This is a genomic window from Dickeya sp. Secpp 1600 (assembly GCF_003049805.1).
Classification (GTDB): domain Bacteria; phylum Pseudomonadota; class Gammaproteobacteria; order Enterobacterales; family Enterobacteriaceae; genus Dickeya; species Dickeya fangzhongdai.
Genome location: NZ_CP023484.1, coordinates 1382757 through 1439531, shown reverse-complemented (window position 1 = coordinate 1439531; position 56775 = coordinate 1382757). Strand labels below are relative to the sequence as shown.

Here is a 56775-nt window from a genome sequence, read left to right as displayed (position 1 = left end):
TACCCGGACCCGTCTGCGCTGGAAGGCCGCCTGACGGTGATGGTCGCCAACCTGGCGCCGCGTAAAATGCGCTTTGGCGTGTCCGAAGGCATGGTGATGGCCGCCGGCCCCGGCGGGAAAGACATTTTCCTGCTGAGTCCCGACAGCGGCGCCCAGCCGGGGATGCAAATCAAGTAAGCCTGCTCGCATCAGGCCGGTTTACCCCGGCCTGATGTGCTTTTCGTTAACGCACTATTTTTTCAACGCACCATTTCGTCAGCGCACGATCTCGCCACGACCCCGCTTCATCGCCACGCCGTCTTTTCCCTGCTTCACGCTGCTCACACCTCTGACCATGCCGTTATTCGGATAAACAGCATAGCGCTTTCGCCACAGCCGTGATAAACAGTGCCTGGTCGTGATTATCACGCCATGCACTCAGCTGCGTGCGCGTTGGCCTGCACCTTCGCGCCGTGCGTGATGGTCACGACGCCAGACCTATCATCGATCATGGAGGAATATCGAATGTCCCGAATTACCCCTTTACTGCTGAGCGCAGCCCTGCTTGCCGCCGCAGCGCCGGCTATGGCGTCCAAATCGCTGAAAAGCGCTGATGAGGTGATCACTGCGCTGAATAAAGGGCGCAGCGTCAATGTCACCATCGACCTGTCCGCCTGTACGCCGCAGGATGGCACGCCAGCCAGCAAGACCCGCGGCGGCCTGCACATCAATGCGTATCGCCTGATTGACAGCGGCACGTTGTCGTTCAGCGACGAGCACTTCACCGTCGCCAACGACGGCACGCCGATTCAGCAGTTCATGCGTTATCAGGTCCAGCCGGACAACACGGTGCGTTTCACCACCTACATGTACAACCTGCCCAGCCTGCAACAGCGCGGCAATACCCTGAGCTACCTGTGCAAACTGGGTCAGGATATCGGTTTCTTCGTACAGTAAGCCTTGCCAGACGCGCCCGGTCGGCTGGTCGGGCGCGTTTCTTTTCCGCGCGTTTCCCGCCAGTTTGCCGCCGTATCTCATTGAACGAAAAGTTATAAGCTAAACCTAAAAGACATAACTCGCCCCCTTTGCACGCTACGGCGTTACCCGCTATGATTCCTCATCACTCAAATAGACATCCAGACATAAAGATATCCATAAAGCTGGCAAACCTGATTTCACAACACCGAGGATTGATCATGAAGAAATTCCCTGTCGCACTGCTGGCCCTGAGCCTGACGGCCTCGTTCTCCACGCTGGCCGCGGAGACGCCGGCTACCGCCGCGCCGGTTCCGACCGCCATCGCCAACCATCAGGGACCGGTGCGCATCGCCGTGATCCGTAATCTCGGTTCGGACGACAACACCACCCAGTTCGTTTCCGGCGTGCTGGAAGAAGGCAAGAAGCTGGGATTCAAGGTCAGCACCTTCCTGAGCAACGGCGACGACGCCAAATTTCAGGACTTCGTCAATCAGGCCATCAGCCAGAAATATGACGGCATCATTCTGTCGCAGGGCCGCGCACCCTATTCCACCGAGCTGATTCAGCGCATTGTCGACAGCGGCATCAAGGTGGCGGTGTTTGACACCGCGGTGGATCGCACGATTCCGGGCGTCACCGTTACCCAGCAGGACGATGCCTCGTTGGCCAACGAATCGCTGGGTCAGTTGGTGAAGGATTTCAACGGCAAAGCCAACATCATCAAACTGTGGGTAGCCGGTTTCCCGCCGATGGAGCGCCGTCAGACGGCTTACCAGCAGATCCTGAAAGACAATCCGGGCATCAAAGAACTGGAATCCATCGGCGCGGTTTCCTCTGACGTGCAGGGCGATACCGCCAATAAAGTGGGCGCGATTCTGGCGAAATACCCGAAAGGCAAGATTGACGCCATCTGGGGCGCCTGGGATGCCTTCAGTCAGGGCGCGTACAAGGCGCTGAAAGAGAACGGCCGCACCGAAATCAAACTGTATAGCATCGATATTTCCAATCAGGACTTGCAACTGATGCGCGAAGCCAACAGCCCGTGGAAAGTGAGCGTGGCGGTGGATCCGAAACTGATCGGTAAGGTCAACCTGCGTCTGGTCGCCAACAAGATCGCCGGCGAGCCGACCCCGGCGACCTACGAATTCCGCGCCGCCAGTATTCCACAGGCGCTGTTGCTGAGCCAGCCGGGCCCGGTCAACGTGGCGGGACTGGCGAAAATCATCCCTGGCTGGGGCCAGACCACTGACTTTATTGCACCGTGGTTTGCTACACTGGAAGCCAAAAACAAATAAAGGTCTGTCATAACGGAGGCTTATATGGCATCAACGCCCCTGCCCATGCCGGAATACAGCCGCAACATGCGGCTGATTGGACACAGCGATCAGGGCGGGCGCCCTGATGGCGTACAGGTCATGGTTCACCGAGGTTACGCCTATATCGGACACATGGTGTCCCAGGGCGTTTCCATCGTTGACGTGCGAGACCCGAAAAATCCCAAACCGGCCGGTTTCATCGCCGCGCCGCCGGGCACCTGGAACATCCATCTGCAAACCCACGATGACCTATTGCTGGTGGTTAACGCCCGCGATCTGTTCGCCGATGCCCGTTTCGCACAAGAAAAAGTCTACTACACTCGCTCCGTGGCGGAGACGGTCAGCACCGGCAAACAGGATAAAAGCTGGAGCGCGGGGCTGAGGATCTTTGATATTTCCACCCCAGACCAGCCGCGGGAAATCAGCTTTCTGCCGCTGGATGGCATCGGTATCCACCGCATCTGGTACGTGGGCGGTCGCTGGGCGTACGTCTCCGCGCTGCTGGATGGCTACAGCGACTACATTTTTCTGACCATCGACCTGGCCGACCCGCGTAAACCGGAAGTCGCCGGCCGTTACTGGCTGCCGGGCATGCATACCGCCGGCGGCGAAACGCCGGACTGGCCGCAAGGCAAACGCTATGCGCTGCATCACGCCATCGTCAGCGGCGATACCGCCTACGGCAGTTGGCGCGACGGCGGCCTGACGCTGCTGGACGTGAGCGACCGCACTCAGCCGACACTCATCAGCCACCGCAACTGGAGTCCGCCGTTTGGCGGCGGCACCCATACCGCGCTGCCGCTGCCGGATCGCGACTTGTTGATCGTGCTGGACGAAGCGGTGCTGGATAATCAGGAAGACGGCGAAAAACTGATTTGGGTGTTCGATATCCGCGAGCCGTCCAATCCGGTGAGCATCGCCACCTTCCCGCAGCCCAACGAAACCGATTATGTGAAGAAAGGGGCGCACTTCGGCCCGCATAATTTGCATGAAAACCGGCCGGGCAGCTTTATCAGTTCGACATTGATCTTCGCCACCTACCAGAACGCCGGGGTGCGTGCTTACGACATCAGCAACCCATATCGGCCGAAAGAAACCGGCGCGTTGGTGCCTGCCGCGCCTGAACGCATGATGGACAAACGTCCCGGCCGGCCGCGGGTGATTCAGTCCTGCGACGTGTTTGTGGACGCGCAAGGGATTATCTACAGCACCGACTACAACGCCGGACTGTCGATTATCGAATACCGCGGCTAACCGCCGTCAGCGGGTAACGCCAACCAGACATCGGGCTTCACGTCGACGACGTGAAGCCCGATGTCATGATAGGGGTCGAAAAGCGCGATTCGCACCGCATGTGTTTAGTAATTATGAAACCAACGCGGATCGGGATTACCGGTATCCAGCCCGTATAAGCTGGAAATCGACAGTAACGTCGCAAACCAGCGATGGGCGTCGCGCTGTCCGACGTGGCTCGTTTCCCCTGCGGGGGAAAATGCTTTCCAGCCTCTGAAAAGCTTTGCAGCAGCAAGCAGCATATTTCTTCTCCTCTGATTGCCAGCGATATGGATAACCGTAACGCCAGTTAATCGAAGAATGGTTATAAAAGGAAATATTGCTTTTAGCAGTGTTTATACCAAAACCGCCTAACGTTCAGGATAAAACCGCCCTGCTTTTCGCCCTTACCACCGGTACGTTCCCGCGTAACGTTCGCCGTCACGCGGGAAAACGGATTACGCCAGCGCCAGTACCGACACCCACATCGGTCCCTGACCGACCGGATAGCGGGCTAACGGCGTCAGGCTGCCGTTAGCCCGCTGGATACGATAGATCTCAATGTGATGGGATTTTTGACCGGCAGCGATCAGGAACTGACCGCTGTGGTCGATATTAAAGCCGCGCGGCTGGGTTTCCGTCGGCTGGTGACCAACCAGCGTCAGCGTGCCGCCCTGCGCCGACACCTGGAAAATACTCAACAGGCTGGCGGTGCGATCGGTGGTGTACAGGTGGCGGCCGTCCGGCGTGATGTGGATATCCGCCGCCCAGCAGGTGTCGGTGAAATCGGCCGGCATGGCGTTCAGCGTCTGAATGCGGCGGCCTTCGCCCTGCGCATCCAGTTCGAACACATCCACCGAGCTGCTCAGCTCGTTGATGCAATAGGTAAAACGGTTATTCGGATGGTATGCCATATGACGCGGCCCGGCGCCGGCAGCCGCACGCTGTTCGGCAGGCTGATGCTCGGTCAGGCGACCCTCGCCGCCGACATCGTACAGTCGGATACGGTCTTCTTTCAGGCATGGCGCCCACAGTACGCGGTTAGCCGGGTCGATATTGGTGGAGTGGCAGCCCTCCAGCCCGTCCAGTTGCTGGATCGGCGCCTGCGCCACGCCGTCTTCGCCAATCGGGCTGACGCTGACGCAGGCGTTGCTGTAAGACGCGCTGAACAGGAAACGCCCGGCGTGATCGGTAGACAGATGCGTCGGGCTGCCCGGCAGCGGCGCTACGCCGGCTTCGCTCAATTTTCCCTGTTCATCAATGCGGTAGCTGATCACACGAAACTCAGGGCGCACACCGACGTACAGGTGGCGCCGATCCGGCGCGATTACCATCGGCTGCACCTGTCCGGGCACCTCAACCACCTGTAACAAGCTCAATTCTCCGCTGGAAGCGAGTTGCCAGACATGGATCTGCTGACTTTCCGGACTGGCGATATAAACCACTTGCTGCATTCGATTCTCCTTGTTGGCCTTAATGAGGCGGCAGGCGCGCGCCTCGTTACGCTCAGGCTATGCTCTCGTTTATCGGTGATGGCTCTTATCGGTGATGACTTTACTATCGGTAATGACTTTCTATCGGTAATGACTTTCGCATAAGAACCAGCACGGAAAAAGGGCCTGTTGATCAGGACGGCCGACAGTGTACCATCGGGAAGAAGTGAACCCGATAATCCGATGAGAATACCATGACCTATCGCATCATTGCCCTCGATCTGGACGGCACGCTGTTAACGCAAAAGAAAACCATTCTGCCGGAATCGTTGCAGGCGCTGGCGCAAGCCAGACAAGCAGGCATCAAGGTCATCATCGTGACCGGCCGCCACCATTCGGCGATCCATCCGTTTTATCAGGCGCTGGCGCTGGATACCCCGGCGATCTGCTGCAACGGCACCTACCTGTACGACTACCAGACCGGGCAAACCGCCGAAGCCAATCCGCTCACGCCGGCGCAAGCCAAAAGCGTCCTGCAACGGTTGCAGCAGTTTGATATTCACGGTCTGATGTACGCGGACGACGCCATGTTCTACCAGTACATTACCGGCCACATTACCCGTACTCAGGCCTGGGCGGAAAATCTGCCCGAGTCGCAGCGCCCGACGTTTCGCCAGGTGGACAACCTGCTGGCCGCCACCGACCACACCCGTTCGATCTGGAAATTCGCCACCCACCACACCGATACCGCCGCCCTGAACGACTTCGCCCATCTGGTTGAGCAGGAACTGGGTCTGGCCTGCGAATGGTCGTGGATGGATCAGGTGGATATCGCCCAGAGCGGCAACAGCAAAGGCCGTTTGCTGCAGCGCTGGGTGGAATCGCAAGGGTTCAGCATGAACGAGGTGGTGGCGTTCGGCGACAATTTCAACGACATCAGCATGCTGTCGACCGCCGGGCTGGGCGTAGCAATGGGCAACAGCGCCGACGAAGTAAAAGCGCACGCCAGACTGGTGATTGGTCATAACGAGCAACCCGGCATCGCCGAGGTGATTCGCAGCCGGGTGCTGGCCTGAACCGCCACGGTCCCCGCCGCAACGGGGGCCGTAGCAGGGTCTAGGTCTGGGTAGACGTTAAGTCGTAATCGACACGCTCTTGATCTGAGCGTACAGGTCCTGCCCGGAGGTCAACGCCAGTTCGTCCCGCGCCCAGGGAGTAATGCGCGCCCACAGGATCTGCCCGCCGATATCCAGTTTGACTTCAACCTGCTCGCCCACATCAAGGCATTCAATCACCCTGGCGGACAGCACGTTGCGGATACTGCTCGCCGCCGGGCGCTGCGTCACCAGCGACACATCCGCCGCATTGATGCGGATACGCAGCGCCGAGGCGAGCGGCGCGTCGACGCGCCCAACCCACAGATGCTGTTCGCCCAGCGACAGCGCGGTCATGGCGTAATGCGGGTGGTGCTCCATCACCGTCACCTTCAGGATACTGCTCTGTTCCTCGCGCGGCAGCCAGGCCCGCAGCGCGTTACTGGCCCACACCTCTTCCAGCGAACCCTGTGCCTTAACCTGCCCTTTGTCCAGCACCAGCACCTTGTCCGCCAGCCGCAGCACTTCTTCCAGGCTGTGACTGACATACAGGATCGGCGTGTTGACCTCGCGCGCCAAACGCTCCAGATAAGGCAGCAGCTCGCGCTTGCGCGGCACATCCAGCGACGCCAGCGGTTCATCCATCAGCAGCAGCTCCGGCGCGGTCAGCAACGCGCGGCCAATCGCCACCCGCTGTTTTTCGCCGCCGGACAAGGTGAGCGGGTAACGTTTGAGCAAATGCCCGATGCCGAGCAACTGCACGATATCGTCGAACTGCGCCTGCATCTGCGCCGCCATGCCGTAACGCAGATTTCCCAACACCCGGTAGTGCGGAAATAGCCGCGCATCCTGAAAAACATAGCCGATACGGCGTTTTTCCGGCGGCAGGAACACGCCCTTATCCCGATCGGACAGCACCCGGTCGTTAAGCTGAATCCGTCCTTTATCCGGTCGGGTCAGGCCAACGATAGCGTTGATCAGCGATGTTTTACCGGCGCCGGATACCCCGAATACGGCGGTAATCCCGCTGGCGGGAAGCTGGGTGGCGACGTTGAGCGTCAGGTCGCCCAGTTGCTGAGTAAAATCCAGTTGCAGCATTATCCCCCCAACCGCTTGCGGCTCCAGCGCGTGAGCCATTCCGACAACAACAGCGACACCAGCGACAGCGCGATGGCGATGATACACAACCGGGCGGCCTGCATTTCCGCGCCCGGCGTTTCAATCAGCGTATACATGGCATTCGGAATGGTGCGGGTTTCCCCCGGAATGTTGGAAACAAAGGTGATGGTGGCACCGAACTCCCCCAGCGAACGGGCGAACGCCAGTACGGTGCCGACAATGATGCCGGGCAGGGTCAGCGGCAGCGTGATGGTGAAAAATACCCGCCAGCGGCCGGCGCCAAGCGTGCGCGCGGCCAGCTCCAACCGGGTATCCACCGCTTCCAGCGCCAGCCGGATGGCGCGCACCATCAGCGGGAACGCCACCACCGCCGAGGCCAGCGCCGCGCCATGCCAGCTGAAACTGAAGCTGAAACCGAACCAGCTATAGAGCCAGCTGCCTACCACGCCTTTGCGCCCCATGATGATCAGCAACAGATAGCCGATCACCACCGGCGGCAGCACCAGCGGCAGGTGGATCACGCTGTCCAGCAGCGACTTGCCGACAAAGCGGCAACGCGCCAGCACCCAGGCGGCCAGAATGCCCAGCGGCAGACTACAACTGACCGCCACCAGCGATACCTTGAGGCTCAGCGAGACCGCCTGCCATTCGTAATCACTGAGCAGCATTAACCGGCGTGAATCCGTATTGTTTAAACACCACCGCCGCCTGAGGCGTTTTCAGGTAGTCAAAGAAGGCTTTGACCGCCGGGGTATTGTGCCCTTTGACGATAGCCATCGGGTATTCCACCGGTTTGTGGGTATTGGCCGGGAAAATGCCGACCACTTTCACTTTGGTGCTGGCGACCGCATCCGAACCGTAAACAATCCCCAACGGGGCTTCTTCGCGTTCTACCAGCACCATAGCGGCACGCACATCATTGGCGCGGGCCATCAGCGGCGACAGCGCGTCCCAGGCATTCAGTTTCTGCAACGCTTCTTTGGCGTAGATGCCGGCCGGCACGTGATCCGGGTCGCCCACCGACAGACGTCCGCCTTTCAGCAGGCCTTTCCAGTCGGTTTTATCGTCGATCTTGAACCCTTTGGTGTCGGAAGACTTGGGCGCAATCACCACCAGTTCATTGCCCAGCAGGGTGTAACGGGTGTCGTTTTCGGTCAGTTGCTTGCCCTGAGCGTAATCCATCCACTGCTGATCCGCCGAGATGAACAGGTCGGCAGGCGCCCCTTGTTCAATCTGACGCGCCAGCGTCGACGACGAGGCGTAAGACGCCACGATGGAAACCTGTTTTTCCTTCTGATATTGCGCGGCGATATCCTGCAACGCATTGGTCAGCGAGGCGGCGGCAAACACGGTTACCTTGTCCTGCGCCAGCGCCGTATTCGCGCTCATACCCAGCGTTAACGCGGCAGCGGTCAGCCAGTAAGTCCATTGCTGTTTCATTTTGTCTCCCGAGGTTTTCGTTGTGTAGTTAGTAACATAACGATAAATACCGAATCTTGACCGCCTTGTCATTGTTCTTAAGCAAAAAAAGTCTTAAGCAAAAAAAATCCGGCAAATGCCGGATTCGTCAGAAAGGGAAATCTGGGAAGGGATTATTTGCGCGCCGCAGCCGACTCGCGATGACCGATGGCGGAAAACAGGTTGAAGACTTCGCCCAACCCATAAATGGCTCCCAGAATCAGCGCCATCATTACCGGCACCATGCACACCGCAAACAGCAGGCTTTTCAGCAATTCCAACATATCGACCTCGTCTTTCATCGTGGCTGGCCGTCGCGCCGCCAGTCTCTCATTGATTCAGGGTAGACTATGCTAACCCCCATTACTGCTGATGAGTTTACCTGAATCGCCGGAATTAGAGCGGCCATTTGTGCGGTTTGCCTGTTTCGCACAAAACGATGACAATACAAACGATTAGCGACCCAGATACGGATGTGACCATGCAAGCAGAAATTCTCCTTACCCTGAAACTCCAGCAGCGGCTATTCGCCGACCCGCGTCGCATCGCGCTGCTCAAGCAAGTGCAGCAGACCGGCTCCATCAGTCAGGGAGCCCGGCTGGCCGACATCAGCTACAAAAGCGCCTGGGACGCGATTAACGAGATGAACCAGTTGGCGGAGCAGACCATCGTCGAGCGCACTACCGGCGGCAAAGGCGGCGGCGGCGCGATGCTGACCCGCTACGGCGAACGCCTGTTGCAACTGTATGACCTGCTGGCGCAGATCCAGCAGAAAGCCTTCGATGTGCTGCAGGATGATAACCTGCCGCTGGACAGCCTGCTGGCGGCCATCGCCCGCTTTTCGCTGCAAACCAGCGCCCGCAATCAGTTTTTCGGCACCGTCCTGGAACGCGACCAGCAGCAGGTACAACAGCATCTGTCGATCCTGCTGGCGGACGGCCGTACCCGCATTCAGGCCGCACTAACCCAGCAGAGCGCCGATCGGCTGCAACTGACCAGCGGCAAAGAAGTGCTGGCGCTGATTAAAGCGCCCTGGGTTGCCGTCACCTCGCAAACCGCGCCCGCGCCCGCTCACGACAATGTCCTGCCCGGCCGCATCAGCCATCTGCAGCCCGGCCCGGCGCAAAGCGAAGTGCTGGTCACGCTGGAAGGCGGCGAAGTAGTGTGCGCTACCCTGCCCAATGATGACGTGACGCGCCAGAGCCTGCAGCCGGAGATGGCAGTTTACGCCAGCTTTAACGCCGACCGGGTGATTATCGCCACCCTGTGCTAACGCGCGCACGGCACAACGCACCTTGACAAGCCGGCCGCTTCCCTTTACCCGTAGACGTTCTGTCATTTCGCAAAGGGAATCATCATGTCATTGCTGCACATCCATCAGGCGCAGTTCCGGTTAAGCGATACCCGGATGATGCGTCTGGATGAACTCACGCTGCATCAGGATCAGTGCTGGGCGTTCGTCGGCGCCAACGGCAGCGGGAAATCGGCGCTGGCGCGCGCGCTCTCCGGCGAGCTGCTGCTGTTGTCAGGACAGCGCCAGTGTGACTTCCAGCGCGTGGCGCGCCTCTCTTTCGAGCAACTGCAGCAGTTGGTGTCGCTGGAGTGGCAACGCAACAACACCGATATGCTGAGCGCCGACGAGGACGACACCGGGCGCACCACCGCCGAGGTGATCCAGGACAGCGTGCACGACGCCGACCGCTGCCGCCAGTTGGCGACGCAATTCGGCATCCTCCATCTGCTCGACCGACGCTTCAAATACCTCTCTACCGGCGAAACCCGTAAGACCATGCTGTGTCAGGCGCTGATGACGCAGCCGGACCTGCTGATTCTCGACGAACCGTTCGACGGGCTGGACGTCGCCTCTCGTGCGCAGTTGGCCGACCTGCTGGCGTCGCTGGCGGCGCAGGGGCAAGCGCTGGTGCTGATTCTCAACCGCTTTGAGGATATTCCGGCGTTTGTCGGCCAGGTCGGCGTGCTGGCGGATTGCACCCTGACCCGGCAAGGTACGCGCGAGGCGATTTTGTCCGATGCGCTGGTGTCGCAGCTGGCGCACAGCGAAACCCTGACCGATACCGCGCTGCCGGAAGCGGAAGACCCGACCCAGCGCCCGACCTTGCCGCCGGATCAACCGCGCATTCGTCTGCTGCACGGCGTGGTGAGCTACAACGATCGCCGCATTCTGGACGACCTGAGCTGGGAAGTACTGCCGGGCCAGCACTGGCAAATCGTCGGGCCGAACGGCGCCGGCAAATCCACCCTGCTTAGCCTGATCACCGGCGACCACCCGCAGGGCTACAGCAATGACCTGACGCTGTTTGGCCGCCGGCGGGGCAGCGGCGAAACCATCTGGGACATCAAGCGTCACATCGGCTACGTCAGCAGCAGCCTGCATCTGGAGTACCGCGTCAGCACCAGCGTGCGCAACGTGATCCTCTCCGGCTTCTTCGATTCCATCGGCATTTATCAGGCGGTGTCGGACCGTCAGCGTTTTCTCGCCGCCCAGTGGCTGGAACTGCTCGGCCTGCCGGACAGCGTGGCCGACGCCCCGTTCCAGTCATTGTCCTGGGGCCAGCAACGGCTGGCGCTGATTGTGCGCGCGCTGGTGAAACACCCAGCATTGCTGATTCTGGACGAACCGCTGCAGGGGTTGGACCCGCTCAACCGTCAGCTTATCCGCCGCTGGCTGGATATTCTGATCGGTCAGGGACAAACCCAACTGCTGTTCGTCTCCCACCATGCGGAAGACGCGCCGGACTGCATCACCCACCGTCTGACTTTTGTGCCGAACGACGACGGCTACCGCTACCAGATAGAAAACCGCTGACCTTTCACAGACGGTTTCGCCTCAGTCGAAACCGTCGCCTCACACGCGTTGACGATCGATTTAGTGATAACGCTACCACAAAGAATACAACGTATTTCACCCGGCACCACATCGCGCTATGCTGGTCGTTCACTCAATCAGGGAAGGGGTGAAAAGTGAGACGACAGCCTTAATTATCGCTATTTACGGCGTTGATCACCTTTTTCCCGCTACGGTCGTGCTATTTTTCCAACCAGTTTTCTGCAACAGAGGTCATTATGAAAGTATTGGTTACAGGTGGTAGCGGTTACATTGGCAGTCATACCTGTGTACAACTGATCGCCGCCGGCCATCAGCCGGTTATTCTCGACAACCTGTGCAACAGCAAATCCAGCGTGGCCGACGCCATTACCCGTGTCAGCGGGCAGGCGCCGGTCTTCTATCAGGGCGATATCCGCGACCGCGCACTGCTGCAGACCATTTTTGCCGAACATGACATCGGCGCCGTGATCCACTTCGCGGGTCTCAAGGCGGTGGGCGAATCGGTCCGCGAGCCCATCAGCTACTACGACAACAACGTGTACGGCACGCTGACGCTGGTGGAAGCCATGAAGCAGGCGGGCGTCAAAACGCTGATTTTCAGCTCCTCCGCCACCGTGTATGGCGACCAGCCGCAGATCCCGTATCAGGAAAGTTTCCCCACCGGCACCCCTGCCAGCCCCTACGGCCGCAGCAAACTGATGGTAGAGCAGATCCTGCAGGATTTGCAGCGCGCGGAACCGGACTGGAGCGTGGTGCTGCTGCGCTACTTCAACCCGGTGGGCGCGCATCCTTCGGGCGAAATGGGCGAAGATCCGCAGGGCGTACCCAACAACCTGATGCCTTACATCGCTCAGGTGGCGGTGGGCCGCCGCGACTCGCTGGCGATTTTCGGCAACGATTATCCGACCGTCGACGGCACCGGCGTGCGGGATTATATCCACGTGGTGGATTTGGCCGAGGGTCATGTCGCCGCCATGAATACCCTGCACGGCAAGCCCGGCGTACACACCTATAACCTCGGCGCCGGCGTAGGTTACAGCGTACTGCAGGTAGTGGAAGCCTTCAGCCGCGCCTGCGGCAAGCAACTGCCGTACCATTTCGCGCCCCGCCGTGACGGCGACCTGCCCGCTTACTGGGCCGACGCGGAAAAAGCCGCCCGCGAGCTTAACTGGCGCGTCAGCCGGACGCTGGACGAAATGGCCGCCGATACCTGGCGCTGGCAGTCCCGCCATCCGAATGGCTTTTCAGACTGACAGGCAGTGATAAGACACCGTTTTCAGGACGCATCGTTTTTCCGATAGCAACGTTTTTCGATGACAGAAATAAGGTATCCCATGGCGTATTTTGACCCCGTTGAACATCCGCATCGTCGCTACAACCCGCTGACCGGTCAGTGGGTGCTGGTATCGCCGCACCGCGCCAAACGTCCGTGGCTGGGGCAGCAGGAAAGCGTGTCGTCCGACCCGTTGCCGTCGCATGACCCAACCTGTTTCCTTTGCCCCGGCAACACGCGGGCGACCGGAGATACCAACCCTGACTATCAGGACACTTTTGTTTTCACCAACGATTTCGCCGCGCTGATGACCGACACCCCGGAAGCGCCGGAAAATAGCGATCCGCTGATGCGCTGCCAGAGCGCACGCGGCACCAGCCGGGTGATCTGCTTTTCGCCGGACCACAGCAAAACCCTGCCGGAACTGTCGCTCGGCGCGCTGGAACAGGTGGTCGCCACCTGGCAACAGCAGAGCGCCGAACTGGGGCAAACGTACCCGTGGGTGCAGGTATTCGAAAACAAAGGCGCGGCGATGGGCTGTTCCAACCCGCATCCGCACGGCCAGATCTGGGCCAATGATTTTCTGCCCAACGAAGCGGAACGGGAAGACCGGCTGCAACGCGACTATTTCCAGCAGTACGGCTCGCCGTTGCTGGTGGATTACCTGCAACGCGAATTGCAGGACGGCGCGCGCCATGTGGTGGAAACCGAGCACTGGCTGGCGGTGGTGCCCTACTGGGCGGCCTGGCCGTTTGAAACGCTGCTGCTGCCCAAAGCCCACACCCTGCGCCTGCCGGACGTCACCGCGGAACAGCGTCAGGATCTGGCGCTGGCGTTGAAGAAGCTCACCAGCCGCTACGACAACCTGTTCCAGACCTCGTTCCCCTACTCGATGGGCTGGCACGGCGCGCCGTTTACCGGCGGCGATCACCCGCATTGGCAGTTGCACGCGCATTTTTATCCGCCGCTGTTGCGTTCCGCCACAGTGCGCAAATTCATGGTGGGCTACGAAATGCTGGCGGAAACCCAGCGCGATTTGACCGCCGAGCAGGCCGCGGAACGGCTGCGTGCCGTCAGCGACATTCATTACCGTGATTCAGGAGTTCAGGCATGACCTTATCAGCACGCACCCAGGCGGTTTTCCAGCAGCAGTTCGGTTACCCGGCGACGCTTACCGTGCAGGCGCCGGGCCGGGTCAACCTGATAGGGGAACACACCGACTACAATGATGGCTTTGTGCTGCCGTGCGCCATCAACTATTCGACCACCATCAGCGCCGCGCCGCGCGATGACCGGCAAATCCGCGTCATCGCGGTGGACTACGACAACCAGCAGGATCTGTTTTCGCTGGATGCGCCGATCGAACATCATCCGCAATGGCAGTGGGCGAATTATGTCCGCGGCGTGATCAAGCATCTGAAAACACGCAGCGATGCCTTTGGCGGCGCGGATCTGGTGATCAGCGGCGACGTACCGCAGGGCGCGGGTCTGAGTTCGTCGGCGTCGCTGGAAGTGGCGGTCGGCAAGGCGATTCAGGCGCTGTACCAGCTACCGCTGGACAATGTGGCGCTGGCGCTCAACGGTCAGGAAGCGGAAAACCAGTTCGTCGGCTGCAACTGCGGCATCATGGACCAGATGATTTCGGCGCAGGGCAAGCGCGGTCATGCGCTGTTGATTGACTGCCGTTCGCTGGAAACGCGCGCGGTGTCCATGCCGGACAACGTGGCGGTGATGATCATCAACTCCAACGTCAAACGCGGTCTGGTGGACAGCGAATACAATACCCGCCGCCAGCAGTGCGAAGCGGCGGCGCGTCATTTTCAGGTCAAGGCGCTGCGTGACGTCAGCGAAGCGGATTTCGCCGCCAAAGTCGATGGACTGGATGAAGTAGTGGCCCGTCGCGCCCGCCATATCATTACCGAGAACGCCCGTACCCTGGCGGCGGCCGACGCGCTGACGCGCGGCGATCTGCGCCAGATGGGCGAACTGATGGCCGCCTCCCATGCGTCGATGCGGGATGACTTCGCAATCACCGTGCCGCCCATCGACACGCTGGTAGACATTGTCAAAGCCGTGATCGGCGACGAAGGCGGCGTGCGCATGACCGGCGGTGGATTTGGTGGCTGTATCGTGGCGTTGATCCCACAACAGCACGTGACAGCGGTGCAAAATGCCGTGATGCGGGACTATCCGGCAAAAACCGGATTGCAACCCACCTGTTACGTCTGTCAGGCCTCGCCAGGAGCCGGTTATGTCGAATGACCCTGTTGAACCGCGTGCGTCGCAAACGGCGCTCGCCCCGGATGGTCAGCCGTTTCAGCTGACCGTACTGCAAAATCGCCACGGTACGCGGGTAACGTTGATGGATTGGGGAGCCACCTGGCTCTCCTGCCAGTTGCCGCTGCCCGGCGGCGCAACGCGTGAAGTGCTGCTGGGCTGCGCGCCCGAACAGTACCCGCATCAGGCCGCCTATCTGGGCGCGTCGGTGGGGCGCTACGCCAACCGTATCGCCAACGCCGCCCTGCGTCAGGGCGATGCGCTCATCCGCCTGCACGCCAATCAGGGCGTACATCAGTTGCATGGCGGGCCGGACGGCTTTCACGCCCGACGCTGGCAGATACTGCAACAGAGCGACGATCAGGTCATCTACCAGTTGCATTCGCCGGACGGCGATCAGGGCTTTCCCGGCGCGCTGACCGCGCAGGTCAGTTATCAGCTCACCGACCAGAATGCGCTGGACATCGAGTATCAGGCGGAAGTGGACCAGCCCTGCCCGGTGTGCCTGACCAACCATGCCTATTTCAACCTCGACGGCGCGCCGACCGACGTGCGGCATCACCAGTTGCAACTGATGGCGGATTACTATCTGCCGGTGAATCAGGACGGTATTCCCGGCGACGCGTTGCGGGACGTGACGGACGGCAGTTTCGATTTTCGTCAGCCCAAAACGCTGTTACAGGATTTTCTGGCCGATGCGGACCAGCAGGCCGTTCGTGGTTACGACCACGCTTTTCTGCTGCACCGCACCGGCGGCTCCGGCGAAAGCCCGGCCGCCAGCCTGTGGTCGGCGGACGGCAAGGTGCAGATGCGGGTGTACACCAGCGCGCCGGCATTGCAACTCTACAGCGGCAACTTTCTGGCCGGCACGCCGTCACGCGACGGCACGCCTTATGCCAACTACGCCGGGCTGGCGCTGGAAAGCGAATTTCTGCCGGACAGCCCCAATCATCCGGACTGGCCGCAACCCGACTGCTGGCTGAAACCCGGCAAGCGCTACCGCTCGCTTACCCGCTATGCGTTTATCGTCAGTCCTGCTGAAAACCCGACAGATTGATAAACTGAGAGCCAGCACGGCTGGCTCTTTACAAATCTGTGCAAATTCCTGCTTGTCCGGCGCGGATTACGCCTCTTACACTGGCAGCACTTTTTATAAGGATATTCACGCCATGACAGCCTCGCGCCATCATTCATTCAACCTGCGACATCTGCGCCATAAAAGCGGATGGGGTTGGATGTTGGCGTTATGCTGGTTGCTGCTGAATGCCCAACTGGCGGTGGCCGGTCACCGTTGCGAGCTGGCCGTAACCGCGGCGCCGGTGAGTATTCAACATGATGCCCACCGTATGCAGCCAGACGTCGTCATGCCCGATATGCCGGCCGCGCATGCCATGCAGTCCGCCGCTGACGTCAGCCCGGTGTGTGAAAAACACTGTCTGCCCGACTCCGCCAGTCAGGATTTACCGTCACTGTCATTACTGGCGCTGCCGGTTAACAGTGAACTGTTGCCGGCTCAACCGCCGGAGCCCGTTACCGCCAGCAGCAACAGTTGGTTTACGCCGCCGGTCGCCGGCCCGCCCGCCGAAATCCGTTTTTGCCGATTCAGAGAATAGCTTCCGCGATAAACAACCGTCGTGCGCTTTGGCGCAATAACTTGTTATTTATCGTATTTATGGAGCTATTATCATGCGTATGCTTTCCGTGGCTATCGCCACCCTGCTGTTTTCCGCCCCATTGCTGGCTGAACAAAATCAGACTCACACCATGACCGGCGAGATGGGCAACATGTCCCATACCATGCCAGGCGGGATGAATCACGACATGTCGTCCATGACCGCCGACGCCGCCCCGGTTTACCGCACCACCGGCACAGTCAAACAATGGAACGCCAGCGGCGTTACCCTGGCGCACGCCGCCGTCCCCGCGCTGCGCTGGCCGGCCATGACCATGAACTTCCGTCTGCCCGCGAACAATCACTGGACGCCGCTGCCCCAGGGCAGCGCGGTCAGCTTCAGCTTCGTGCAAAGCGCGGACGGCTACACCCTGACGGATATCAAACCGCAGCAAAACTAACCGGAGACCACCATGCACATACGCAAGTTCCGCGCTTCACGCGCGTGGCTGGCGATGTTGTTGTGGCTGCCTGCCGCGTCATTCGCGGCAGCACTGGATCTGGATGGCGCGCTACAGGCGGCGGAGCAGTATTCCGCCGACCTGTCAGCCAACCAGCACCGGATGAACGCGCTGCAAAACATGGCCGACTCCGCCACACAACTGCCGGACCCTCAACTGAAATACGGCATCGAAAACGTACCGCTCGGCGGCAACAACACCCGGCGCCTGACGCGCGAAGGCATGACCATGCAACGCATCGGCATCATGCAGACGTATGTCAGCGCCACCAAGCGCGAACGTAAGGCGCAAACCATTCAGGCGGAAGCCGACACGGTACGCGGCAACAGCGAAGCCCTGCGCGCCCAGTTGCAACGCGATACCGCCCAGGCCTGGCTGGAACTGGCGCTTTCCCGCCAGATACTGCAGGAAGTCAACGCGCTGGTGCAGGAGAGCCAGCGACAGATTGCCGTTCAGAAAGCCGGCGTGGCGGCCGGCGGCGAGTCGACCCGGGTGCTGGACGCCCGGCTGACGCTCTCCGCCATGCAGGATCGGCTGGCGGACGCCACCCGTGATGCGGCCATCGCGCAAGCGCGGCTGACCCGGCTGACCGGCGTCGCCGATGTCGCCACGCAGGGGCCGCTGCCCCGTTTCGAACGTCTGCCCGCCGATCCGGCGGTGCTGTACGCCGCCATCGCCCAGCATCCGGAAATCGCCGAGGCCGAGCAGGAAACCCGGCTGGCGCAGGCACGAGCCGCCCAGTCAGCGGTAGCGGCGATCCCGGATGTCGGCGTCGAGGTCTACTACGGCCGCCGCGGTAATAGCTTCGATGATATGGCGGGCTTCGAAATCAGCATGGACCTGCCGTTGTTCCAGTCCAGGCGGCAGGACAAGGATCATGCCGCCGATGTGGCGCGCAGCATGGAAGCCCGCGATCGGGTCACGCTCGCCCAGCGGGAGCACCGGGTGCAACTCGACACCCTGCTGGCGCAGTATCAGGCGGCGCAGTCGCGCTGGCGTCGCCAGAACGGCGAGGTGTTGCCGTTGCAGCAACAGCGCATCCGGCTGCTGCAAAGCCAGTATCAGAGCGGCGGCAGCGATTTGGCCGGCGTGCTGGAAGCCCGTCGCGCGCTGCTGGACAGCCGCATCGCCGCGCAGAACGCCGCCCGTGACATGGCGACGCTGTGGGCCGCCCTCCGTTACCTGACGCCACAAGGAACCGCCGCAAAATGAACCGAACTTTTACTGTCAGTCTGATTGCCGTGGCGCTGGCGGCCGCAGCAGTTGGTTACTCAGTTAGTTATTACAGCGGCAGCCGCGCCACCGGCACGACGACGCATGCCGCCGCCGCAACGCCCGACGCCAACGGCGGGCGTAAGGTCCTCTATTGGTATGACCCGATGGTGCCGGACAAACGCTTCGATCAACCCGGCAAATCGCCGTTTATGGATATGCCGCTGACGCCGCGCTACGCCGATGAGGTGCAGGATAACGGCGGCGTGACGGTCAGTCCGCGCCAGCAACAGAATCTCGGCGTGCGCACCGCCAAAGCCGAACGCCGCGAACTGCAACCGCACGCCACCGGTTACGGTACCGTGGCGCTCAATGAGCGCACCCTGCGCACGCTGGTCGCCCCCAGCGGCGGCGTGGTGGAACAACTCGGCGTCAACGCGGTACAACAGCCGGTGCAAAAAGGCCAGATGCTGTCGGTACTGTGGAACCCAACCTGGGCGGCAGCCCAGCAGGAGTATCTGGCGGTACGCCAGTTGGGGGACGCGGAGCTAAGCCAGGCCGCACGACAAAAACTGGCGCTGATGTTCATGCCGGAAAGCGTGATCCGTCAGGTGGAACGCAGCGGCAAACCGCAACCCCGGCTAACCATCACCGCACCGGAAAACGGCTACATCAACCGGCTGGATGTCCGCACCGGCGCCCAGTTGACGCCTGCACAACCGCTGTTTGAGCTGGCCAGTCTCGACCCGGTGTGGGTTGAGGTGGAGTATCCGGCGGCACAGGCGGCGGCGTTGCATATCGGCGATGAGATGCTCGCCGTTAGCGACAGCTGGCCGGACGACACCTTCCGCGGGCGCGTTGCCGAACTGCTGCCGCAACTCGACAGCGCCACCCGCACGCTGAAAGCCCGCGTAGTACTGGACAACCGGCAACAGCGCCTCAAACCCGGTATGTACCTGACGGTGAAGCTTGCCGCCGGCGTCGCCCGTCAGGCGCTGATGGTTCCTCAACAGGCGCTGTTGGTCAGCAGCCGGCAGAACCGGGTATTGCTGAACGACGGTCAGGGCTATTTCACGCCGCGCCCGGTTGACGTCGGCGTCATTCAGGACGGCTGGGCGGAAATCCGCTCGGGTCTTAACGAGGGCGATAGTGTGGTGATCTCCGGTCAGTTCCTGATCGACTCCGAAGCCAGCCTGCGCAGCGCGTTGACCTCGTTCAGCGACACACCGCAGAACCAGAGCCCGGCCGCCACGCCCGCCCCCGTCGGCGACTACCAGACCAGAGGGGTCATCAAGGCCATCAACGGCAAGCAGGTGACCCTCGCCCACGACGCGGTGCCGGCGCTGGACTGGCCGCCGATGACCATGGATTTCACCTTCGACGGCGACGCGCTGCCAGCGACGCTCCAACCCGGCATGACGGTGACATTTCGGTTCCGGCTGGATGACAACGGCGCGCGACTGCTGGATATCCAGCCTGTCGCCGCGGCGGCTCACGGAGGTCATCTATGATTGCTGCGGTGATTCGCTGGTCGATCAAAAACCGTTTTCTGGTGCTGATCGCCACGCTGCTGATGGCCGGCTGGGGGGTGATTTCGCTGCAGAAAACGCCGCTGGATGCGCTGCCGGACCTCTCCGACGTACAGGTCATTATCCGCGTCAGCTATCCCGGCAAGGCGCCGCAGGTGGTGGAAAATCAGGTCACCTATCCGTTGACCACCACCATGCTGTCGGTGCCCGGCGCGAAGACCGTGCGCGGTTTTTCCATGTTTGGCGACGCCTACGTCTATGTGCTGTTTGAAGATGGCACCGACCCTTACTGGGCGCGCTCCCGCGTGCTGGAATACCTGAGTCAGGTGCAATCCACCCTGCCCGCCGATGCCAAAGCCTCGCTGGGGCCGGACGCTACCGGAGTGGGCTGGATCTACGAATACGCGCTGGTCGACCGTACCGGTCAACACAGTCTGGCGGATTTGCGCGCCATTCAGGACTGGCTGTTGAAATATGAACTGAAAACCGTGCCCAACGTGGCGGAAGTCGCCAGCATCGGCGGCATGGTGCGGCAGTATCAGGTGGTGCTGAATCCGGAACGGCTGCGTGCGCTCAACGTGACGCATCAGCAGGTGATCGACGCGCTGCGGGCCGCCAATCAGGAAAGCGGCGGTTCGGTTATCGAACTGGGGGAAGCCGAGTACATGGTGCGTACCTCCGGCTATCTGCTGAAAACGGAAGACTTTCTCAACGTGCCGGTGGGTCGGCGCGACGGCATTCCGGTGCTGTTGCAGGATGTCGCCACCTTACGACAAGGCCCGGAAATGCGCCGCGGCATCGCCGAGCTGAACGGCGAAGGCGAAGTGGCGGGCGGCGTTATCGTGATGCGCTCCGGCAAAAATGCGCTGGAAACGCTGCGGGCGGTGCATGCCCGCCTGCAACAGGTCCGCCAAAGCCTGCCCGCCGGGGTGGAAATCGTCACTACCTACGATCGCTCGCCGCTGATCGAACGCGCCATCACTACCCTCAGCCACAAACTGCTGGAAGAGTTTGTGGTGGTGGCGCTGGTGTGCTCGCTGTTCCTGTTTCACTTCCGCTCCTCGCTGGTGGCGATCATCAGCCTGCCGCTGGGGATTCTGGGCGCGTTTATCATCATGCGCTATCAGGGGATCAACGCCAACATCATGTCGCTGGGCGGGATAGCCATCGCCATCGGCGCCATGGTGGACGCGGCCATTGTGATGATCGAGAACATGCACAAGGTGGTGGAACAGTGGCGGCATCAGCACCCAGACCATGAACCGGATAATGCCACCTGGTGGCGGCTCGCCACGCAGGCGGCGACGGAAGTGGGGCCGGCGCTGTTTTGCAGCCTGCTGATCATCACGCTGTCGTTTATCCCGGTGTTCTCGCTGGAAGCGCAGGAAGGCCGCATGTTCTCGCCGCTGGCGTTCACCAAAACCTACGCGATGGCGGTGTCCGCCGGTCTGGGGATCACGCTGGTGCCGGTATTAATGGGTTATTTCGTGCGCGGACGGATTCCCGACGAGCAGACCAATCCTCTCAACCGCTGGCTGATCGCCCTGTACCAGCCGGTGTTACGGCAGGTGCTGCGGTTTCCCAAAACCACGCTGGTCGTTTCACTGGCGCTGCTGGCGCTGACGCTGTTCCCGCTTGCCCGCCTCGGCAGCGAATTCATGCCGCCGCTGGACGAAGGCGACCTGCTGTATATGCCGTCCACGCTACCCGGCATTTCGCCGCGCGAAGCCGCACGGCTGTTGCAACAGACCGACCGGCTGATCAAAACCGTGCCGGAGGTGGATAGCGTATTCGGCAAGGCCGGTCGCGCCGACAGCGCTACCGATCCGGCGCCGCTGACCATGATGGAAACCACCATCCGCCTGAAACCGCGGGAACAATGGCGACCGGGCATGACGATGGACAAACTGATCGCCGAACTGGACCAGACCGTCAGTATTCCCGGCATCGCCAACGTGTGGGTGCCGCCGATTCGCAACCGGCTCGACATGCTGGCGACCGGCATCAAAAGCCCGGTCGGCATCAAGGTCAACGGCGACAATCTGCATGATATCGAACAGGTGGCGGCGCAGATCGAGCAAGTGGTGAAGCGAGTGCCCGGCGTAACGTCGGCGCTGGCGGAACGGCTGGCGGGCGGGCGCTACATCGATATCGACATCGACCGGGTGCGGGCCGCCCGCTATGGCGTGTCGGTACAGGAATTGCAGTCGATGGTCGCTACCCTGATCGGCGGGGAAAACATCGGCGAAACGCTGGAGGGCCGCCAGCGTTACCCGATCAACGTGCGTTATCCGCGGGAAATCCGCGACTCGGTAGACGCGGTGAAAAATCTGCCGGTGGTGACGCAAGGCGGCGCGCGCCTGACGCTGTCCGATCTGGCCGACGTGCGCGTCAGCGAAGGGCCGCCGATGCTGAAAAGCGAAAACGGCCGCCTGTCCGACTGGATTTATGTCGACCTGCGCGGGCGCGACCTGAAATCCGCCGTGGAAGATATGCAGCGTCAGGTGGCGCAGCAGGTCACGCTGCCGCAGGGGGTATCGGTGAGTTGGTCCGGCCAGTTTGAGTATCTGGAGCGGGCCACGGAAACCATGAAGCTGGTGGTGCCCTTCACCCTGCTGATTATTTTCATCCTGCTGTACGTGACTTTCGGCCAGATCAAAGACGCGCTGTTGATTATGGGTACACTACCGTTTGCGCTGATCGGCGGCGTCTGGCTGTTGTATCTGCTCGGCTATAATTTATCTGTCGCCGGTGCGGTGGGGTTCATCGCGCTGGCCGGGGTAGCGGCGGAGTTTGGCGTGATCATGTTGCTGTACCTGAATCACGCGGTGGAAAAACATCGCCAGCCGGGACAACCGTTGACCGACGATCAGTTGACGGCCGCCATTCGCGAAGGCGCGGTGTTGCGCGTGCGTCCGAAAATGATGACCGTCGCCACCATCATGGCCGGGCTGTTGCCGATCATGTGGGGCGGCGGCACGGGTTCGGAAATCATGCAGCGCATCGCGGCACCAATGGTCGGCGGCATGGTCAGCGCGCCGCTGCTGTCGATGCTGGTGATTCCGGCGCTGTTTTTGTTGCTCCATCGCAATATGGTGGAGAAACACACAAGCTGAAACGATAAAGCCGCCTGTTTTGTCGCCATTATGACGGCATATAAATCAGGCGGCCCGACGACTAGCGATTGCCGATAACCGCTCTCCGGCCCTATAATGAGAGCAGTTATCATAGAAATCTTAGTATATGAAGGAGTTAAGCATGGCTGTAACTAAGCTGGTACTGGTGCGACATGGTGAGAGCCAGTGGAACAACGAAAACCGCTTCACCGGCTGGATGGACGTTGAACTGTCCGAAAAAGGCGTCAACGAAGCCAAACAGGCAGGTAAATTGCTGAAAGAAGAAGGTTTCAGCTTTGATTTTGCCTACACCTCAGTGCTGAAACGTGCCATTCACACCCTGTGGAACGTGCTGGACGAGCTGGATCAGGCCTGGCTGCCGGTGGAAAAATGCTGGAAACTGAACGAGCGTCACTACGGTGCGCTGCAGGGTCTGAACAAAGCGGAAACCGCCGAAAAATACGGTGACGACCAGGTGAAACTGTGGCGTCGCGGCTTCGCGGTCACCCCGCCGGAACTGACCCGTGACGACGAGCGTTTCCCGGGCCACGATCCGCGCTACGCGTCGCTGAGCGACAAAGAGCTGCCGCTGACCGAAAGTCTGGCGCTGACCATCGAACGCGTGGTGCCGTACTGGAACGAAAGCATTCTGCCGCGCCTGAAAAAGGGCGAGCGCGTAATCATCGCCGCTCACGGCAACTCGCTGCGCGCGCTGGTGAAATACCTGGATAACATGAGCGAAGAAGAGATTCTGGAACTGAATATCCCGACTGCGGTTCCGCTGGTCTACGAATTCGACGAAAACTTCAAACCGATCAAACGTTACTATCTGGGCAACGCCGACGAGATCGCTGCCAAGGCAGCGGCGGTAGCCAACCAGGGTAAAGCGAAGTAATTCGTTTTATACACCCAGTGTAAAAAGAAAAAACCCGGTCCAGACCGGGTTTTTTTATGGGTGAACGGGTCAGGCATCAGCCGCGACGCTGACGCACCGCCGCCGCCAGCTGACGCAGCAGGCTGTCGGTATCATCCCAACCGATGCAGGCATCGGTGACGCTCTTGCCGTATACCAGCGGTTCGCCGCTCTCCAGATTCTGGTTGCCTTCCACCAGATGGCTTTCCACCATCACGCCCATGATCGCTCGCTCGCCGCCGCTGAGCTGACGGCACACGTCTTCACATACGTCCATCTGCTTTTTGAACTGCTTGCAGCTGTTGGCGTGGCTGAAGTCGATCATCACCTGCGTCGGCAGACCGGCTTTTTCCAGACCGGCTTTCACCGCCTGCACATGTTCCGCGCTGTAGTTCGGCTCTTTGCCGCCGCGCAGAATGATATGGCAGTCGTGGTTGCCGCTGGTGTTGACGATCGCCGAATGGCCCCACTTGGTCACCGACAGGAAGCAGTGCGGCGCGCGGGCGGCATTGATGGCGTCAATCGCTACCTTGATGGTGCCGTCGGTGCCGTTCTTGAAACCGACCGGACAGGACAGACCGGACGCCAGTTCGCGATGCACCTGAGATTCGGTGGTGCGTGCGCCGATAGCGCCCCAGCTCATCAAATCCGCCACGTATTGCGGCGAGATCATATCCAGGAACTCACCTGCCGCCGGCAAACCGGTATCGTTGATTTCCAGCAACAACTGACGCGCAATGCGCAGACCGTCGTTAATCTGGAAGCTGTTATCCATGTGCGGATCGTTGATCAGCCCTTTCCAGCCCACGGTGGTACGCGGTTTTTCAAAATAGACGCGCATCACCACTTCCAGATCATCGCGCAGTTCGTCACGCAGTTTCAGCAACCGCGCGGCGTACTCTTTGGCCGCTTTCGGGTCATGGATGGAACACGGCCCAATCACCACCAGCAGGCGGTCGTCATTGCCTTTCAGGATCTTGTGAATGGCGCTGCGGGCATTAAATACTGTCTGTGCTGCGCGTTCGGTGGCCGGAAATTTTTCCAGCAGCGCAACGGGGGGGAGCAACTCTTTAATTTCTTTAATTCTCAAATCGTCATTCTGGTAATTCATAATGGGTCCATGTCTCCGCAGCAACAGACGTTCATCCCCTGTCTGCCCGGAGTAAAAAACGAAAAAATAAAAACGTCGTCGTTCATATTGCAGGCTGGCTATTATAAGTCAAGCGGCTAAAAAATGGCGCAATAATACCCACATGTTTTCACTGTTGCAGTCATCGGCTCTGGGAGCGGTTCGGTCATGCTGACCACAGGCATCAACTGGTGGTCCTTCGACCGGGCAGGACGGCGTTATGCCAAATTAATCAACCTGATACAGGATATGCCATGGCTCATTCACACCCGGTCAACCAGGCCGAACATGACAGCATGAAACGCCTGAAACTGGCCTTCGTCATTACCGCCACCTTTATGATCGCCGAAGTGGTCGGCGGACTGCTGTCCGGATCGCTGGCGTTGCTGGCGGATGCCGGCCACATGCTGACCGACGCAGTCGCTTTACTGGTGGCGTTGCTGGCCGTCCGTTTCGCCCAGCGCAAACCGACGGTCCGGCACACATTCGGCTATTTGCGCCTGACTACCCTGGCCGCGTTCGTCAACGCCATAGCTCTGCTGGCGATTACCGGGTTCATCGTCTGGGAGGCCATCCAGCGGTTCTATGCCCCACAGCCGATCGCCAGCACGCCGATGTTGTTGATTGCCGTCGGCGGCCTGATTGCCAATCTGGTGGCGTTGTGGCTGTTACATCGCGGCAGCGGTGAAAAGAATATCAACGTGCGGGCGGCGGCGCTGCATGTCATGGGCGACCTGCTGGGCTCTGTAGGCGCTATCGGCGCCGCGCTGATCATCATGTTTACCGGCTGGACCCCGATTGACCCGATCCTGTCGGTACTGGTATCGGTACTGGTGCTGCGCAGCGCCTGGCGGCTGATGAAAGAGAGCGTGCATGAATTGCTGGAGGGCACGCCGACCCGCATCAATGTCGACCAACTGAAAATAAAGCTGACGGCGGACATCCCGGAAATCCGCGACGTACACCATGTCCACTTATGGCAGGTAGGCGAAAAGCCGTTGATGACGCTGCATGTTCAGGTTATTCCGCCACACGACCACGATGCGTTGTTACAGCGAATCCAACACTATCTGCTGGATCATTATCAAGTTGCCCACACCACGATCCAGATTGAGTATCAGCCGTGCGACGACGACCACTGCGATATCCAGTATCAGGCTGGCGGCCAGCCGCACAGCCATTCGCATTAATCACGCAGGTTCGCGCCGTCCCGTTCGTCAGGACAACGCGAACCGACGTACTTATAGCGCTCGCGCCAGCGGCCGGGAGTGATTATCCCGGGCGCCTTTGATCCACAGCCAGGAGCCGTTAAGGGCGATCAGCGTCAGCACCATATACTGCAACGACATGGCATAGACGCCCTGATAAGCGAAAATCACCACGCTGATGACGTCGATCACCACCCACAGCAGCCAGTTCTCCACATATTTACGGGTCATCAGCAGCATCGCCGCCACCGACAGCACCGTCATGGCCGAATCCCAGAATGGGAAAGCGTCCGGCTGCAATGTCGGCATCGTCACATCCAAACCGACCGCCTGCATCAACATCACCGCAACCCGGGTCAGCAGAGCAAAGAACGGATCGATATAGCGCGACATCAACACAATGGCAATTACGCAACCAGCGCCCCACCACAGCGTTTGCCGGCGCGATAGCCAGCGGACCCGCAATTCCGCCTCCTGCTCGTCGGTGGTGCGGCTCCAGGCGTACCAGCCATACACATTGGCCGCAATAAAGAAAATCTGTAGCAGCAGGCTGGCATACAGCTGTATCTGGAAAAATATCAGCGCAAACAGCGACACATTGACCAGGCCAAATAGGTAATTGGCGGTTTTTTCCAGACTGGCCAGCCAAATGCACACCAGCCCCGATAACGTCCCCAACGCCTCGACCCAGGATAGGTCATACCCGTTGTCCCCTAACGGGATGTGAACCAGAATATTGCTGGTACTAAAAAAATCCATTTCTGCTCCTGAATGACATTAACTATGATCTGAGTTTAGCTGCGAAATCCAGCATCCGATTGAGCGGCACCAGCGCACGCTCACGAACATCGGCATCCACTTCAATGGCATGATAGAGCGTATCCTGCTGCTCCAGCGCCGAGGCAATCGCCTGCAGCCCGTTCATCGCCATCCACGGGCAGTGCGCGCAACTACGGCAGGTCGCCCCTTCCCCCGCGGTAGGCGCCTCCAGCAACACTTTATCCGGGCAGGCTTGCTGCATCTTGTAGAATATACCGCGATCGGTCGCCACAATCAGTTCCCGGTGCGGTAGCTGCTGCGCCGCCTGAATCAACTGGCTGGTCGACCCCACCGCATCCGCCATCGCCACGATGCTTTGAGGCGACTCCGGATGAACCAGCACCGCCGCCTGCGGATACAGCGCTTTCATTCGTTTCAGCGCCTGGGTCTTGAATTCGTCATGCACAATGCAAGCCCCCTGCCAGCACAGCACGTCGGCGCCGGTCTGTTTTTGCACGTAATGCCCGAGGTGTCGATCCGGCGCCCAGATAATCTTCTCCCCCAGACTATCCAGATGTTCGATCAGCTCCACCGCGATGCTGGACGTCACCACCCAGTCAGCCCGCGCTTTAACCGCTGCCGACGTGTTGGCGTACACCACCACGGTGCGATCCGGGTGGCTGTCGCAAAAAGCGCTGAACGCTTCAACCGGGCAGCCCAAATCCAGCGAGCATTCCGCTTCCAGCGTCGGCATCAGCACGGTTTTTTCCGGGCTCAGTATCTTTGCCGTTTCCCCCATAAACCGGACGCCGGCGACGATCAGCGTACTGGCGGAATGAGTGCGGCCAAAACGCGCCATTTCCAGCGAGTCCGCCACACAGCCACCAGTCTCTTCGGCAAGCGACTGAATCTCCGGGTCGGTGTAATAATGCGCCACCAGCACCGCATTACGCTCTTTCAGCAGGCTTTTAATACGGTGACGGAACTGTTGCTTTTCCCCTTCTGATAGCCGCCTGGGCTTTGCGGGAAAAGGGTAATCGATAACAGGTGGTTCAGGAAACTGGCTCATCATGGGATTCCGTGCGGTTGCAGGCGTGAAGACAATGTCATTACCGGGACTTTTGTTTTATACACTAAACAAAATATCGCAATATTGTCATAAAATCTGCTTTTTCTTTAGTTATAAATTTCAGAAATGCCAAATGTGTTTAATTTATTAAAAACGCGATACCGCTGGATACCAGGCGACCTGAATAGGCCGCCCGCGAGACAGTCAGGGAAACAGGCGATGCCAGTAAAGGGAGAAAGGAATAATCAGCACTAACGCCGGCAGGAAGTTAACCACTGCGAAGGTTTTAATCTGAGCGATACGCAACCCGACAGCCATCATCACAATGCCGCCGCAAGCTGCAAAATCCCCCATGGTGATGTCATTCATGAACGGCATGATGAGCCTGGCGGAGAAAAACAACAGCGTCTGCACCAGAAACTGCGGAACGGCAATCGACATCACCGCAACGCCCAACGTAATGGCAAAAATCAGCGCCGTGAAAATGTCGAGCGCCGACTTGATGATTAGCAGCTGATAGTCGCCGGTTAGCCCTTCGGTCATCGCGCCAACCACACCGGTGCCGCTGGCGCAGAACAACACAATCAGCGCGGTAAAGTTCTGGGTATACACATCCTGCGGTAATTTGTGTTCCGGCGGCGGCACAACCCGACTCAGCAAGCGTTCAATCAGTATCGCCCCTTTCTGAACGCCGGCTTCAAGGCGCAGCAACTCGCCGATCCCTACCCCCAAAATAATCGCCAGCGCAACCGCAGGAAGCTGGTGAACTTTTACCACCAGCGTTATCCCCATTGCGATCGACACCATCGCAAACGCCGGTGGTAAACCATCACGCATACGCTGGGGAATAAAACGGTGCAACGCCACGCCCAATGCGCCGCCAATCAGAATGGCTGCGCCATTGATAACCGGACCAATCATCATCAATATCTCTTAGGCTCACCCTTCGACTTGCCAGATTACGAAGGAATATCGCCATCAGTCAAAAAAGAAGCCCTTACTATACGCCAAATGCGATGGCGTGATTAAACCGGCCTAAAGCAAAAAGAGATATAACAAAACCCACATGAGGAGATGATGCACGGTTGTCTCGCTTCGCTCGACTCGAACCTGAACGCAGCTTCTCACCTGCACGACAGTGCGATATTTAAAATAATGGTGAGCGAATTAAAGAGGAGTGATTTATTTAGCGGTGGTGGGTCGTGCAGGATGACTCGGCCTGCGGCCTCGCCCTTCGGGCCAGCGCGATGCGCTGTTGTCTCGCTTCGCTCGACTCGAACCTGAACGCAGCTTCTCACCTGCACGACAGTGCGATATTTAAAATAATGGTGAGCGAATTAAAGAGGAGTGATTTATTTAGCGGTGGTGGGTCGTGCAGGATGACTCGGCCTGCGGCCTCGCCCTTCGGGCCAGCGCGACGCGCTGTTGTCTCGCTTCGCTCGACTCGAACCTGAACGCAGCTTCTCACCTGCACGACAGTGCGATATTTAAAATAATGGTGAGCGAATTAAAGAGGAGTGATTTATTTAGCGGTGGTGGGTCGTGCAGGATTCGAACCTGCGACCAATTGATTAAAAGTCAACTGCTCTACCGACTGAGCTAACGACCCGCTACGGGATATGCTACACAGAGATTCTTTTGTTTTGGTGGGTCGTGCAGGATTCGAACCTGCGACCAATTGATTAAAAGTCAACTGCTCTACCGACTGAGCTAACGACCCAAAACACCTTGCTGCTTTCAGCGATTCAGCATCGCCCTGGCAACGGCGGCATATATTACTAATATAATTTTTCTGTGCAACCTATTTTCCGAAAAAAAAATTCAATTGCTTATCCCTTGAACGTTCTGGCACAAAAACCACGCATATCGCGCAATTTTTGCACCAGAAAGGGAATTACAAATCGGCTAAACGCTTCTGAGCTTGCTTGGCGCCATCGGTATTCGGGTAGTTTTTTACCACTTGCTGGTAGACTGCCTTGGCTTTATCAGTCTGCCCTTTTTCCTGCATGATGACGCCAACCTTGAACATAGCTTCCGAAGCTTTAGGAGATTTAGGGTAACTTTTGACAACATTAGCAAAGTAATACGCCGCGTCGTCTTTTTTACCCTTATTGTAGAACAATTGCCCTAACCAGTAGTTGGCATTCGGCTGGTAGGTTGAATCAGGGTATTTCTTGACGAAATTTTGAAACGCCACGATAGCCTGATCATACTGCTTTTTTTCCAATACTAACGACGCCGCCGTGTTGTAATCGGTGTTAGCATCGCCAGTCATGGCCGGTGCCGCTGCCGAATCAGCGCTGGGGCTATTCGTCGCGCCAGCATTACTGGTTGCCGCCGGCGCAGACGCCGCCGCGTTGCCCGCTCCTGCTGCCGATGACGCAGCAGAAGAAGACTGGCCGCCGCTTTGAGAACCCAGGCTGTCAATCTGCTGATAGATCTGTTTCTGACGCTCAACGACCTGATTCAACTGATATTGGTTTTCCTGGATCTGGCCGCGCAAGCCATCGATATCGCGCTGAGTGTCGGCGAGTTGTTGCTGAAGTTGGGTTAATAACTGACTGTGAGCGTTAGAGATACGCTCAAGCTGAGTGACTCGATCTTCTACCGAGCCAGAGCCGACATTACTGATTGGCGCCTGGGCAGTAGCGGCCCAGGGGACCGCTACGCCAACCAGTAACGACAGACTCAACACGTGATGTCTGAAGTTACTGCTCATGCGATTCTCTTAGTATACCAGAACGGCACGACGGTTCTTGGACCATGCTGCTTCGTCATGACCCAGAACGGCAGGTTTCTCTTTACCGTAAGAAACCACGGAGATCTGATCGGCAGACACGCCTTTACCCTGCAGGTACATCTGCACAGCGTTGGCACGACGTTCGCCCAGCGCGATGTTGTATTCCGGCGTACCGCGTTCGTCCGCATGACCTTCAACAGTCACTTTGTAGGACGGGTTGCTGCGCAGGAAAGCAGCGTGTGCATCCAGCATCTGAGCGAAATCAGGACGAATGTCGTATTTGTCCAGATCGAAGTAAACGATGTTGTTGCGCTGCAGTTCCTGCATCTGCAGACGAGCCTGCTCAGCAGAAGACATGTTGCCGCCATTTTCCATGCCAGCGCCGCCGTTCAGGGAAGACTGGTCGTTATTAGCGTGTTTGTTGGAGCTACATGCGGCAACAGCCAGCACCGGCAGAGCCAACATCAGGCCTTTCAGCACTTTATTGAATTGCATTTCTATGTCCTTTAAATAGGTTATTGTACATATTTTGATTACATATACGGCGACCAGGCAGGGAATCTCACCTGACCATCGGTTGCCGGAAGACGCGCTTTAAAACGCCCGTCGGTCGAAACCAGTTGCAGCACGGAACCCAGCCCCTGTTTGGAACTGTAGATTACCATGGTGCCATTGGGTGCGATACTCGGCGTTTCATCCAGGAACGTGTCCGTTAATACTTGAACGCCACCCGTTACCAGATCCTGTTTGGCGACATGCTGAGCGCCGCCGTTGGAGCTGACCATCACCAGGAATTTACCATCGCTACTGATTTCAGCATCCTGATTCTGAGCGCCTTCCCAGGTCAGACGTTGGGGAGCGCCGCCGTTAACACCGATTTTATAAATCTGCGGACGACCAGCCTGGTCAGAAGTATAGGCCAGCGTCTGGCTGTCAGGGAACCAGGTCGGCTCAGTGTTATTGCTGCGACCGTCGGTCACCTGAGAAATCTGACCAGAGCCCAGATTCATCACATACAGATTCAGGCTACCGCTCTTGGAGAGCGCAAACGCCAGTTTGGAGCCGTCCGGAGAGAATGCCGGCGCACCGTTATGACGCGGGAAAGAAGCGACTTGTTTGATATCGCCATTAGCCAGCGTCTGAACAACCAGCGCGGAGCGGCCGCTTTCAAACGTCACATACGCCAGTTTGCTGCCATCCGCCGACCAGGAAGGAGACATCAGCGGTTCCGGAGAACGGTGTACCACGAACTGGTTGTAACCGTCGTAGTCCGCTACACGCAATTCGTACGGATACTGCCCGCCATTGGTCTGCACCACATAGGCGATACGGGTACGGAAAGCGCCCTTGATGCCGGTCAGTTTTTCAAACACTTCATCACTGGCGGTGTGAGCGGCATAACGCAGCCACTGTTTGGTCACTTTGAACTGGTTCTGGGCCAGTACGCTGCCGGCACTGCCGGAGGTATCCACCAGTTGATAGGACACCAGGTAGCCATCCGCAGTCGGTTGAACCTGGCCGACAATTACCGCATCGATCCCCAGAGCAGTCCAGGCGGCCGGAGTCACTTCAGCGGCACTACCTGGCTGCTGAGGCATACGGCTCGGATCGATCGGATTGAACTTGCCGCTATTGCGCAAATCCGCGGCGACAATACTGCCGATTTCTTCAGGAACAGCGCCGCCCGCCGATTTGAACGGAACCACACCGATTGGGCGCGCAGAGTCGACCCCCTGGGTAATTTCAATACGGACTTCTGCATGCAACACAGCCGTCCACAGCATCAGAAAACTCAATGCAATTTTTAATGCCTGCTTCATCTCATCTCCCTTATCCCGGCTCCAGAGCCTACGATAACCTGGCAGCGTTTTAACAAACCCATATCAACAAACACGATGTGCACGGCGACCAGATATAGTCATAGTCTTAAACTCCGCCAACTGGCAACCGGGTCACTGCGGTTTAAAGTCTATCGGTGCGTTCTTGAAAGCTTCATATACATCAGAGCTGGGCGGCTTCGGTATCCGCGCCTGTTTGGCAGCAGCAATCGCCGCCTGACACAACGCCGGATCGCCCCCCTCGCTCTTCACATCAACCAGCAGGCCATCCGGCGCCAGTCTGATACGTAACGTACAGGTGCGCCCCTTGTAGGACTCCCAGTCATAAAATTTGCTCTGAATCGCGGTGCGAACCTGGCTGCCGTAGCTGTCCAGCGCAGCGCCGGATGCCCCGCTCTTCTTGTTATTGCCTACCCCGGCCGGCGCTCCGCCGCCAGCGGCACTGCCGCCGCCTTTCGGCGCGTTCTTCGATGAAGCCAGCCCGCCGAGCAGATCATCAACCTCACCGGCCTGTTTGGCCGCCTTTTTCTTGTCGTCAGCTGCTTTCTTGGCCGCGGCGGCCGCCTCAGCTTTCTTAGCAGCATCGGCTGCCGCCTTTTCCTTGGCGGCTTCTGCCGCGGCGGCCTTGGCCTCTTCCTCGGCTTTCTGCTTAGCATCAGCAGCCGCCTTGGCTTTGGCTTCCTCTTCCGCTTTTTTCTTTGCTTCTGCCGCGGCGGCAGCTTTGGCTTTAGCCTCTTCTTCCGCCTTTTTCTTCGCGTCGGCAGCAGCCTGCTTTTTCACTTCTTCCTCAGCACGCTTCTTCGCCTCGGCTGCGGCTTTAGCTTGCTGCTCGGCCTCCGCTTTGGCTTTAGCGGCGGCGGCTTCCGCCTGTTTCTGCTGTTCTTTCGCTTTCTGGGCGGCTTCTTCCGCCTGTTTACGTTGTTCTGCCTGTTCCTGCGCCTGCTGTTTCGCCTCTTCCTGCGCCTGCAGACGCTCTTTTTCCAGTTCTTTCAGCCGTTGCTGTTCAGCCGCCTGTTTCGCCTGCAGTTCTTCTGCCTGCTGTTCCGCCTGCTTCTTACGCAGCTGTTCGGCGCGGCGGGCATCGTTCTGTTGTTGTTGTTGCCGGTTGTACTGATCGACCACCGCGCTGGGATCGACCATCACCGCGTCGATGGATGACCCGCCGCCACCGCCGCTGGCGTCATCCATCTTCTGGTTCAGCGAACTCAGAATCAGCAACGTAATCAGAATAACGTGCAAAACGACCGAGATAATGACGGCACGCTTTAGCTTATCGTTTCGTTCGTTTGCCTTTAACACAAGGGGTTCCCAAAAACAGTTTTGCCAGACAAATGACTACTCATCGTGTAAAAACGTCATCGTGCACAAACGCCATTATCCACAGACTTCATCATTCACGGACTCGCCGGTCAAATCGGCTGTGTCATCAACCCGACAGATTTGACACCCGCCTGATGCAACAAATTCAGCGCCTTGATGATCTCATCATAAGGAACATCCTTGGCACCCCCGATCAAAAAGACCGTTTTCGGGTTCGCGGTCAGGCGGGACTGGGCTTCAGCCACCACCTGCTCCGCAGGCAGTTGATTCATACGATTATGATCAACCACCAGACTGTATTGCCCTACACCGGATACCTCGACAATCACTGGCGGATTATCGTTGCTGGATACGGTTTTGGATTCGGTTGCATCCGGCAGATCCACTTCCACGCTCTGGGTAATGATCGGTGCGGTCGCCATGAAGATCAGCAGCAGCACCAGCAACACGTCCAGCAGGGGAACAATATTAATCTCGGATTTCAGCGACCGGCGGCCGCCACGCGCACGAGCCATATCACCTCCCGATTAACGGTTGCCTTCGCTGGAGAAAGCCTGACGATGCAGGATAGCAATGAACTCTTCCATGAAGTTATCGTAATTCTGCTCAAGCTTGTTGACGCGCTGGTTCAGGCGGTTATAGGCCATGACCGCCGGAATCGCGGCGAACAGACCGATGGCGGTAGCGATCAACGCTTCCGCGATACCGGGCGCAACCATCTGCAACGTCGCCTGCTTCACTGCGCCGAGCGCGATAAATGCGTGCATAATCCCCCATACGGTACCAAAAAGACCGATATAAGGGCTGATGGAGCCGACGGTGCCGAGGAAAGGAATGTGGGTTTCCAATGTTTCCAGCTCGCGGTTCATGGAAATGCGCATGGCGCGAGACGCGCCTTCCACCACCGCTTCAGGCGCATGGCTGTTGGCGCGGTGCAAACGGGCGAACTCTTTGAAGCCCGCATAGAAGATTTGTTCGGTTCCGCCCAGGCTTTCGCGGCGAGTCTGGCTTTCCTGATACAAACGGGACAGTTCAATCCCCGACCAGAACTTGTCTTCAAACGCTTCGGCGTCACGCGTCGCAGAATTCAGAATACGGGTACGCTGAATGATAATCGCCCAGGAAGCGATGGAAAAACCGATTAAAATTAACATGATAAGTTTAACCAGAAGGCTAGCCTTCAGGAACAAATCAAGAATATTCATGTCAGTCACTGCTTAAACTCCGCGACAATAGACTTAGGAAGCGCAATTGGCTTCATTTGAAATGGATCGATGCATGCGACTAAAACCTCGGCATGGCTTAGCAGGGTGCCATGTGAGTCAAGGATTCGCTGTGCGAATGTCAGGGAAGCGCCGCGTATCACAACGATTTCGCTCTGCACTTCCAGTAAGTCGTCAAGACGCGCCGGGGCAAGATACTCAACCGTCATTTTACGAACAGCAAAGGCAACATGTTCATTCATGAGTACGCGCTGATGAAAATCGTGTGCGCGCAACATTTCGGTTCTGGCCCGTTCATAGAAGGCCACATAACGCGCGTGATAAACCACACCACCTGCATCTGTATCTTCATAGTAGACGCGCACTGGCCAGCGGAACACTTTATTACTCACTCTACATCCCGGTAATGCGATAAACCCCGCTACTATACGCAAGAGGGATAAGGTTTGGAATGGGTTCTATGTACAGGAAGGTAAATAATTATGGGTTGCGGACAACCCATAACCAAAAGGAATGAGAGGCTATTTTACAGGAAGTAGTAATACAATCCTGCGGCCAGGATCACAAAGGCCGGAAGGGGGGAAAAGAAAGCGCGCCAGCGCATCCGCTGAGGACGAAAACCCACGCCGTGAACGACGCCGGTACAGACCGCCCAAATCAGCGCTATCCCCTGCCAGACCGCCAGCGAGCTGGTGCGTGCGGCAAAACGCGCCGGCTCCCAGAATACGCAGCCGGCCAGCAGTAGCGCCATAATCAGGGAAAGGGCCCGTAACGGGCCCTTATCCATACAGCGGTACAGACGATCAATGAAAGCAATCATTGCGGTTTATCTTGATTCGTCTTGGTTGCTTCGCTCTGTTCCAGTGCCAGAGCGGTAATCACGCCTAGCGAACAAGCAAGAAGCGTTCCCAATATCCAGGCAAAATACCACATAAGTCAGGCTCCTTACTTAGTACAACGAATGAGAGTTCTGCTCAACATGCTCTTTGGTGATGCGTCCGAACATCTTGTAGTAACACCAGATGGTGTAGGACAGCACGATGGGAACGAAAATAATCGCTACCACGGTCATCACTCTGAGCGTAAGCAGGCTGGATGTGGCATCCCACATAGTCAGGCTGACATTCGGTACCGTCACCGACGGCATAATAAACGGGAACATAGCGATCCCGGCGGTCAGAATCACACAGGCGATACTGAGCGAAGAGAACAGGAACGCCATCGCGCCTTTCTCCGCACGGGCCATGACAGCAGTCATCAACGGCAGCACGACGCCCAGCAGCGGGATAGCCCACAGGACCGGGTGCTGATTGAAGTTGACCAGCCAGGCGCCGGCCTGACGCGCTACTTCTTTATGCAGCGGGTTAGATTCACCAGCGGTATTGATGACCGAGGTCACCGCATAGCCATCGATGCCATAAACCACCCAGACCCCGGCCAGAGCAAAGGTTACTGTCAGCGCCAGCGAAGAAAACTGAGCAACCTTTTTAGCGCGGAAGTGCAGATCGCCAGAGGTACGCATCACCAGATAGGTAGCGCCCTGAGCCACGATCATGCTCAGGCTGACAACGCCCGCCAGCAACCCGAACGGATTGAGCAACTGGAAGAAATTGCCGGTGTAGTACAGGCGCAGATACTCATCCACATGGAACGGCACGCCCTGCAGCAGGTTGCCGAATGCCACCCCGATGACCACCGGCGGTACGAAACTACCGATGAAAATGCCCCAGTCCCACATGTTACGCCAACGCGGATCTTCGATTTTCGACCGGTAGTCAAAGCCGACCGGACGGAAATACAGAGACGCCAGCACCAGAATCATGGCGATGTAGAAACCGGAAAACGCGGCGGCGTAAACCATCGGCCAGGCAGCAAACAGTGCGCCGCCCGCCGTGATCAACCAAACCTGGTTACCGTCCCAGTGCGGCGCGATGCTGTTAATCATCACACGGCGCTCTACATCGTTGCGACCCATCAGGCGAACCAGAACACCAACGCCCATGTCGAAACCATCGGTAACCGCAAAACCGATCAGCAGCACACCAATCAGCAGCCACCAGACAAAACGCAATACTTCATAATCAAACATAGTGGACTCCTGTTACCGTGCTTCCTGAGCCGCGATCGGCTGTTCGAAGTGATAGGCCCCCGTTTTCAGGCTGCTTGGACCCAGACGTGCGTACTTGAACATCAGGTACATTTCAGCCACCAGGAACAGCGTGTAAAGACCACAAATCAGTCCCATGGAGAACAGGATGTCTCCCGCGGTGAGCGAGGAGTTGGCGACAGCTGTCGGCAACACTTCACCAATCGCCCACGGCTGACGGCCGTATTCAGCCACAAACCAGCCGGCTTCAACGGCAATCCACGGTAACGGGATGCCGTACAGCGCGATACGATGCAGCCAGCGTTTTTGACCAATCTTGTTGCGCAGCACCGTCCAGAAAGACAGACCGATGATCAACAACATCAGCACGCCACAGGCCACCATGATGCGGAAGGAGAAGTACAACGGCGCCACACGCGGGATAGAATCCTTGACCGCCTGTTTGATCTGCGCATCGCTGGCATCAGCCACATTGGTGGTATAGCGCTTGAGCAGCAGGCCATAACCGAGATCCTGCTTGTTCTTGACGAATTCATCACGAACCGCCGGATCGGTGTTGCCGGAACGCAGTTGCTGCAACAGGTGATACGCTTTCATCCCGTTACGAACGCGCACTTCATGCTGTTCCATCAACTCTTTCAGGCCGGTAACGGTCTTGTCGGTAGAACGGGTGGCGATCAGGCCCAACATATAGGGAATCTGAATCGCGTACTTATTCTCCATCGTCTCCTGATTCGGAATACCGAACAGAGTGAACGCCGCCGGCGCTGGCTGGGTTTCCCATTCAGCTTCGATGGCCGCCAGCTTGGTTTTCTGCACGTCGCCCATTTCATAACCGGACTCATCGCCCAGCACGATAACAGACAGCACCGCCGCCATACCGAAACTGGCCGCGATCGCAAAGGAGCGTTTGGCGAAAGCGACATCGCGCCCTTTCAGCAGGTAGTAAGAGCTGATGCCCAGAATGAACATCGCGCCGGTACAGTAACCCGCGGCGACAGTGTGAACGAATTTCACCTGTGCAACCGGGTTCAGCACCAGATCGGCAAAGCTCACCATCTCCATGCGCATGGTTTCGAAGTTGAAATCCGACGCGACCGGGTTCTGCATCCAGCCGTTAGCCACCAGGATCCACAGCGCAGACAGGTTGGAACCCAATGCCACCAGCCAGGTTACCGCCATGTGCTGCACTTTGCCCAGGCGATCCCAGCCAAAGAAGAACAACCCGACGAAAGTGGATTCCAGGAAGAACGCCATCAATCCTTCGATTGCCAGAGGTGCACCGAAGATATCGCCGACATAGTGAGAGTAATATGACCAGTTAGTACCGAACTGGAATTCCATGGTCAGACCGGTGGAAACGCCGAGAGCAAAGTTGATTGCAAACAACTTGCCCCAGAACTTGGTCATATCTTTGTAGATTTGTTTGCCGGACAGGACATACACGGTTTCCATGATCGCCAGCAAAAACGCCATCCCCAGCGTTAAAGGCACGAACAGGAAATGATACATCGCGGTCAAGGCAAACTGTAAACGTGACAGTTCGACTACATCAAACATCTTAACTCCTTGCTCCTCGCAGGAGGGTCTTTAGCTCGCTGTACGGACAAGCCACTAAATACCCGGCAGTTAGTAACCTAAAGAACACAACAATTGCTTTAGCACAGGCCTCAATATGCGCTACCACGTCACCACGGCGCATTTGAAAAGTAAGCCAAAGAGAAATTACAGAATTACAAATAGCATACTCGGATAAGAGTATCGGTATATTACGCCTCTACAACCCTACAATAAATAGGTTTTTACGTGATGCGGATTGAGTTTTTTGATTCTACGCCAACCTCTGCACCGCATACCGCCAAAGACACAATTGACCTGACGCAATTTAATCTTATTTTCAAATGGATATCCAGCCTGGATTTTTGATCTAAAACAAATATCCACCCCAATGTTAATAAAATGCGTCTTTTATTTTACATTTCATCGAATGTTAATCCAATGTAATTGGGCGGTTTACGATGCATGTCGTTAATAATATATTTCTTATTTTAATTAAAAATAGCGCGAGTTGATCTCAAATATAGAATTTTTTAATTTATGCGCTTATTGTTACCTTATTGTTGCCGGATTGATTAAATATTTTTCTTTCAGGCTATATTTTTGCGACAAGCTTCAAATATAAAAAAGGCCACCCGAGGTGGCCAAACATGTCGAACTTTGAAAATATTACACACTACTTTTCCGGTATGCTGAGCCTGCGGCTTAACGCCCCAGCACGGCTTTTACCGCATCGCCGATATCAGCCAGGCTGCGTACGGTCTTGACGCCCGCCGCTTCCAGCGCAGCGAATTTGTCATCCGCCGTACCTTTGCCGCCCGCGATAATCGCGCCGGCATGGCCCATGCGCTTGCCTTTCGGCGCCGTAACCCCAGCGATGTAACCCACTACCGGTTTGGTAACGTGCTCTTTGATGTAAGCTGCCGCTTCTTCTTCCGCGGTGCCGCCGATTTCACCGATCATCACGATGGCTTCGGTTTGCGGATCCTGCTCGAACAACTTGAGAATATCGATAAAGTTGGAGCCCGGAATCGGGTCGCCGCCGATACCTACGCAGGTCGACTGACCCAGACCGGTATCAGTAGTCTGCTTCACCGCTTCATAGGTCAGCGTACCGGAACGGGACACGATGCCTACCTTGCCAGGCAGATGAATGTGGCCCGGCATGATGCCGATCTTGCAGGCGCCCGGCGTAATGACCCCCGGACAGTTCGGACCGATCATCCGAACGCCGCTCTGCTCCAGCTTCACTTTCACCGTCAGCATATCCAGCGTCGGGATACCTTCAGTGATACAGATGATCAACTGGATGCCGGCATCAATGGCTTCCAGAATGGAGTCCTTGCAGAACGGCGCCGGGACATAGATGACCGACGCTGTCGCGCCAGTGGCTTCTACCGCTTCGCGCACGGTATTAAATACCGGCAGACCCAGATGCTCGGTGCCGCCCTTGCCTGGCGTCACGCCCCCAACCATCTGCGTACCGTAAGCAATCGCCTGCTCTGAATGGAACGACCCCTGACTGCCGGTAAAACCCTGACAGATGACTTTGGTGTTTTTATCGATCAGAATGGACATTATTTACCCTCCACTGCAGCAACCACTTGCTGAGCCGCATCCGTCAGGCTGGTCGCAGCAATGATATTCAGACCACTATCCGCCAGTTTTTGCGCTCCCAGTTCGGCATTGTTGCCTTCCAGACGCACCACCACCGGAACGTTCACACCCACTTCGGCTACCGCGCCGATAATACCGTCGGCAATCAGGTCGCAACGCACGATACCGCCGAAAATATTCACCAGTACCGCTTTCACCTTGTCGTCGGACAGGATGATCTTGAAGGCTTCAGTAACACGCTCTTTGGTAGCGCCGCCGCCCACATCAAGGAAGTTGGCCGGTGAACCGCCGTGCAGTTTCACGATGTCCATGGTTCCCATAGCCAGACCGGCGCCGTTTACCATGCAGCCGATATTGCCATCCAGCGCCACATAGTTCAGTTCCCACTGAGCGGCATGCGCTTCACGCGCGTCTTCCTGAGAGTGGTCGCGCATTTCGCGCAGTTCCGGCTGACGGAACAGGGCATTGCCGTCGGCGCCCAGCTTGCCGTCCAGACAGATCAGATCGCCCTGTTTGGTGATCACCAGCGGGTTGATTTCCACCAGCGCCAAATCACGCTCCAGGAACAGGGTCGCCAGTCCCATGAAAATTTTGGTGAACTGCGCCACCTGCTTGCCGCTGAGGCCCAGCTTGAACGCCAGCTCACGCCCCTGATACGGCTGCGGGCCGGTTAACGGATCCAGCGCGACTTTATGGATCAGGTGCGGCGTTTCTTCCGCAACTTTCTCAATCTCTACCCCACCCTCGGTGGATGCCATGAACACCACACGACGAGTGCCGCGGTCGACGACCGCACCCAGGTAAAGTTCTTTATCAATGTCCGTCGCGCCTTCCACCAGAATTTGGTGAACCGGCTGGCCGCTGGCGTCAGTCTGGTAGGTCACCAGACGCTTGCCCAGCCAGTTTTCGGCAAAGGCGCGAATCTCTTCTTTGCTGTTCACCAGCTTCACGCCGCCGGCCTTGCCGCGACCGCCGGCATGTACCTGACACTTCACGACCCACGGACCTGCGCCAATCTTGGATGCCGCTTCTTCCGCTTCACGCGGTGTTGTGCAGGCGTAACCGGTAGGCGCCGGTAAACCATACCGCGCAAAGAGCTGTTTTGCCTGATACTCATGTAAATTCATGATGTTCTATCCATTTAAGTTTGAAGATAAGTCCAAAGACTCTCTGTCGTGGATAACGCCGCCGCGCGTTCGCAACGGCCTGCATAGCACATAATAAAGGCGGCAGGGCGCAGGCCGGCCGCCTTTCACTGCAACGCGTTAGACATCCAGCAGCAAGCGGGCCGGGTCTTCCAGCATCTCTTTAACGGTAACCAGGAAACCGACCGATTCACGGCCGTCGACCAGACGATGATCGTAGGACAATGCCAGGTACATCATCGGCAGAATCACCACCTGACCATCCACCGCCATCGGGCGATCCTTGATGGCGTGCATCCCCAGAATCGCGCTCTGCGGCGGGTTGATGATCGGGGTCGACATCAGGGAACCGAACACGCCGCCGTTGGTGATGGTGAAGTTACCGCCGGTCAGCTCTTCGACGGTCAGTTTGCCGTCACGGCCTTTCACCGCCAGTTCTTTGATTTTCTTCTCGATCTCGGCCATACCCAGCAGATCGACATCTTTCAGCACCGGCGTCACCAGACCGCGCGGGGTCGACACCGCGATGCTGACGTCAAAGTAGTTGTGGTAAACCACATCTTCGCCATCAATGGACGCATTCACTTCCGGGAAACGCTTCAGGGCTTCCACAACGGCCTTGATATAGAAGGACATGAAGCCCAGGCGAATGCCATGACGTTTCTCGAACGCCTCGCCATACTGCTTGCGCAGATCCATGATTGGCTTCATGTTGATTTCGTTGAACGTGGTCAGCATGGCGGTGCTGTTTTTGGCTTCCAGCAGACGCTCGGCCACACGCTTACGCAGACGGGTCATGGGAACGCGTTTCTCGCTACGGTTGCCCAGAGCCGGTGCAGATGAAACCGGCGCTGCGGCAGGCGCATCCGCCTTTTTGCCAGCCGGTTTCTGAGCAGCCAGGTGTTTTTCCACGTCTTCACGAGTGATACGGCCGCCGACACCGCTGCCCTTGATGGCAGCCGCGTCCAGATCGTGCTCGGCAATCAGACGACGGATAGCCGGACTCAGGGCATCGTTATTCTCATCTTCCAGCCCGGCTGTATGACGCTGTGCGGGCGTCGATTCTTTGCTCTGCGCTTTTTCGCTGGTTTCCTTGCCAGAGTTGTCGCCGGGACGCAAACGCCCCAGGACCTGACGGGACGTCACGGTGGCGCCTTCCGCTTCCAGCACCACTTCCAGCACGCCGGCTTCAATCGCAGGAACTTCCAGCACGACTTTATCGGTTTCAATTTCAACCAGCACTTCATCACGCTGGACGCTGTCGCCCGGTTTCTTGTGCCAGGTAGCCACAGTCGCATCGGCTACCGATTCAGGCAGGTCAGGGACAAGAATATCTACGCTACTCATTATCTATCCTTATTCATTTAATTAACGTTCAGCGCGTCATCAACCAGAGCTTGTTGTTGTTTCTGGTGTACGGACATATAGCCGACGGCGGGTGAAGCAGAGGCCGGACGACCGGCATACCGCAACGAGGCGCCAAAAGGAATCACCTCACGGAAGTGGTGCTGGCTGCAGTACCACGCGCCCTGGTTCAGCGGCTCTTCCTGGCACCAGACAAAATCATGTACGTGAGCGAACGGCTCCAGCGCGGCCTGCACGGCCTGATGCGGGAACGGGTACAGCTGTTCGATACGCACTATCGCCACATCTTTCTGTTCATTCTTGCGACGTTGTTCCAGTAAATCATAGTAGACCTTGCCGGAACACAGCACGACGCGCTTCACCGCTTTCGGATCAAGCTCGTCAATTTCCCCAATCGCTGGCTGGAACTGGCCGCTTGCCAGTTCATCCAGCGTGGAAGTAGCCAGCGGATGACGCAGCAGCGATTTCGGCGACATCACCACCAGCGGGCGACGCATGCCACGCAACGCCTGACGGCGCAACATGTGGTACACCTGCGCCGGCGTGGACGGAATGCACACCTGCATGTTCTGCTCGGCGCACAGTTGCAGATAACGCTCCAGACGCGCAGAGGAGTGCTCCGGTCCCTGACCTTCATAGCCGTGCGGCAGCAGCATCACCAGACCGCACATACGGCCCCACTTCTGCTCGCCGGAACTGATGAACTGGTCAATCACTACCTGCGCGCCGTTGGCGAAGTCGCCGAACTGGGCTTCCCAGATAGTCAGCGTGCGCGGTTCGGCCGTGGCATAACCGTATTCGAACGCCAGCACCGCCTCTTCAGACAGCACCGAATCCCAGACATTGAACACACCTTGCGCGTTATGCACATGCGCCAGCGGCGTGTAAGTGGAACCGCCTTTCTGGTTATGCACCACCGCATGACGATGGAAGAAGGTGCCGCGCCCGGCGTCTTCACCGGACAGACGTACCGGGATGCCCTCATCCACCAGCGTGGCGTAAGCCAGCGTTTCCGCTCCGCCCCAGTCGAACAGTTTTTCACCCGCCGCCATCTCGGCGCGGTCGTTATAAATCTTGGCGACGCGCGGCTGCATTTCCAGCGCTTCCGGCACTTCACTGATCCGATGCGCCAGCTCCTGCAGGCGTTTGGTTTCAACCTTGTGCGGATAAGGCTCATCCCACTCATGGTTGAGATAAGACATCCAGGTGAAGGAGTGCATATCCATCGGGCGCCACTCGTCTACCACGCATTCGCCGGCATCCAGCGCGTCGCGGTAAAGATTGACCAGCTCGGTGGCGTCTTCCAGCGTCGCCATCTGCTGTTGCTCCAGACGGTCGGCGTAGATTTTACGCGGCGTCGGGTGTTTCTTGATCTTCTGGTACATCACCGGCTGGGTAGCACTCGGCTCATCGGCTTCGTTATGACCGTGACGGCGGTAGCACACCAGATCGATGAATACATCACGCTGGAAGGTGTTGCGGAAATCCAGCGCCAGACGGGTGACGAACGCCACCGCTTCCGGGTCGTCGGCGTTGACGTGGAAAATCGGCGCCTGCACCATCTTGCCGATGTCGGTACAGTATTCGGTGGAACGAGCATCACGCGGATTCGACGTGGTGAAACCGATCTGGTTGTTGATGACGATACGGATAGTACCGCCTACTTCGTAACCCCGAGCCTTAGACATGTTCAGGGTTTCCTGCACCACGCCCTGACCGGCAATCGCGGCGTCGCCGTGAATGGTGATCGGCAGCACCAGAGAGCTGCTGGGGTTGTCCAGACGATCGATACGCGCGCGTACCGATCCAATCACCACAGGGCTGACAATTTCCAGATGCGACGGGTTGAACGCCAGCGCCAGATGCACTTTGCCGCCTTCGGTTTCCATATCAGACGAGAAACCCTGATGGTATTTCACGTCGCCGGTACCGAGGTGATCTTTGTGCTTGCCGGAGAACTCATCGAACAGATCCTGGGGTTTTTTACCCATCACGTTCACCAGCACGTTGAGACGCCCACGGTGGGCCATCCCCATCACCACTTCGCGCGTACCGTTTTTACCCGCGTGACGGATGATTTCCTTCAGCATCGGGATCAGCGCATCGCCCCCTTCGAGCGAGAAGCGCTTGGCACCTGGGAACTTGGCGCCCAGATAGCGCTCCAGCCCTTCGGCGGCGGTCAACTCTTTCAGAAAACGCTTTCTTTCTTCGACGGTAAAACTCGCCAGCCCCACTACCGACTCGATGCGCTGCTGAATCCAGCGTTTTTCTTCGGTATTGGTGATGTGCATGTATTCTGCGCCAATCGGGCCGCAGTAGGTCTGCTTGAGCGCCGCGTACAGCTCGCCAAGCTGCATGGTTTCCTTGCCGATGGCGAACGAGCCGACATTGAAGCTCTCTTTCAGGTCGTCGTCAGTCAGGTTGTGATAGGCAAGATCCAGATCCGGTACGTGTTCCTGTTTCCATAAACCCAGCGGATCAAGATTGGCATGCTGATGACCACGGAAACGAAAAGCGTTAATCAGCTGCAATACCTTAACCTGCTTGGCATCGTTGTCAGGATCGGTAATGGAAGAGGTATAACGCGAAGCGTCTTTCGCCAGGCGGCGGAAATAGTCGCGAGTTTTGGAGTGAAGTTGATCCGGTTTAACCCCAGTGGTGGGAAGTTGTTGAAAAATCGAACGCCAGCTGTGATCGATAGAATCCGGGTCAGTTAAAAAATCTTCATAGAGCTGCTCTATGTAGGACTGGTTCGCGCCCGCCAGATAGGAGGAATCCAGCCAGGCCTTCATTGCGCCGTTCTGCATTGTGATCCCTTAAGCTAATAAGCTTCAGTTTTCGCCGTGGTTAACATGTCTTATGTTGCCGTTATAAAACGGGTTGCCGTAAAAACGGTTCACTTGCTGTGCCTGGTTACACACGCTGCGGATATTCCTATCCTGAAGGAACCTTTAAAAAACGGTTCTGGCGCATAAGCCGGTTTTTAAAGGTTTCCTGTGACTCCCCCGCCTTACTGCGGGGGAACCGGTTTGTTACATGCGTCTGAAACTCAGGCGCTACGCTGCAACAGCATCGACTTGATATGGCCGATGGCGCGCGTTGGGTTCAAGCCTTTCGGGCAAACGCTGACGCAATTCATGATGCTGTGACAGCGGAATACGCTGAAAGCGTCATTCAGGTCGTCCAGACGCGCTTTGGTTTCCGTATCGCGGCTATCGATCAGGAAACGATACGCGGCCAGCAGACCGGCAGGCCCGATAAACTTATCCGGGTTCCACCAGAACGACGGGCAGGACGTGGAGCAGCAAGCGCACATGATGCACTCGTACAGTCCATCCAGTTTTTCCCGCTGTTCCGGCGATTGCAAATGCTCGCGCGCCGGCGGATTTTTCCCATTATTCAACAGGTAAGGTTTGATTTTCTCATATTGGGCATAGAACTGCCCCATGTCCACCACCAAATCACGCACAACCGGCAACCCCGGCAGGGGGCGGATCACAATTTTGCTATTGCCGTTACGCAGGGTGGACACCGGGGTAATGCACGCCAGCCCATTCTTGCCATTCATGTTCAGACCGTCAGAACCACACACCCCCTCACGACAGGAGCGGCGAAACGCCAACGTCGGATCCTGTTCTTTCAGGAGGATCAACGCATCCAGCAGCATCATGTCGCGGCCTTCTTCCGCTTCCAGCGTATAGTCCTGCATGCGCGGCGCACTATCGACATCCGGGTTGTAACGATAAACGGAAAATTCAACTTTCATCGCTTTCTCTCCGCACAATTAATAAGTACGCACTTTCGGCGGGAACGCCGGGCGCAGTTTAGGCTGCATGTTCACCTCACGGCGCGTCATGCTTTCGGTTTGCGGTTGATACAGCGAATGACACAACCAATTCTCGTCATCACGATCAGGATAGTCGAAGCGGCTGTGAGCACCACGGCTTTCAGTGCGGAAGTTTGCCGATACCGCAGTGGCGTAAGCGGTTTCCATCAGGTTGTCCAGCTCCAGACATTCGATGCGCTGGGTGTTGAACTCGCTGGAAGTATCGTCCAGACGGGCATTGTTGAGACGCTCGCGGATCACTTTCAGCTCTTCCAGCCCTTTCGCCATCGCATCGCCTTCGCGGAATACCGAGAAGTTATTCTGCATGCAGGCTTGCAGCGCCTTGCGGATCTCCACCGGGTCCTCACCGGAACGGGTATTGTTCCAACGGTTGAGACGTTCCAGCGAGGCGTCGACATCGGAATCGCTGGCGTCGCGGGTATCGCCCTGTTCGGCCAGAGATTCCTGCAGGTGCATACCGGCGGAACGACCGAACACCACCAGGTCAAGCAGCGAGTTGCCGCCCAGACGGTTGGCGCCGTGTACGGAAACGCAGGCGATTTCGCCCACGGCGAACAGACCCGGAATCACCACGTCTTCGCCCTTCTCGTTCACGGTCAGCGCCTGGCCGGTTACCTTGGTCGGAATACCGCCCATCATGTAGTGGCAGGTCGGAATAACCGGAATCGGCTCTTTCACCGGGTCTACGTGCGCAAAGGTACGGGACAGTTCCAGAATGCCCGGCAGACGGGATTCAAGAACGTCCTTGCCCAGATGGTCCAGCTTCAGTTTGGCGTGCGGCCCCCACGGGCCATCGCAGCCCCGGCCTTCGCGGATTTCGATCATAATGGAACGCGCTACTACGTCGCGCCCCGCCAGATCTTTGGCGTTCGGCGCATAGCGCTCCATGAAACGCTCGCCGTGCTTGTTCAGCAGGTAACCGCCTTCACCGCGGCACCCTTCGGTCACCAGCACGCCGGCGCCGGCGATCCCCGTCGGGTGGAACTGCCACATTTCCATGTCCTGCACCGGCACGCCAGCGCGCAACGCCATGCCGACGCCGTCGCCGGTGTTGATGTGGGCGTTGGTGGTGGACTGATAGATACGGCCTGCGCCGCCGGTCGCCAGTACGGTGGCACGGGCTTTGAAATAAACGACTTCGCCGGTTTCGATGCAGATGGCGGTACATCCCACCACCGCGCCATCCTGGTTTTTCACCAGATCCAGCGCATACCATTCGGAAAAGATCGTGGTATGGTTTTTCAGGTTCTGCTGATACAGCGTGTGCAGCAACGCGTGACCGGTACGGTCCGCCGCCGCCGCGGTGCGGGCAGCCTGCTCGCCGCCGAAATTCTTGGACTGACCGCCGAACGGGCGCTGATAAATGCGGCCGTCATCCAGACGGGAGAACGGCAGCCCCATGTGCTCCAGTTCCAGAATCGCCTCCGGACCGGTTTTGCACATATATTCAATCGCGTCCTGGTCACCGATATAGTCGGAACCTTTCACGGTGTCATACATGTGCCATTCCCAGTTATCCTCGTGGGTGTTACCCAGCGCCACGGTAATTCCGCCCTGAGCGGACACGGTATGGGAACGAGTCGGGAACACTTTTGATAACAGGGCGCAGGACAGGCCCATCTGGGAAATCTGCAGCGCGGCGCGCATACCGGCACCACCCGCGCCGACGACAACGGCATCAAACTCTCTGACTGGCAAATTCATTACGCACCCCACACCACAACAGTTCCATAAATGACGTACACCAACAACGCGACCACGATAGCCAGCTGCAAAGTCAGCCGGACGGCCAGCGGTTTGATGTAATCAGTCAGCACCTGCCACATCCCGATCCAGGCATGGACCAGAATGGCGAACAACGTCAGCAGGGTGAATACCTTGGTGAGGTGCATGGCGAAGAAACCACGCCAGATTTCATACGTGATGTTACCGGCGCTGGCCACAAAGCCAACGATATACAGGACATACAGCACGATGACGATGGCAGAAGCGCGAAGTAATAACCAATCGTGTACGCCATTACGCCCCAATGCGGAGGCATTGCTTACCATACGAGGACTCCAGCCAAAAATGAAAGCACGACAGTAATAATGAAAGAGGTTTTTGCAGAACGTGATCCCGCCGCGAAATTTTCTTCGATGTAGCCGAAATCCATCAGCAGATGGCGCAGACCACCTACAATATGATAGGCCAGCGCGGTCAGAATGCCCCAGACAATGAATTTCACGATGAAGCTGTCCATGATGGCCGCCGCCTGGACAAACCCTTCCTGCGAAGAGAGGGAGAGACCGAGCAGCCACAACAGAATACCCACAGCAACAAACGTAATAACGCCGGAGACACGGTGAAGAATAGATGCTATCGCGGTAACGGGGAACCGGATCGTCTGCAGATCCAGATTGACAGGTCTTTGTTTTTTCACGGGTTTGCCCACACAGCTTTTATTATTTTCTTCCTCCGGACCTGTTGTGGGGTCAGACAGTGTGGACGGTGAGATGATGTTTGTCTCTGTCAATGCGCGCCTGAATCATGATCCTTTTCTTCAGTCGCACAAACCGATCACACTGGGTGCTCCTACTGCAGGGTATTCCGGAGACCTGGCGGCAGTATAGGCACTTCACATTCTTATTACAATTACCCTACAAACTGTTTGGGCACATTTGCCCTGAACAGTGAGTAAGATCACGAATTTCACAATTTATATAAAATTAATTATCTGATTTGACAAATCTTAAACATTTAAATTACAACTAGGACCCAAGAAACCTTTTGCCCTGTTAAAGCTCATCGGTAGCTCTTTCCCATTCACCAAAGTTATGTAACAGTGGGAAACAAAGTCCCCGGAAAAGTGATAAGTACTAGCTACAATTAGAGCAGGACAGGGTTAATGCCCAGGCTGGGAGAGCACGTGTTCACCCTGACTGTGGCCGCCTGACATATGGTCAACTCTGTACCCCGGTCTTCTTGCAGACCGCAGAGTGACGTCTGGTCTGTTTACTTTGTCCAGTGTGCGGGCATGACGGTATTTCTGCAGTGACGAATTTTTAAAATTAAAGATTAAAGCGCTAAGGAGACTGTAAATGGCTGATAAAAAAGCAACGCTTACCATAGACGGTAAAGAGTCTATTGAGCTGAATGTCCTGTCTGGTACGCTTGGCAACGACGAAATTGATATTCGTAGCCTCGGTTCTAAAGGTTATTTCACATTTGACCCCGGTTTTACCTCTACCGCGTCCTGTGAATCCAAAATCACTTATATTGACGGCGATGTGGGCGTACTGCTGCACCGCGGCTATCCCATCGCGCAACTGGCGGAAAAATCCAACTACCTGGAAGTCTGCTACATCCTGCTGTTTGGCGAAGCGCCGACGCAGGAACAGTACGACACCTTCAAGACCACCGTTACCCGCCATACCATGATTCACGAGCAGATCACCCGCCTGTTCCACGGCTTTCGCCGTGACTCCCACCCGATGGCGGTGCTGTGCGGCGTGACGGGCGCACTGGCGGCGTTCTACCATGACTCGCTGGACATCGGCAACGAACGTCACCGCGAAATCGCCGCCTATCGCCTGCTGTCGAAAATGCCGACCGTGGCGGCCATGTGCTACAAGTACTCCATCGGCCAGCCGTTCGTGTATCCGCGTAATGACCTGTCCTACGCTGGCAACTTCCTGCACATGATGTTTGCTACGCCGTGCGAAGAATACGTAGTGAATCCGGTGCTGGAACGCGCTATGGACCGCATCCTGATTCTGCATGCCGATCATGAACAGAACGCGTCCACGTCCACCGTGCGTACCGCCGGTTCTTCCGGCGCCAACCCGTTCGCGTGTATCGCCGCGGGCATTGCTTCGCTATGGGGGCCGGCACACGGCGGCGCCAACGAAGCCTGTCTGCGTATGCTGGAAGAAATCAGTTCCGTCGAGCACATTCCAGCCTTCATCAAACGCGCCAAGGACAAGAACGACTCGTTCCGCCTGATGGGCTTCGGCCACCGCGTGTATAAGAACTACGACCCGCGCGCCACCGTGATGCGCCAGACTTGTCATGAAGTGCTGAAAGAACTGGGCACCAAGGATGACCTGCTGGAAGTGGCGATGGAGCTGGAAAATATCGCACTGAACGACCCGTACTTCATCGAGCGCAAGCTCTACCCCAACGTGGACTTCTACTCCGGCATCATCCTGAAAGCCATGGGCATTCCGTCTACCATGTTCACGGTGATTTTCGCGATGGCGCGTACCGTCGGCTGGATCGCTCACTGGAGCGAAATGCACGGCGAAGGGCTGAAAATCGCCCGTCCGCGCCAGCTGTACACCGGCCACAGCGAACGCGATTTCGAGCCATCAGTTACCAAGCGTTAAACGCAGCCGCCCTATCTGGTGGTTAGCAGTGAAAAGGTCGGGCTCAACCCGACCTTTTTTATTTGCATTTCATACCGTTCGCCGCACCGGTCCCCTCACCCGCGTATCATTGCTGGCAGTGCGGGCAGGCATAAAACGGTCGTGACGCCACCAGGCTTTTCACAATAGGGTGACCACAGCGCTCGCAGGGTTTCCCATCCAGATGAAACACGTGAAAACGGAATAACGCGCCATGATGACGATTCTCATCGTCTTCCGAACCGCGAGTCTGGTACGACAATCTGGGAATCTCCAGCAGCATGCGGCTTAACATCGCCAGTTCAGTCTCGCTGAGATCCGCCGCCCGCCGCGTTGGCGCCAGCGCTGACGCCCACAAAATTTCCACCCGCAGATAATTGCCAAGCCCGGCCAAAAATCCCTGATCCAGCAACAGGGTACCGAGTTGCCTGCGGCAAAAGCGCGCCGACAGCAGCCGTTCCCGCACCTCGTCGACCGTTAATGACTCATCCAGCACGTCCGGCCCAATCCGCTGTAAAAAAGGGTGAGCCGCCAGCTGTTCGGGCGTCAGCATAGTGATATCAGAGGCGCTGTAGAGCGAAACGGCATTATCGGCGGTATCCAACCTGACTCGCAGCTCCCGGCGGGTATCGGGCGGCTGTTTTCCCACACGCCAGACCCCGTACAGCTGATTATGGCTGTACATGACCACGTCATTGGAGAACCAGGTCAACAGCGCCTTGCCACGGGTGACGATACGTTCAACCTTTTCCCCCATCAGCGTTGCTTCGTAGGGTTTGAGTTCAGGAAAAGCAAACCACACGCCAGTCAGCGTTTTTCCCACCACTGCGGCAACCAGCCGATCGGCGGCACGTCGAATTTCGGGGCCTTCGGGCATCCTCTCCTCCGTTATCGGGCCGTAACCTGTATGCCATACAGGGTGAAGCTTTCTCGTAACCGGCGGGCGAAGATCAGCGCGTGAGCGTTATCGCCGTGCAGACAGACCGTTTCCGCCTGCACCGCGACCCAACTGCCATTGCTGGCGCGAACCCGCTGACGCTGCACCATTTCCAGCGTCTGAGCCAGCGCCAGTTCATCGCTGCTGATCACGGCGGAGGGCTGATCGCGCGGCACCAGCGAGCCATCAGCCTGATAGCTGCGGTCGGCAAACACTTCCTGACGAGTCTTCAGCCCGGCTCGTTTACCGGCACGAATCAGCTCGCTACCCGCCAGACCCACCAGACACAGCGACGAATCCACCGCCGCCACCGCGCGGGCAATGGCATCCGCCAGCGCCGGCTCGCGCGCCGCCTGATTGTAGAGCATGCCGTGGGGTTTAACGTGAAACAGGCGTGCGCCTTCCGCCTTGACGATCGCCGCCAGCGCGCCAATCTGGTACACCACCTGCGCGTAAACCGTTTCCGGCGGCAGGTTCATGGCCGAACGGCCGAAGTTTTCGCGATCGGGAAAGCTCGGATGCGCGCCAATCGCCACGCCATACTGGATGGCCCAGCGCACCGACTGGCGCATCAGGTCGGCGTCGCCGGCATGAAAACCGCAGGCAATATTGGCGGAACTGACCAATTGTAACAGTGCCTCATCGTGCTGGCCGCCTTCTCCCAGGTCGGCGTTCAAATCAATTACCATGCAGCCTCCAGGCCAGTTGTTCCAGATAGCGATGTTGCTCCTGCAATGCCCGTAGCGCGTCATCCGGCGAGCAGCGAATAAAATGCACCGGTTCGCCCAGGCGCAACTGCGCCATGTTGTACAGGTCAGCCTCAATCACGCAACCGATGCGCGGATAGCCGCCGGTCGTCTGGGCATCGGCCATCAGCACAATCGGCTTGCCGTTATGGGGCACCTGAATCACCCCCGGCAGCAGACCGTGGGACAGCATTTCCCGGTGATTTTCACGCATCAGCTCCGGCCCCAGCAGGCGATAGCCCATACGGTTGCTCTGTGGGCTGAGATGCCAGCCGGTGCGCCAGAAATTGTCGCGCGCCTCTTCGCTGAACTCCTGATACTCCGGTCCCGGCAACACCCGCACCCGATTGCTGAACAGCAGTTGCTTAACCCCGACGGAACGGCCGGGTAAACGCCGCGGTTTTCCCAGCGGCAACGTATCGCCGTCCGCCAGCGGGCGTCCTTCCAGCCCGCCAATTCCCGCCTTCAGGTCGGTGCTGCGGGATCCCAGCACCTCCGGTACCGCGATTCCGCCGGATAGCGCCAGATAACTGCGCATGCCGTTACGTGGCGAACGCAGGCGCAACGTCTGCCCCGCTTTCGCCGCAAAACACCAGCCGGTCCATAGCGTTTTGCCGTCTAATGTGGCGTGACAGTCGGCCCCGGTCAGCGCAATCCAGCACGGTGTGGTGAAGGTGGCAACCAGTTGCCCCAGCGTAATTTCCAGCGCCGCCGTGTCCGTGTCGTTCCCCACCAGCAGATTGGCGAGCTTCAGCGCCGGGCTATCCAGCGCGCCGCACTGGCTGATGCCCAGTTGCCGCCACCCCGGGCGCCCGAGATCCTGCACCGTGGTCTGCAATCCTGCCCGGATAATCTTCAGCATATTCCCTCCCGCTGCGGAACAAAGCGTACCCGATCACCCGGCCTCAACAACGTCGGCGGCGTCTGCGTCGGCTGGAACAGGGCCAGCGAGGTGCGGCCAATCAGTTGCCAGCCGCCCGGCGTACTGAGCGGATAAACGCCGGTCTGGCTGCCGCCGATCCCTACCGAACCGGCGGGCACCAGCACCCGAGGTTCGGCGCGTCGCGGCGTGGACAGCGCCTCATCCAACCCGCCGAGATACGGGAAACCGGGTTGGAAACCGAGGAAGTAGACCACATAGCGCCCGGCGGCATGACGTTCCACCACCTGTTGCGCGGTCATGCCGCAATGCTCCGCCACCACGTTCAGATCCGGCCCTTGTTCGCCGCCGTAGATCACCGGAATCGCCACGTCGCGCTGTGGCACGTCGGTAAGCGATTCGCTCTCTTCCCACCAGCGCTGTAGCCGTTCGATAGCATCCAGCGCCTGCCGACGCGGATGCCGGAGCACCACCGTCAGGTTATTCATACCGGGGATGACTTCACTGACGTCGTCGTGCCCGGCCAGACGCTCCGCCAGCCCCCAGATTCGTTGCTGGCTTTCCAGTCGCAGCGGCGGCTCCAGTTCCAGCACCACCGCTTTCTCACCCAACAGATAACAGCGTGCGCGTTGCATCCTTCCTCCAGCCTGATGTTGTCTGTCTTATCCCGCCGCCGTCATGGTGTACGGCGTCCGACTGTTCAATTACGCCGGGTTAGGGATATCAATGAATGTCACGTCAAAACCATGTTGCGACGCCAGCCATTCGCCCAGCGCGCGGATCCCGGCCCGCTCGGTGGCGTGATGGCCGGCGGCATAGAAATGCAGCCCCATTTCACGGGCGGTGTGGATGGTTTTCTCCGATACCTCGCCGGTGATGAAGGCATCAACGCCGAAGTCAGCCGCCTGATCGATAAAACTCTGCCCGCCGCCGGTACACCAGGCGATACGCCCGATCTGCGCAGGCGCATTGTCGCCGCTATGCAACACCGGCCGCTCCAGCGCCGTTTCCAGCCTCTGACGCAAGTCGTCGCCGCTGCAAGGCTGGGGCAGTTCGCCGTATGGCAACAGCGATTCAATCTCGCCCAGCACCCGGATCCCCAGCATCGCCGCCAGCCGGGCGTTGTTGCCGACTTCCGGATGAGCGTCCAGCGGCAGGTGGTAGCCGTACAGGTTGAGGTCATTAGCCAACAGGGTCTTCAGGCGCTGACGTTTCATGCCGCGCACCACCGCCGGCTCGTTGCGCCAGAAATAGCCGTGATGCACCAGCACCGCGTCGGCCTGCTGCGCCACGGCGGCATCCAGCAACGCCTGACAGGCGGTGACGCCGGTGACGATGCGCCGCACCTCGCTGCGCCCTTCCACCTGTAGCCCGTTGGGCCCGTAGTCCTGAAACGCCGCCACATTGAGAAAACCGTTGATCAGGCTTTCCAGTTCGGTATTACGCATAGCTTGTGCTCCTTTCTGTCTTCAGTGGCGATCATGCCGTTTCGCCGCTTTTCGCGGCTTCAAATGCCGCCAGCGTGCGCGTGCGCGCCTGTTTGTGATCGACAATCGGCAAGGGATAGTCGATGCGCCGCTGCTGGCGCACGGCCCAGTCGTGAGGCTGATGAACGGCCTTGCCCGGAACCTGCGCCAGCTCCGGTACCCAGCGCCGAATAAACACGCCTTCCGGGTCGAAGCGCTCGCCCTGCGTCGTCGGGTTGAAAATACGAAAATAAGGCGCGGCGTCGGTGCCGGTGGATGCCGCCCACTGCCAGCCGCCGTTATTGGCGGCCAAATCGCCGTCCAGCAGTTGGCTCATGAAGTAACGTTCGCCTTCACGCCAGTCGATCAGCAGGTCTTTCACCAAAAAACTGGCGCAAATCATCCGTAACCGGTTGTGCATCCAGCCGGTCTGGTTCAACTGACGCATCGCCGCATCAACGATGGGGTAGCCAGTCTCTCCCCGTTGCCACGCCGCCAGTTCGTCCGGCGCGTTGCGCCATGCCACGCGCCGCGTCCAGCCGATAAACGGCTGGTGCTTGCACAACGCCGGGCTGAACACCAGCAGGTGGCGGTAAAACTCGCGCCATACCAGCTCATTGAACCAGGTAAACGCGCCGCTTTCCGACCGGACCAGCCAGTCCGGGTGTTCCATCGTTAAGCGATTGAAACACTGACGCGGCGACAATACCCCCAGCGCCAGATACGGCGACAGCTTGCTGGTGGCAGCCAGTGCGGGCAGGTCGCGCTGTTCATGGTAGAACATCACCTGCTCACGGCAGAACTGGCGTAGGCGCTGCAAGGCCGCCGGCTCGCCAGCCGGAAAATCGGCATCAACGTCGGTTTGCGGATAGTCGAACGGCGCCAGCGACGCCAGCGTGATGTCGCCCTGTCGGCGAGCAGCCGGTGCGGGCACCGAACCGACATCGCTTTGTTGCAATCGTTTGAGAAAGGCGGCGCGAAATGGCGTAAATACCTTGTACATGTCGCCGGAGCCGGTGACCACGCTGCCGGGCGGCAACAGCAGGCTGTCGTCAAATCCCCGGCATTCGGTCACGCCGGTCAGCGCTTGTTCCAGTTGTTGGTCGCGCTGGCGTTCATTCCATTCATACTGACGGTTGTAAAACAGACGCGTCACCTGACGCTCGCGGCAGAAATCGGCCAGCCAGCGTACACTGGCGGCGAAATCATCGCACTGATGGTAGTGCAGCGGGATGCCCTTCTCCCGCAGCGCCTGTTGCACACCACGCAAATTGTCCAGCAGAAACGCCGCCTGACACGGCGCCATGACATGGCTGGCCCACTGTTGCGGCGTGGCGATAAACACCGCCTCAACCCGTGCGTCGGGATCCTGGCAGGCAGCGTGCAGCGCCAGATTATCGGTAAGGCGTAAATCGTGACGAAACCAGACCAGATGTGTGGTCATGAACCATCCTTAACGTACTGCTGAAAAATTAATGCCCATAACG

The 56775-nt window shown here is 58.1% G+C and carries 55 protein-coding genes, 2 tRNA genes and 2 other RNA genes (2 of these 59 running past the window's edge); 19 read left to right on the top strand and 40 right to left on the bottom strand.

Going from position 1 to position 56775, the window contains the following annotated elements; all coding sequences use genetic code 11:
* The 4 genes from metG to CPA59_RS06600 form a co-directional block, all read left to right on the top strand.
* Positions 1 to 177: the 3' end of a methionine--tRNA ligase gene (metG, locus tag CPA59_RS06615; protein WP_038918350.1), read on the top strand. 1857 nt of this gene lie to the left of the window's left edge; only the last 177 of its 2034 coding nucleotides appear in the window; its start codon lies off the left edge, out of view; its stop codon occupies positions 175 to 177.
* 327 nt (positions 178 to 504) lie between these two features.
* A complete protein-coding gene (locus tag CPA59_RS06610; protein WP_038918349.1) occupies positions 505 to 936 on the top strand; it encodes a VirK family protein in 432 nt (143 codons plus the stop codon).
* 239 nt (positions 937 to 1175) lie between these two features.
* Complete coding sequence (locus CPA59_RS06605; protein ID WP_107758915.1) at positions 1176 to 2252, top strand: sugar ABC transporter substrate-binding protein; 1077 nt, start codon at positions 1176 to 1178, stop codon at positions 2250 to 2252.
* 24 nt (positions 2253 to 2276) lie between these two features.
* The gene (locus tag CPA59_RS06600) at positions 2277 to 3527 is read left to right on the top strand and encodes an LVIVD repeat-containing protein (RefSeq protein WP_107758914.1); all 1251 of its coding nucleotides are present in this window, start codon (positions 2277 to 2279) and stop codon (positions 3525 to 3527) included.
* 104 nt (positions 3528 to 3631) lie between these two features.
* Here the strand turns inward: CPA59_RS06600 and CPA59_RS22830 are convergent, their stop codons facing one another.
* Positions 3632 to 3808: a hypothetical protein gene (locus tag CPA59_RS22830; protein WP_157987322.1), complete on the bottom strand. Its 177-nt coding sequence runs from the start codon at positions 3806 to 3808 to the stop codon at positions 3632 to 3634.
* 195 nt (positions 3809 to 4003) lie between these two features.
* Positions 4004 to 4999 carry a 6-phosphogluconolactonase gene (gene pgl, locus CPA59_RS06595; RefSeq protein WP_107758913.1) on the bottom strand — a complete coding sequence of 332 codons (996 nt, stop codon included), beginning with the start codon at positions 4997 to 4999 and terminating at the stop codon, positions 4004 to 4006.
* A gap of 233 nt (positions 5000 to 5232) precedes the next feature.
* On the opposite strand from pgl, the gene CPA59_RS06590 reads away from it, so the two are divergent.
* Positions 5233 to 6054 carry a pyridoxal phosphatase gene (locus tag CPA59_RS06590; protein WP_107758912.1) on the top strand — a complete coding sequence of 274 codons (822 nt, stop codon included), beginning with the start codon at positions 5233 to 5235 and terminating at the stop codon, positions 6052 to 6054.
* Between the two features lie 57 nt (positions 6055 to 6111).
* On the opposite strand, the gene modC is transcribed toward CPA59_RS06590, so the two are convergent.
* The 4 genes from modC to CPA59_RS06570 all read right to left on the bottom strand — a co-directional run bounded on the left by modC (position 6112) and on the right by CPA59_RS06570 (position 8933).
* The gene (gene modC, locus CPA59_RS06585) at positions 6112 to 7170 is read right to left on the bottom strand and encodes a molybdenum ABC transporter ATP-binding protein ModC (RefSeq protein WP_107758911.1); all 1059 of its coding nucleotides are present in this window, start codon (positions 7168 to 7170) and stop codon (positions 6112 to 6114) included.
* A complete protein-coding gene (modB, locus tag CPA59_RS06580) occupies positions 7170 to 7859 on the bottom strand; it encodes a molybdate ABC transporter permease subunit (protein ID WP_038660719.1) in 690 nt (229 codons plus the stop codon). Before modB ends, modC begins: the two co-directional genes overlap by 1 nt.
* Positions 7846 to 8631 carry a molybdate ABC transporter substrate-binding protein gene (gene modA / locus CPA59_RS06575; RefSeq protein WP_038660723.1) on the bottom strand — a complete coding sequence of 262 codons (786 nt, stop codon included), beginning with the start codon at positions 8629 to 8631 and terminating at the stop codon, positions 7846 to 7848. Before modA ends, modB begins: the two co-directional genes overlap by 14 nt.
* A gap of 152 nt (positions 8632 to 8783) precedes the next feature.
* Entirely contained in the window at positions 8784 to 8933 is a 150-nt protein-coding gene (locus CPA59_RS06570; protein WP_038668761.1) for an AcrZ family multidrug efflux pump-associated protein, read from the bottom strand.
* A 197-nt stretch (positions 8934 to 9130) separates the two neighbouring features.
* Here CPA59_RS06570 and modE point away from each other — a divergent pair, with 197 nt between their 5' ends.
* From modE to gpmA, 12 genes are all read left to right on the top strand, one after another.
* Positions 9131 to 9922 carry a molybdenum-dependent transcriptional regulator gene (gene modE / locus CPA59_RS06565; protein ID WP_100849169.1) on the top strand — a complete coding sequence of 264 codons (792 nt, stop codon included), beginning with the start codon at positions 9131 to 9133 and terminating at the stop codon, positions 9920 to 9922.
* A gap of 84 nt (positions 9923 to 10006) precedes the next feature.
* The gene (gene modF, locus CPA59_RS06560; RefSeq protein ID WP_107758910.1) at positions 10007 to 11476 is read left to right on the top strand and encodes a molybdate ABC transporter ATP-binding protein ModF; all 1470 of its coding nucleotides are present in this window, start codon (positions 10007 to 10009) and stop codon (positions 11474 to 11476) included.
* A 257-nt stretch (positions 11477 to 11733) separates the two neighbouring features.
* Entirely contained in the window at positions 11734 to 12750 is a 1017-nt protein-coding gene (gene galE / locus CPA59_RS06555; RefSeq protein ID WP_049854830.1) for a UDP-glucose 4-epimerase GalE, read from the top strand.
* Positions 12751 to 12831: 81 nt separating this feature from the next.
* On the top strand, positions 12832 to 13884 hold the full coding sequence (gene galT / locus CPA59_RS06550; RefSeq protein ID WP_107758909.1) for a galactose-1-phosphate uridylyltransferase: 1053 nt from the start codon (positions 12832 to 12834) through the stop codon (positions 13882 to 13884).
* Positions 13881 to 15032, top strand: a complete 1152-nt coding sequence (gene galK / locus CPA59_RS06545; RefSeq protein ID WP_049854829.1) for a galactokinase — start codon at positions 13881 to 13883, stop codon at positions 15030 to 15032. The genes galT and galK overlap by 4 nt, the downstream gene beginning before the upstream one ends.
* Positions 15022 to 16104: a galactose-1-epimerase gene (galM, locus tag CPA59_RS06540; RefSeq protein WP_100849167.1), complete on the top strand. Its 1083-nt coding sequence runs from the start codon at positions 15022 to 15024 to the stop codon at positions 16102 to 16104. Before galK ends, galM begins: the two co-directional genes overlap by 11 nt.
* Positions 16105 to 16216: 112 nt before the next feature.
* The gene (locus CPA59_RS06535; RefSeq protein WP_038918337.1) at positions 16217 to 16660 is read left to right on the top strand and encodes a hypothetical protein; all 444 of its coding nucleotides are present in this window, start codon (positions 16217 to 16219) and stop codon (positions 16658 to 16660) included.
* 73 nt (positions 16661 to 16733) lie between these two features.
* Complete coding sequence (locus CPA59_RS06530) at positions 16734 to 17120, top strand: copper-binding protein (RefSeq protein ID WP_100849166.1); 387 nt, start codon at positions 16734 to 16736, stop codon at positions 17118 to 17120.
* A gap of 12 nt (positions 17121 to 17132) precedes the next feature.
* The gene (locus CPA59_RS06525; RefSeq protein WP_107758908.1) at positions 17133 to 18392 is read left to right on the top strand and encodes a TolC family protein; all 1260 of its coding nucleotides are present in this window, start codon (positions 17133 to 17135) and stop codon (positions 18390 to 18392) included.
* Positions 18389 to 19903: an efflux RND transporter periplasmic adaptor subunit gene (locus CPA59_RS06520; protein ID WP_107758907.1), complete on the top strand. Its 1515-nt coding sequence runs from the start codon at positions 18389 to 18391 to the stop codon at positions 19901 to 19903. The genes CPA59_RS06525 and CPA59_RS06520 overlap by 4 nt, the downstream gene beginning before the upstream one ends.
* Positions 19900 to 23037, top strand: a complete 3138-nt coding sequence (locus tag CPA59_RS06515; protein ID WP_038918333.1) for an efflux RND transporter permease subunit — start codon at positions 19900 to 19902, stop codon at positions 23035 to 23037. The genes CPA59_RS06520 and CPA59_RS06515 overlap by 4 nt, the downstream gene beginning before the upstream one ends.
* A gap of 142 nt (positions 23038 to 23179) precedes the next feature.
* Positions 23180 to 23932 carry a 2,3-diphosphoglycerate-dependent phosphoglycerate mutase gene (gene gpmA, locus CPA59_RS06510; protein WP_038660762.1) on the top strand — a complete coding sequence of 251 codons (753 nt, stop codon included), beginning with the start codon at positions 23180 to 23182 and terminating at the stop codon, positions 23930 to 23932.
* A gap of 76 nt (positions 23933 to 24008) precedes the next feature.
* On the opposite strand, the gene aroG is transcribed toward gpmA, so the two are convergent.
* Positions 24009 to 25061 carry a 3-deoxy-7-phosphoheptulonate synthase AroG gene (gene aroG / locus CPA59_RS06505; RefSeq protein WP_038918332.1) on the bottom strand — a complete coding sequence of 351 codons (1053 nt, stop codon included), beginning with the start codon at positions 25059 to 25061 and terminating at the stop codon, positions 24009 to 24011.
* A gap of 272 nt (positions 25062 to 25333) precedes the next feature.
* Here aroG and zitB point away from each other — a divergent pair, with 272 nt between their 5' ends.
* Positions 25334 to 26269, top strand: coding sequence for a CDF family zinc transporter ZitB (zitB, locus tag CPA59_RS06500; protein WP_038918331.1), 936 nt, complete (start codon positions 25334 to 25336; stop codon positions 26267 to 26269).
* A 51-nt stretch (positions 26270 to 26320) separates the two neighbouring features.
* Here the strand turns inward: zitB and pnuC are convergent, their stop codons facing one another.
* From pnuC to sdhC, 26 genes are all read right to left on the bottom strand, one after another.
* Entirely contained in the window at positions 26321 to 27046 is a 726-nt protein-coding gene (pnuC, locus tag CPA59_RS06495) for a nicotinamide riboside transporter PnuC (RefSeq protein ID WP_038918330.1), read from the bottom strand.
* 22 nt (positions 27047 to 27068) lie between these two features.
* The gene (gene nadA, locus CPA59_RS06490; protein ID WP_038918328.1) at positions 27069 to 28115 is read right to left on the bottom strand and encodes a quinolinate synthase NadA; all 1047 of its coding nucleotides are present in this window, start codon (positions 28113 to 28115) and stop codon (positions 27069 to 27071) included.
* Between the two features lie 204 nt (positions 28116 to 28319).
* A complete protein-coding gene (locus CPA59_RS06485) occupies positions 28320 to 29036 on the bottom strand; it encodes a DUF554 domain-containing protein (RefSeq protein WP_033569369.1) in 717 nt (238 codons plus the stop codon).
* Between the two features lie 272 nt (positions 29037 to 29308).
* A non-coding RNA gene (locus CPA59_RS06480) (RtT sRNA) lies at positions 29309 to 29433 on the bottom strand.
* Positions 29434 to 29478: 45 nt separating this feature from the next.
* Positions 29479 to 29603, bottom strand: a non-coding RNA gene (locus CPA59_RS06475) — RtT sRNA.
* Between the two features lie 45 nt (positions 29604 to 29648).
* Positions 29649 to 29724: transfer RNA gene (locus CPA59_RS06470), tRNA-Lys, on the bottom strand.
* A 35-nt stretch (positions 29725 to 29759) separates the two neighbouring features.
* Positions 29760 to 29835, bottom strand: a tRNA-Lys gene (locus CPA59_RS06465).
* A gap of 174 nt (positions 29836 to 30009) precedes the next feature.
* Positions 30010 to 30834, bottom strand: a complete 825-nt coding sequence (gene cpoB, locus CPA59_RS06460) for a cell division protein CpoB (RefSeq protein ID WP_107758906.1) — start codon at positions 30832 to 30834, stop codon at positions 30010 to 30012.
* Between the two features lie 9 nt (positions 30835 to 30843).
* Positions 30844 to 31350: a peptidoglycan-associated lipoprotein Pal gene (gene pal, locus CPA59_RS06455; RefSeq protein WP_013317030.1), complete on the bottom strand. Its 507-nt coding sequence runs from the start codon at positions 31348 to 31350 to the stop codon at positions 30844 to 30846.
* A 38-nt stretch (positions 31351 to 31388) separates the two neighbouring features.
* Positions 31389 to 32675, bottom strand: coding sequence for a Tol-Pal system beta propeller repeat protein TolB (gene tolB / locus CPA59_RS06450; RefSeq protein ID WP_038918326.1), 1287 nt, complete (start codon positions 32673 to 32675; stop codon positions 31389 to 31391).
* A gap of 132 nt (positions 32676 to 32807) precedes the next feature.
* Complete coding sequence (tolA, locus tag CPA59_RS06445; protein ID WP_038918325.1) at positions 32808 to 33992, bottom strand: cell envelope integrity protein TolA; 1185 nt, start codon at positions 33990 to 33992, stop codon at positions 32808 to 32810.
* Between the two features lie 110 nt (positions 33993 to 34102).
* Complete coding sequence (gene tolR, locus CPA59_RS06440; protein ID WP_012770579.1) at positions 34103 to 34528, bottom strand: colicin uptake protein TolR; 426 nt, start codon at positions 34526 to 34528, stop codon at positions 34103 to 34105.
* A gap of 12 nt (positions 34529 to 34540) precedes the next feature.
* A complete protein-coding gene (gene tolQ / locus CPA59_RS06435; protein WP_033570051.1) occupies positions 34541 to 35227 on the bottom strand; it encodes a Tol-Pal system protein TolQ in 687 nt (228 codons plus the stop codon).
* Positions 35224 to 35628: a tol-pal system-associated acyl-CoA thioesterase gene (gene ybgC, locus CPA59_RS06430; protein WP_038660789.1), complete on the bottom strand. Its 405-nt coding sequence runs from the start codon at positions 35626 to 35628 to the stop codon at positions 35224 to 35226. The genes tolQ and ybgC overlap by 4 nt, the downstream gene beginning before the upstream one ends.
* Before the next feature lie 134 nt (positions 35629 to 35762).
* Entirely contained in the window at positions 35763 to 36056 is a 294-nt protein-coding gene (ybgE, locus tag CPA59_RS06425; RefSeq protein ID WP_038918324.1) for a cyd operon protein YbgE, read from the bottom strand.
* Positions 36053 to 36169, bottom strand: a complete 117-nt coding sequence (cydX, locus tag CPA59_RS06420) for a cytochrome bd-I oxidase subunit CydX (protein WP_012770583.1) — start codon at positions 36167 to 36169, stop codon at positions 36053 to 36055. Before cydX ends, ybgE begins: the two co-directional genes overlap by 4 nt.
* A 16-nt stretch (positions 36170 to 36185) precedes the next feature.
* A complete protein-coding gene (gene cydB, locus CPA59_RS06415; protein WP_049853572.1) occupies positions 36186 to 37325 on the bottom strand; it encodes a cytochrome d ubiquinol oxidase subunit II in 1140 nt (379 codons plus the stop codon).
* A gap of 12 nt (positions 37326 to 37337) precedes the next feature.
* On the bottom strand, positions 37338 to 38903 hold the full coding sequence (cydA, locus tag CPA59_RS06410; protein ID WP_038660796.1) for a cytochrome ubiquinol oxidase subunit I: 1566 nt from the start codon (positions 38901 to 38903) through the stop codon (positions 37338 to 37340).
* A gap of 702 nt (positions 38904 to 39605) precedes the next feature.
* Entirely contained in the window at positions 39606 to 40478 is an 873-nt protein-coding gene (sucD, locus tag CPA59_RS06405) for a succinate--CoA ligase subunit alpha (RefSeq protein WP_038918322.1), read from the bottom strand.
* A complete protein-coding gene (gene sucC / locus CPA59_RS06400; protein WP_100849160.1) occupies positions 40478 to 41644 on the bottom strand; it encodes an ADP-forming succinate--CoA ligase subunit beta in 1167 nt (388 codons plus the stop codon). The genes sucD and sucC overlap by 1 nt, the downstream gene beginning before the upstream one ends.
* Positions 41645 to 41782: 138 nt before the next feature.
* A complete protein-coding gene (odhB, locus tag CPA59_RS06395) occupies positions 41783 to 43009 on the bottom strand; it encodes a 2-oxoglutarate dehydrogenase complex dihydrolipoyllysine-residue succinyltransferase (RefSeq protein WP_038918320.1) in 1227 nt (408 codons plus the stop codon).
* Positions 43010 to 43026: 17 nt separating this feature from the next.
* Positions 43027 to 45834, bottom strand: coding sequence for a 2-oxoglutarate dehydrogenase E1 component (gene sucA, locus CPA59_RS06390; RefSeq protein WP_038918318.1), 2808 nt, complete (start codon positions 45832 to 45834; stop codon positions 43027 to 43029).
* A gap of 242 nt (positions 45835 to 46076) precedes the next feature.
* A complete protein-coding gene (locus CPA59_RS06385; protein WP_038918317.1) occupies positions 46077 to 46793 on the bottom strand; it encodes a succinate dehydrogenase iron-sulfur subunit in 717 nt (238 codons plus the stop codon).
* Positions 46794 to 46811: 18 nt separating this feature from the next.
* Entirely contained in the window at positions 46812 to 48578 is a 1767-nt protein-coding gene (gene sdhA / locus CPA59_RS06380; RefSeq protein WP_038660815.1) for a succinate dehydrogenase flavoprotein subunit, read from the bottom strand.
* Positions 48578 to 48925 carry a succinate dehydrogenase membrane anchor subunit gene (sdhD, locus tag CPA59_RS06375; RefSeq protein WP_033570062.1) on the bottom strand — a complete coding sequence of 116 codons (348 nt, stop codon included), beginning with the start codon at positions 48923 to 48925 and terminating at the stop codon, positions 48578 to 48580. The genes sdhA and sdhD overlap by 1 nt, the downstream gene beginning before the upstream one ends.
* On the bottom strand, positions 48919 to 49308 hold the full coding sequence (gene sdhC, locus CPA59_RS06370; protein WP_038918316.1) for a succinate dehydrogenase cytochrome b556 subunit: 390 nt from the start codon (positions 49306 to 49308) through the stop codon (positions 48919 to 48921). The genes sdhD and sdhC overlap by 7 nt, the downstream gene beginning before the upstream one ends.
* A 646-nt stretch (positions 49309 to 49954) precedes the next feature.
* On the opposite strand from sdhC, the gene CPA59_RS06365 reads away from it, so the two are divergent.
* Positions 49955 to 51241 carry a citrate synthase gene (locus CPA59_RS06365; protein WP_038660825.1) on the top strand — a complete coding sequence of 429 codons (1287 nt, stop codon included), beginning with the start codon at positions 49955 to 49957 and terminating at the stop codon, positions 51239 to 51241.
* A 106-nt stretch (positions 51242 to 51347) separates the two neighbouring features.
* On the opposite strand, the gene nei is transcribed toward CPA59_RS06365, so the two are convergent.
* The 7 genes from nei to CPA59_RS06330 all read right to left on the bottom strand — a co-directional run.
* The gene (gene nei, locus CPA59_RS06360) at positions 51348 to 52136 is read right to left on the bottom strand and encodes an endonuclease VIII (protein ID WP_107758905.1); all 789 of its coding nucleotides are present in this window, start codon (positions 52134 to 52136) and stop codon (positions 51348 to 51350) included.
* 11 nt (positions 52137 to 52147) lie between these two features.
* Positions 52148 to 52885 (bottom strand): 5-oxoprolinase subunit PxpA, encoded by a 738-nt coding sequence (gene pxpA / locus CPA59_RS06355; protein WP_107758904.1) that lies wholly within the window; start codon positions 52883 to 52885, stop codon positions 52148 to 52150.
* The gene (gene pxpC, locus CPA59_RS06350) at positions 52875 to 53804 is read right to left on the bottom strand and encodes a 5-oxoprolinase subunit PxpC (RefSeq protein ID WP_038660834.1); all 930 of its coding nucleotides are present in this window, start codon (positions 53802 to 53804) and stop codon (positions 52875 to 52877) included. The genes pxpA and pxpC overlap by 11 nt, the downstream gene beginning before the upstream one ends.
* Positions 53798 to 54457 (bottom strand): 5-oxoprolinase subunit PxpB, encoded by a 660-nt coding sequence (pxpB, locus tag CPA59_RS06345; protein WP_107758903.1) that lies wholly within the window; start codon positions 54455 to 54457, stop codon positions 53798 to 53800. Before pxpB ends, pxpC begins: the two co-directional genes overlap by 7 nt.
* A gap of 69 nt (positions 54458 to 54526) precedes the next feature.
* Entirely contained in the window at positions 54527 to 55270 is a 744-nt protein-coding gene (locus CPA59_RS06340) for a type 2 GTP cyclohydrolase I (protein WP_107758902.1), read from the bottom strand.
* A 31-nt stretch (positions 55271 to 55301) separates the two neighbouring features.
* A complete protein-coding gene (gene phrB / locus CPA59_RS06335; RefSeq protein WP_107758901.1) occupies positions 55302 to 56732 on the bottom strand; it encodes a deoxyribodipyrimidine photo-lyase in 1431 nt (476 codons plus the stop codon).
* A 28-nt stretch (positions 56733 to 56760) separates the two neighbouring features.
* Positions 56761 to 56775: the final stretch of a 2-thiouracil desulfurase family protein gene (locus tag CPA59_RS06330; RefSeq protein ID WP_107758900.1), read on the bottom strand. 945 nt of this gene lie beyond the right edge of the window; only the last 15 of its 960 coding nucleotides appear in the window; its start codon lies off the right edge, out of view; the stop codon is at positions 56761 to 56763.

What these genes read in the sequence shown, in the direction of transcription:
- cydX (WP_012770583.1), bottom strand. Translation starts at nt 36,169, where the DNA reads ATGTGGTATTTTGCCTGGATATTGGGAACGCTTCTTGCTTGTTCGCTA.
- CPA59_RS06385 (WP_038918317.1), bottom strand. Translation starts at nt 46,793, where the DNA reads ATGAAAGTTGAATTTTCCGTTTATCGTTACAACCCGGATGTCGATAGT.
- pgl (WP_107758913.1), bottom strand. Translation starts at nt 4,999, where the DNA reads ATGCAGCAAGTGGTTTATATCGCCAGTCCGGAAAGTCAGCAGATCCAT.
- galM (WP_100849167.1), top strand. Translation starts at nt 15,022, where the DNA reads ATGTCGAATGACCCTGTTGAACCGCGTGCGTCGCAAACGGCGCTCGCC.
- cydB (WP_049853572.1), bottom strand. Translation starts at nt 37,325, where the DNA reads ATGTTTGATTATGAAGTATTGCGTTTTGTCTGGTGGCTGCTGATTGGT.
- CPA59_RS06600 (WP_107758914.1), top strand. Translation starts at nt 2,277, where the DNA reads ATGGCATCAACGCCCCTGCCCATGCCGGAATACAGCCGCAACATGCGG.
- odhB (WP_038918320.1), bottom strand. Translation starts at nt 43,009, where the DNA reads ATGAGTAGCGTAGATATTCTTGTCCCTGACCTGCCTGAATCGGTAGCC.
- galT (WP_107758909.1), top strand. Translation starts at nt 12,832, where the DNA reads ATGGCGTATTTTGACCCCGTTGAACATCCGCATCGTCGCTACAACCCG.
- tolR (WP_012770579.1), bottom strand. Translation starts at nt 34,528, where the DNA reads ATGGCTCGTGCGCGTGGCGGCCGCCGGTCGCTGAAATCCGAGATTAAT.
- CPA59_RS06530 (WP_100849166.1), top strand. Translation starts at nt 16,734, where the DNA reads ATGCGTATGCTTTCCGTGGCTATCGCCACCCTGCTGTTTTCCGCCCCA.
- cpoB (WP_107758906.1), bottom strand. Translation starts at nt 30,834, where the DNA reads ATGAGCAGTAACTTCAGACATCACGTGTTGAGTCTGTCGTTACTGGTT.
- CPA59_RS06605 (WP_107758915.1), top strand. Translation starts at nt 1,176, where the DNA reads ATGAAGAAATTCCCTGTCGCACTGCTGGCCCTGAGCCTGACGGCCTCG.
- sucA (WP_038918318.1), bottom strand. Translation starts at nt 45,834, where the DNA reads ATGCAGAACGGCGCAATGAAGGCCTGGCTGGATTCCTCCTATCTGGCG.
- CPA59_RS06520 (WP_107758907.1), top strand. Translation starts at nt 18,389, where the DNA reads ATGAACCGAACTTTTACTGTCAGTCTGATTGCCGTGGCGCTGGCGGCC.
- sucD (WP_038918322.1), bottom strand. Translation starts at nt 40,478, where the DNA reads ATGTCCATTCTGATCGATAAAAACACCAAAGTCATCTGTCAGGGTTTT.
- modA (WP_038660723.1), bottom strand. Translation starts at nt 8,631, where the DNA reads ATGAAACAGCAATGGACTTACTGGCTGACCGCTGCCGCGTTAACGCTG.
- CPA59_RS06610 (WP_038918349.1), top strand. Translation starts at nt 505, where the DNA reads ATGTCCCGAATTACCCCTTTACTGCTGAGCGCAGCCCTGCTTGCCGCC.
- CPA59_RS22830 (WP_157987322.1), bottom strand. Translation starts at nt 3,808, where the DNA reads ATGCTGCTTGCTGCTGCAAAGCTTTTCAGAGGCTGGAAAGCATTTTCC.
- gpmA (WP_038660762.1), top strand. Translation starts at nt 23,180, where the DNA reads ATGGCTGTAACTAAGCTGGTACTGGTGCGACATGGTGAGAGCCAGTGG.
- pal (WP_013317030.1), bottom strand. Translation starts at nt 31,350, where the DNA reads ATGCAATTCAATAAAGTGCTGAAAGGCCTGATGTTGGCTCTGCCGGTG.
- pxpA (WP_107758904.1), bottom strand. Translation starts at nt 52,885, where the DNA reads ATGGTAATTGATTTGAACGCCGACCTGGGAGAAGGCGGCCAGCACGAT.
- ybgE (WP_038918324.1), bottom strand. Translation starts at nt 36,056, where the DNA reads ATGATTGCTTTCATTGATCGTCTGTACCGCTGTATGGATAAGGGCCCG.
- modB (WP_038660719.1), bottom strand. Translation starts at nt 7,859, where the DNA reads ATGCTGCTCAGTGATTACGAATGGCAGGCGGTCTCGCTGAGCCTCAAG.
- zitB (WP_038918331.1), top strand. Translation starts at nt 25,334, where the DNA reads ATGGCTCATTCACACCCGGTCAACCAGGCCGAACATGACAGCATGAAA.
- aroG (WP_038918332.1), bottom strand. Translation starts at nt 25,061, where the DNA reads ATGAATTACCAGAATGACGATTTGAGAATTAAAGAAATTAAAGAGTTG.
- sdhD (WP_033570062.1), bottom strand. Translation starts at nt 48,925, where the DNA reads ATGGTAAGCAATGCCTCCGCATTGGGGCGTAATGGCGTACACGATTGG.
- pnuC (WP_038918330.1), bottom strand. Translation starts at nt 27,046, where the DNA reads ATGGATTTTTTTAGTACCAGCAATATTCTGGTTCACATCCCGTTAGGG.
- galE (WP_049854830.1), top strand. Translation starts at nt 11,734, where the DNA reads ATGAAAGTATTGGTTACAGGTGGTAGCGGTTACATTGGCAGTCATACC.
- CPA59_RS06340 (WP_107758902.1), bottom strand. Translation starts at nt 55,270, where the DNA reads ATGCGTAATACCGAACTGGAAAGCCTGATCAACGGTTTTCTCAATGTG.
- galK (WP_049854829.1), top strand. Translation starts at nt 13,881, where the DNA reads ATGACCTTATCAGCACGCACCCAGGCGGTTTTCCAGCAGCAGTTCGGT.
- sucC (WP_100849160.1), bottom strand. Translation starts at nt 41,644, where the DNA reads ATGAATTTACATGAGTATCAGGCAAAACAGCTCTTTGCGCGGTATGGT.
- nadA (WP_038918328.1), bottom strand. Translation starts at nt 28,115, where the DNA reads ATGAGCCAGTTTCCTGAACCACCTGTTATCGATTACCCTTTTCCCGCA.
- nei (WP_107758905.1), bottom strand. Translation starts at nt 52,136, where the DNA reads ATGCCCGAAGGCCCCGAAATTCGACGTGCCGCCGATCGGCTGGTTGCC.
- modF (WP_107758910.1), top strand. Translation starts at nt 10,007, where the DNA reads ATGTCATTGCTGCACATCCATCAGGCGCAGTTCCGGTTAAGCGATACC.
- CPA59_RS06535 (WP_038918337.1), top strand. Translation starts at nt 16,217, where the DNA reads ATGACAGCCTCGCGCCATCATTCATTCAACCTGCGACATCTGCGCCAT.
- phrB (WP_107758901.1), bottom strand. Translation starts at nt 56,732, where the DNA reads ATGACCACACATCTGGTCTGGTTTCGTCACGATTTACGCCTTACCGAT.
- pxpB (WP_107758903.1), bottom strand. Translation starts at nt 54,457, where the DNA reads ATGCAACGCGCACGCTGTTATCTGTTGGGTGAGAAAGCGGTGGTGCTG.
- tolB (WP_038918326.1), bottom strand. Translation starts at nt 32,675, where the DNA reads ATGAAGCAGGCATTAAAAATTGCATTGAGTTTTCTGATGCTGTGGACG.
- CPA59_RS06570 (WP_038668761.1), bottom strand. Translation starts at nt 8,933, where the DNA reads ATGTTGGAATTGCTGAAAAGCCTGCTGTTTGCGGTGTGCATGGTGCCG.
- cydA (WP_038660796.1), bottom strand. Translation starts at nt 38,903, where the DNA reads ATGTTTGATGTAGTCGAACTGTCACGTTTACAGTTTGCCTTGACCGCG.
- CPA59_RS06525 (WP_107758908.1), top strand. Translation starts at nt 17,133, where the DNA reads ATGCACATACGCAAGTTCCGCGCTTCACGCGCGTGGCTGGCGATGTTG.
- modE (WP_100849169.1), top strand. Translation starts at nt 9,131, where the DNA reads ATGCAAGCAGAAATTCTCCTTACCCTGAAACTCCAGCAGCGGCTATTC.
- CPA59_RS06485 (WP_033569369.1), bottom strand. Translation starts at nt 29,036, where the DNA reads ATGATTGGTCCGGTTATCAATGGCGCAGCCATTCTGATTGGCGGCGCA.
- pxpC (WP_038660834.1), bottom strand. Translation starts at nt 53,804, where the DNA reads ATGCTGAAGATTATCCGGGCAGGATTGCAGACCACGGTGCAGGATCTC.
- CPA59_RS06365 (WP_038660825.1), top strand. Translation starts at nt 49,955, where the DNA reads ATGGCTGATAAAAAAGCAACGCTTACCATAGACGGTAAAGAGTCTATT.
- modC (WP_107758911.1), bottom strand. Translation starts at nt 7,170, where the DNA reads ATGCTGCAACTGGATTTTACTCAGCAACTGGGCGACCTGACGCTCAAC.
- CPA59_RS06590 (WP_107758912.1), top strand. Translation starts at nt 5,233, where the DNA reads ATGACCTATCGCATCATTGCCCTCGATCTGGACGGCACGCTGTTAACG.
- CPA59_RS06515 (WP_038918333.1), top strand. Translation starts at nt 19,900, where the DNA reads ATGATTGCTGCGGTGATTCGCTGGTCGATCAAAAACCGTTTTCTGGTG.
- sdhA (WP_038660815.1), bottom strand. Translation starts at nt 48,578, where the DNA reads ATGAATTTGCCAGTCAGAGAGTTTGATGCCGTTGTCGTCGGCGCGGGT.